General features: G+C 61.4%; 43 protein-coding genes and 2 pseudogenes (2 of these 45 running past the window's edge). 27 read left to right on the top strand and 18 right to left on the bottom strand.

All coding sequences use genetic code 11. The features are described from left to right. The 9 genes from CNE_RS34415 to CNE_RS34385 form a co-directional block, all read left to right on the top strand. On the top strand, positions 1-1,646 hold the 3' portion of the coding sequence (locus CNE_RS34415; protein WP_013959376.1) for a LuxR C-terminal-related transcriptional regulator. Its footprint begins 1,066 nt before the window's first position; the window shows 1,646 of its 2,712 coding nt (coding positions 1,067-2,712); its start codon lies beyond the left edge, outside the window; the stop codon is at positions 1,644-1,646. 380 nt (positions 1,647-2,026) lie between these two features. Further along, complete coding sequence (locus tag CNE_RS40135) at positions 2,027-2,290, top strand: hypothetical protein (protein WP_013959374.1); 264 nt, start codon at positions 2,027-2,029, stop codon at positions 2,288-2,290. Positions 2,291-2,837: 547 nt separating this feature from the next. Continuing rightward, the gene (locus CNE_RS34410) at positions 2,838-5,099 is read left to right on the top strand and encodes an acyl-CoA dehydrogenase (protein ID WP_013959372.1); all 2,262 of its coding nucleotides are present in this window, start codon (positions 2,838-2,840) and stop codon (positions 5,097-5,099) included. A gap of 126 nt (positions 5,100-5,225) precedes the next feature. Next, positions 5,226-6,101, top strand: a complete 876-nt coding sequence (locus CNE_RS40130) for an alpha/beta fold hydrolase (protein ID WP_013959371.1) — start codon at positions 5,226-5,228, stop codon at positions 6,099-6,101. 661 nt (positions 6,102-6,762) lie between these two features. Beyond that, on the top strand, positions 6,763-7,974 hold the full coding sequence (locus CNE_RS34400) for an acetyl-CoA C-acetyltransferase (protein ID WP_013959370.1): 1,212 nt from the start codon (positions 6,763-6,765) through the stop codon (positions 7,972-7,974). Between the two features lie 25 nt (positions 7,975-7,999). Further along, positions 8,000-10,144, top strand: a complete 2,145-nt coding sequence (locus CNE_RS34395) for a 3-hydroxyacyl-CoA dehydrogenase NAD-binding domain-containing protein (RefSeq protein ID WP_013959369.1) — start codon at positions 8,000-8,002, stop codon at positions 10,142-10,144. A 111-nt stretch (positions 10,145-10,255) separates the two neighbouring features. Then, on the top strand, positions 10,256-11,545 hold the full coding sequence (locus tag CNE_RS34390; protein WP_041229294.1) for a cytochrome P450: 1,290 nt from the start codon (positions 10,256-10,258) through the stop codon (positions 11,543-11,545). Positions 11,546-11,575: 30 nt separating this feature from the next. Beyond that, complete coding sequence (locus CNE_RS40125; protein WP_193351105.1) at positions 11,576-12,541, top strand: PDR/VanB family oxidoreductase; 966 nt, start codon at positions 11,576-11,578, stop codon at positions 12,539-12,541. Between the two features lie 12 nt (positions 12,542-12,553). After that, on the top strand, positions 12,554-13,582 hold the full coding sequence (locus CNE_RS34385; protein ID WP_013959366.1) for a Bug family tripartite tricarboxylate transporter substrate binding protein: 1,029 nt from the start codon (positions 12,554-12,556) through the stop codon (positions 13,580-13,582). Positions 13,583-13,697: 115 nt separating this feature from the next. Here the strand turns inward: CNE_RS34385 and CNE_RS34380 are convergent, their stop codons facing one another. Both CNE_RS34380 and CNE_RS34375 read right to left on the bottom strand, forming a co-directional pair. Beyond that, entirely contained in the window at positions 13,698-15,053 is a 1,356-nt protein-coding gene (locus CNE_RS34380; RefSeq protein ID WP_013959365.1) for an aldehyde dehydrogenase family protein, read from the bottom strand. Between the two features lie 18 nt (positions 15,054-15,071). Beyond that, positions 15,072-16,178 carry an NAD(P)-dependent alcohol dehydrogenase gene (locus tag CNE_RS34375; protein ID WP_013959364.1) on the bottom strand — a complete coding sequence of 369 codons (1,107 nt, stop codon included), beginning with the start codon at positions 16,176-16,178 and terminating at the stop codon, positions 15,072-15,074. A gap of 1,164 nt (positions 16,179-17,342) precedes the next feature. On the opposite strand from CNE_RS34375, the pseudogene CNE_RS34370 reads away from it, so the two are divergent. Next, a pseudogene (locus CNE_RS34370) lies at positions 17,343-17,725 on the top strand (VOC family protein). Positions 17,726-17,983: 258 nt separating this feature from the next. Here the strand turns inward: CNE_RS34370 and CNE_RS34365 are convergent. The 3 genes from CNE_RS34365 to CNE_RS34355 form a co-directional block, all read right to left on the bottom strand. After that, positions 17,984-18,631: a 4-carboxy-4-hydroxy-2-oxoadipate aldolase/oxaloacetate decarboxylase gene (locus tag CNE_RS34365; protein ID WP_013959361.1), complete on the bottom strand. Its 648-nt coding sequence runs from the start codon at positions 18,629-18,631 to the stop codon at positions 17,984-17,986. A gap of 50 nt (positions 18,632-18,681) precedes the next feature. After that, positions 18,682-19,698 (bottom strand): Bug family tripartite tricarboxylate transporter substrate binding protein, encoded by a 1,017-nt coding sequence (locus CNE_RS34360; RefSeq protein WP_013959360.1) that lies wholly within the window; start codon positions 19,696-19,698, stop codon positions 18,682-18,684. A gap of 62 nt (positions 19,699-19,760) precedes the next feature. Next, the gene (locus CNE_RS34355) at positions 19,761-20,429 is read right to left on the bottom strand and encodes an RraA family protein (RefSeq protein WP_013959359.1); all 669 of its coding nucleotides are present in this window, start codon (positions 20,427-20,429) and stop codon (positions 19,761-19,763) included. A gap of 42 nt (positions 20,430-20,471) precedes the next feature. Between CNE_RS34355 and CNE_RS34350 the strand changes: the two genes are divergently transcribed. Further along, positions 20,472-21,410 carry a LysR family transcriptional regulator gene (locus CNE_RS34350; RefSeq protein WP_013959358.1) on the top strand — a complete coding sequence of 313 codons (939 nt, stop codon included), beginning with the start codon at positions 20,472-20,474 and terminating at the stop codon, positions 21,408-21,410. 93 nt (positions 21,411-21,503) lie between these two features. On the opposite strand, the gene CNE_RS34345 is transcribed toward CNE_RS34350, so the two are convergent. Next, positions 21,504-22,403, bottom strand: a complete 900-nt coding sequence (locus CNE_RS34345) for a LysR family transcriptional regulator (protein WP_013959357.1) — start codon at positions 22,401-22,403, stop codon at positions 21,504-21,506. 187 nt (positions 22,404-22,590) lie between these two features. On the opposite strand from CNE_RS34345, the gene CNE_RS34340 reads away from it, so the two are divergent. The 4 genes from CNE_RS34340 (at position 22,591) to CNE_RS40120 (ending at position 26,952) form a co-directional block, all read left to right on the top strand. Continuing rightward, positions 22,591-23,598, top strand: a complete 1,008-nt coding sequence (locus CNE_RS34340) for a Bug family tripartite tricarboxylate transporter substrate binding protein (RefSeq protein ID WP_013959356.1) — start codon at positions 22,591-22,593, stop codon at positions 23,596-23,598. A gap of 11 nt (positions 23,599-23,609) precedes the next feature. After that, entirely contained in the window at positions 23,610-24,620 is a 1,011-nt protein-coding gene (locus CNE_RS34335; RefSeq protein WP_013959355.1) for an NADPH:quinone oxidoreductase family protein, read from the top strand. A gap of 15 nt (positions 24,621-24,635) precedes the next feature. Then, positions 24,636-25,784, top strand: a complete 1,149-nt coding sequence (locus tag CNE_RS34330; RefSeq protein WP_013959354.1) for a CaiB/BaiF CoA transferase family protein — start codon at positions 24,636-24,638, stop codon at positions 25,782-25,784. A 415-nt stretch (positions 25,785-26,199) separates the two neighbouring features. Next, entirely contained in the window at positions 26,200-26,952 is a 753-nt protein-coding gene (locus CNE_RS40120) for an alpha/beta fold hydrolase (RefSeq protein WP_080569647.1), read from the top strand. Positions 26,953-27,066: 114 nt separating this feature from the next. Here CNE_RS40120 and CNE_RS34320 read toward each other — a convergent pair whose 3' ends face one another. The 8 genes from CNE_RS34320 to CNE_RS34285 all read right to left on the bottom strand — a co-directional run bounded on the left by CNE_RS34320 (position 27,067) and on the right by CNE_RS34285 (position 36,966). Beyond that, entirely contained in the window at positions 27,067-29,130 is a 2,064-nt protein-coding gene (locus tag CNE_RS34320) for an oxidoreductase (protein WP_269148746.1), read from the bottom strand. A gap of 448 nt (positions 29,131-29,578) precedes the next feature. Next, on the bottom strand, positions 29,579-30,226 hold the full coding sequence (locus CNE_RS34315; protein WP_013959350.1) for a glutathione S-transferase family protein: 648 nt from the start codon (positions 30,224-30,226) through the stop codon (positions 29,579-29,581). 193 nt (positions 30,227-30,419) lie between these two features. Further along, positions 30,420-31,718, bottom strand: a complete 1,299-nt coding sequence (locus CNE_RS34310) for a cytochrome P450 (RefSeq protein ID WP_013959349.1) — start codon at positions 31,716-31,718, stop codon at positions 30,420-30,422. Beyond that, entirely contained in the window at positions 31,715-32,746 is a 1,032-nt protein-coding gene (gene bioB / locus CNE_RS34305; RefSeq protein WP_013959348.1) for a biotin synthase BioB, read from the bottom strand. Before bioB ends, CNE_RS34310 begins: the two co-directional genes overlap by 4 nt. 19 nt (positions 32,747-32,765) lie before the next feature. Next, complete coding sequence (gene bioD / locus CNE_RS34300) at positions 32,766-33,503, bottom strand: dethiobiotin synthase (protein WP_013959347.1); 738 nt, start codon at positions 33,501-33,503, stop codon at positions 32,766-32,768. After that, positions 33,500-34,714 carry an 8-amino-7-oxononanoate synthase gene (bioF, locus tag CNE_RS34295; RefSeq protein ID WP_013959346.1) on the bottom strand — a complete coding sequence of 405 codons (1,215 nt, stop codon included), beginning with the start codon at positions 34,712-34,714 and terminating at the stop codon, positions 33,500-33,502. The genes bioD and bioF overlap by 4 nt, the downstream gene beginning before the upstream one ends. Continuing rightward, positions 34,704-36,131, bottom strand: a complete 1,428-nt coding sequence (bioA, locus tag CNE_RS34290) for an adenosylmethionine--8-amino-7-oxononanoate transaminase (protein WP_041229073.1) — start codon at positions 36,129-36,131, stop codon at positions 34,704-34,706. Before bioA ends, bioF begins: the two co-directional genes overlap by 11 nt. Positions 36,132-36,366: 235 nt before the next feature. After that, entirely contained in the window at positions 36,367-36,966 is a 600-nt protein-coding gene (locus CNE_RS34285) for a TetR/AcrR family transcriptional regulator (protein WP_013959344.1), read from the bottom strand. 562 nt (positions 36,967-37,528) lie between these two features. On the opposite strand from CNE_RS34285, the gene CNE_RS34280 reads away from it, so the two are divergent. The 9 genes from CNE_RS34280 (at position 37,529) to CNE_RS34245 (ending at position 48,109) form a co-directional block, all read left to right on the top strand. Then, complete coding sequence (locus CNE_RS34280) at positions 37,529-38,320, top strand: enoyl-CoA hydratase-related protein (RefSeq protein WP_013959343.1); 792 nt, start codon at positions 37,529-37,531, stop codon at positions 38,318-38,320. Next, entirely contained in the window at positions 38,313-40,175 is a 1,863-nt protein-coding gene (locus CNE_RS34275; RefSeq protein WP_013959342.1) for an acyclic terpene utilization AtuA family protein, read from the top strand. Before CNE_RS34280 ends, CNE_RS34275 begins: the two co-directional genes overlap by 8 nt. Next, complete coding sequence (locus tag CNE_RS34270) at positions 40,172-41,662, top strand: acetyl-CoA carboxylase biotin carboxylase subunit (RefSeq protein ID WP_013959341.1); 1,491 nt, start codon at positions 40,172-40,174, stop codon at positions 41,660-41,662. The genes CNE_RS34275 and CNE_RS34270 overlap by 4 nt, the downstream gene beginning before the upstream one ends. Further along, positions 41,659-42,156: an acetyl-CoA carboxylase biotin carboxyl carrier protein subunit gene (locus CNE_RS34265; protein WP_013959340.1), complete on the top strand. Its 498-nt coding sequence runs from the start codon at positions 41,659-41,661 to the stop codon at positions 42,154-42,156. The genes CNE_RS34270 and CNE_RS34265 overlap by 4 nt, the downstream gene beginning before the upstream one ends. Positions 42,157-42,158: 2 nt before the next feature. Beyond that, on the top strand, positions 42,159-43,760 hold the full coding sequence (locus CNE_RS34260; protein ID WP_041229288.1) for an acyl-CoA carboxylase subunit beta: 1,602 nt from the start codon (positions 42,159-42,161) through the stop codon (positions 43,758-43,760). Between the two features lie 96 nt (positions 43,761-43,856). After that, entirely contained in the window at positions 43,857-44,678 is an 822-nt protein-coding gene (locus CNE_RS34255; protein ID WP_013959338.1) for an SDR family oxidoreductase, read from the top strand. 45 nt (positions 44,679-44,723) lie between these two features. Then, positions 44,724-44,885: a hypothetical protein gene (locus CNE_RS41625; RefSeq protein ID WP_158310044.1), complete on the top strand. Its 162-nt coding sequence runs from the start codon at positions 44,724-44,726 to the stop codon at positions 44,883-44,885. Between the two features lie 157 nt (positions 44,886-45,042). Continuing rightward, entirely contained in the window at positions 45,043-46,629 is a 1,587-nt protein-coding gene (locus CNE_RS34250; RefSeq protein ID WP_013959337.1) for a class I adenylate-forming enzyme family protein, read from the top strand. Positions 46,630-46,945: 316 nt separating this feature from the next. Then, positions 46,946-48,109, top strand: a complete 1,164-nt coding sequence (locus CNE_RS34245) for a porin (protein WP_013959335.1) — start codon at positions 46,946-46,948, stop codon at positions 48,107-48,109. Positions 48,110-48,461: 352 nt separating this feature from the next. Here CNE_RS34245 and CNE_RS34240 read toward each other — a convergent pair whose 3' ends face one another. Then, positions 48,462-49,157, bottom strand: coding sequence for a hypothetical protein (locus tag CNE_RS34240; protein ID WP_148271769.1), 696 nt, complete (start codon positions 49,155-49,157; stop codon positions 48,462-48,464). A 455-nt stretch (positions 49,158-49,612) separates the two neighbouring features. Here CNE_RS34240 and CNE_RS34235 point away from each other — a divergent pair, with 455 nt between their 5' ends. The 3 genes from CNE_RS34235 (at position 49,613) to CNE_RS34220 (ending at position 55,988) form a co-directional block, all read left to right on the top strand. Beyond that, entirely contained in the window at positions 49,613-53,002 is a 3,390-nt protein-coding gene (locus CNE_RS34235) for an adenylate/guanylate cyclase domain-containing protein (RefSeq protein ID WP_013959333.1), read from the top strand. Between the two features lie 567 nt (positions 53,003-53,569). Next, a protein-coding gene (locus CNE_RS34225; protein ID WP_238553156.1) for an IS3 family transposase occupies positions 53,570-54,747 on the top strand; the annotation gives its coding sequence in 2 pieces (ribosomal slippage) (positions 53,570-53,837 and positions 53,837-54,747; 1,179 coding nt in all). Between the two features lie 338 nt (positions 54,748-55,085). Next, positions 55,086-55,988, top strand: a complete 903-nt coding sequence (locus CNE_RS34220) for a LysR family transcriptional regulator (protein ID WP_013959331.1) — start codon at positions 55,086-55,088, stop codon at positions 55,986-55,988. Between the two features lie 9 nt (positions 55,989-55,997). Here the strand turns inward: CNE_RS34220 and CNE_RS42800 are convergent, their stop codons facing one another. The 3 genes and pseudogenes from CNE_RS42800 to CNE_RS34210 all read right to left on the bottom strand — a co-directional run. Continuing rightward, a complete protein-coding gene (locus CNE_RS42800) occupies positions 55,998-56,681 on the bottom strand; it encodes a class I adenylate-forming enzyme family protein (protein ID WP_269148745.1) in 684 nt (227 codons plus the stop codon). 61 nt (positions 56,682-56,742) lie between these two features. Next, a pseudogene (locus tag CNE_RS42795) lies at positions 56,743-57,348 on the bottom strand (AMP-binding protein); the annotation flags it as partial. Further along, positions 57,342-57,671, bottom strand: partial view of a sensor histidine kinase gene (locus CNE_RS34210; RefSeq protein WP_013959330.1) — the 3' end only. Its footprint extends 387 nt past the window's final position; the window shows 330 of its 717 coding nt (coding positions 388-717); its start codon lies beyond the right edge, outside the window; the stop codon is at positions 57,342-57,344. The gene CNE_RS34210 and the pseudogene CNE_RS42795, both read right to left, overlap by 7 nt.

Here is a 57,671-nt window from a genome sequence, read left to right as displayed (position 1 = left end):
GGAACGAGGACCAAGGCCACGTTGTTCCGGCGATCGACTATGCCATTGATGCGCACGACTACGACCGGGCGTTGACGCTGCTTTCGAGCCATGCCGACTGTTTCCTATCCGGCGGCCGCTGGAGGTTGCTCAGCCGCTGGTTTGGAGCGATACCGTTGCAACTAATCGCGGCGTATCCCGTGCTTCAGGTGGCGCACATTCTCGCCTTGTATTTTACCCGAGGCGCTCACGAGGCGATAAAGTGCATGGAGCAACCTGAACTGGAGAAAGCCACGGATCAGTTGGTCATCACTCATCTTCGCGCCCTTCGCCCGTTGCTCCTCGCGAGCATCGACCGCCATGAGGACGCCTATGAGGTTGGTCTGACGGCTCTTTCCACTTTTCCGACAGGAAATTCTTTTGCCGATAACGTCCTGGCAAATATCATGGCCGTCGCCTTTGCTTTCAAAGGGGAATATGACGAGGCTCGCAAACTGCTGGATGCGGCAAGAAATACACAAGGCGAAAGTCCGAACGCATTCGGTTTGATGTACACGGAGGCGGTCGAGGGCATGATTGACATGCAGGAAGGCCGGCTGCGGCAAGCAACAGCGCGCTTCCGCATGGCGGTTGCCGCTACGGGCGCGCCATCCTACGGCTATACGACCGGCAACGCATGGGCGGGCGTTCTCTATGCGCATGCACTTTACGAAGCCAATGAGCTAGAGCAGGCCGCACGCTTACTTCAGGTGTACGTGCCGATGACAAAAGAAATCGGCCTTCCCGATCATATGATCACGGGACACGTGACGCTGGCGCGGATCGCAATTGCGAATGGCGATGTCCATCACGCCTCCCAGCTATTGAGCGAGCTCGAGTATCTAGGACATCATCGGCATGTGGTTCGTGCCGTTGCGAGTGCGAAGCTCGAGCGAGCGCGCCTGCTGTTGATGCAAGGCGATCTGTCGGCTGCGCAATCTGAGCTCGAACGCGCTAGTTTCCCTGAAGTATGGAAGCGCTGCAAAGTCCTTCGGCTTTCGGCCAATGACGTCGATTATCTGGAACTGGGGCGGCTGCGGTGGCTGATCCTGGCGGGAAAGGGTAGGGAGGCGCTTCCGATCATCGAGAGTGCCATTTCCGTGGCCAATTCCGAACGCCGTTTGCGCCGCGCGATGAAGCTTGCCGTTCTGAAAAGTCTCGCGCTGGAAGCTGCAGGGGATTATGCAGCTGCGACAATCCAAATGGGAGAAGTCCTTAAAGCTGCCGCCCCTGAGGGGATCATGCGTCTGGTCTTGGATGAAGGCACGCGTGCCCGCAATATTATCGTCCGCTTGGAGAGATCTGCCCGAATGGAACCGGACAGGTTGCGCGACCCAATCCTCCTCGACTACTTGCAAAGACTGCTCGCGGGATTTTGGCAAGGTCCACAAGATGGAATAGGGCAACTGGCAAACGACGACGGTGGAATGGTGCCACCACTGACAGCCGCCGAAACTAAGGTTCTGGAGCTCCTTGCGGCTGGCTACTCAAACAGGGCGATGAGCGAGAAGCTGTTTGTTTCGGATAGCACAGTGCGTACCCATGTCCGCAACATCAGCCTGAAGCTCGATACCCATAGCCGCGTGCAAGCGATTGCGAAAGCGCGGCTGCTCGGGCTAATCAGCTAGGCCATACGGCGGATTCATCGTCCCAAGAAGGGGGCTTGGGCGGATTTGTTCCCAAACCGAGGTTCTGGCCCATTGGAACTGCGGCGCGAGCCCCCGTTGCGGGGTAAGCGGCTTGGCCTATGATTGGGAAGGCTAAAACCTAGTCCTAGACTCGGAATGTTAGCCTCCTCTCCACACCCAGCTCCTGCTTTGAGGCAATCTCATATCGTCAGTTTTGACGACGAAAGACGCCGGCGCCCTGGCTAGACTTTCACGAGGATCTAAGGCAGGCGAGCGGCAAGATATTCGGCCACATTAAGAGCATCGATAGCCAATACGGAATTCTGGCGGATCGCGTCCAGCGACGCGGCGTCGAGCGTGCGCGCCTGCAGTAGATCGCGATGTCCTTGCAAACTCGGCGGCAGCTGATCGATGCCGAGAAAGAACTGCTGAGACAGTCCGTACCGGGCATTGTTGCGGCCGAGAACGCAAAGCTAAAGAGGAGAGAGACAATGGCAGCACCCGTGCTGTATTACGCCAGCGAAGGTGTGGCCACTATCACCCTGAACCGCCCCGAAGTGCTTAATGCCCTCAATACAGAACGTCTAGTTCAGCCTGCGTGTTGCGATGCAGCATGGCCCACGTTGATGGCTGTTCGAGAATAGGCCGGATTCCGGATTTAGGCAGTACCGATTTCCTGCCGACAGGTCGGTGAGATGCGCGTTCGCGCGCTGGCTATCCTTGGGTGACAAGATCGACGCCGAACAATGACAGCGCTTCGGCCTGGTTTGGAAAGTGCGTGCTGATGAGTCGCTCCAGAATGAGGCCGCCAGGCTGGCGCGTCGCCTGGTACAGATGCCGACCGTTGCCTACGGACCGATTAAGGAGGCGTTCAACGCCAGCCTAGGCAGGCCAGCTTGAGCGCGAGACCGAACTGCAGTCGCGCGCGTCACCCTGAGGATTCGAGAAAGTGTCTGAAAGGCTGCGGGAGCGCATATGCAGCGCAAAAACGAAGTTTCCGAAGAAAAGCACAGAGCCCATGTCACGAATCATCGAGAGGAATCGCGATGTCGGAAGCTCTTATTCTAGACTCGGTGCGCACACCAGGCGGTAAAGGCAAGCCTGGTCCCGAGGCCTAGTATGAAGTCACGCCTATTGACTTGATGAGCGGCGCGGCGCCGGGTTGCGCCGCAACCCTAAAAGGAGATCCTTATGAAGGCCGAACATACACGGTCTGTGCAAAGCGACGTGCTGCCGGGCGATGAAGAGCGGCAGATGCTGCGCGACAGCGCGCGTGGATATCTGAAACAGTATTGGCCTGCGGACAAGGCGCTGCAACTGGCTCAATCGCCTGGGGAAGTTGGGACGATTTGGCGTGGGCTTGCCCAGCAGGGGCTGGCGGTGCTGGGCAGCGAGCCGCTCGAAGGCGGACTACGCGAGATCTTGGTGGTGATGGAAGAGCTCGGACGGGCGGCGTGCCCGGCTCCGATGCTGGGTGCTGCACTGGCCAACATCGCATTGCGCGACGCGATGGGCGACTTCAGTGCGGCTACATGTCTGCTAGAGGGGATGCACGAGGGGGAGGCATCCGTGGCGGTGGCCTTTGGCGCCTACGATGGCGACGCCAATGCCGGCAGCGCGAAGCTGGACGGCGGTCTGCTCACCGGCAGAATAAACTTCGTTGAGGACGCGCAGCATGCCACGCACCTGTTGGTATTGGCGCCTGGACCGACGTTGGCTATCGTGGAGCGGGGCGCTGCGGGCGTGAGCATTTCCGCCACGCCGGGGCTGTCGGTGCCGGCGCTGAGCAGCGTGCGCCTTGAGAAGGTGCCGGCGGCGGTAATTCAACTGCCTATCCAGCTGGTGGAGGATCTGAGCCGGGTGGCCCGGCTGGGGCTGGTCGCGCGCTCGCTGGGTGCAGCCAGCCGCAGCTTCGAAATGGTGGCCGAGTATGCGAAGGAGCGGCAGCAGTTCGGCCAGCCCATCGGTAAGTTTCAGGCGATCCAGCACAAGCTGGCCGACTGCCTGACCGCGCTGGAGGGTGTACGACAGACGCTGAACAACGCAGCAATCAACTATGACTATGGCGTCGACCAGTGGCGCGTGTTCGCCTCCGCCTGCTACGCATACGCCAGCCCGGCGCTGCGGCAGGTCTCGCTGGAGACGCACCACACGTTCGGCGCGATCGGCTATTCCGAGGAGCATGAGGCGCCGCGGCACTTCCGTCGTACGCATGGCGACTTGGCACGCATGGGCGGGCCGATGCGCGCACGCGAGGAGCTCGCACAATACTTGATCGACGAGGGCCAGGAACTACCTGACTATGACCTGGGCCCCGCAGGCAACGCCTTCCGGCTGGAAGTCCGTCAGTGGCTGGCCGAGCATTGGACGGCCAATCTCAAACCTGCACACGATGCACTGCCCTTCCACGAGCGCGGCCGTGATCGGGAGTACGCGGCTGGAATGATGAAGCAGAACTGGCACGCCGTCGCGTGGCCAAAAGAATACGGTGGCCAAGCTCGCTCTCCGATGGAGCAACTTGCCTTTATGGAAGAAATCCAGCGTGCCGATGCGCCGAGGGCAGGCCGGGGGGGAATCCAGGCGTTCGCGCTGATGACCTACGGAACGGCCGAGCAGAAGGCCGAATTCCTTCCCAAGCTGCGTTCGGGAGAAATCAACTTTTGTCTTGGCTACAGTGAGCCGGGATCCGGGTCCGACTTAGCTTCACTGAAAACCAGCGCGGTGCGCGATGGTGATGAGTGGGTGATCAACGGCCAAAAAATTTGGACCACTGGTGCTGAGAAGGCGGATTATATCTGGTTGGCTGCTCGCACCGATCCGACGGCCAAACCACCGCATGCGGGGATCAGCGTGTTCATCGTTCCAATGAGTAGTCCTGGCATCACCATTCAGCCATCCATGGCTCTGTACGGCCACACTTTCTGCAATGAATTCTTCGACAACGTTCGGGTGCCGGCGAATGCCCTAGTCGGCGAGCTAAATGGTGGCTGGAAGGTTCTGACGTCCGCGCTCGCGACTGAACGGATCACAATGGGCGGCTTCGTCGCGAATGTGCGCGCGAACTTCGAACGTCTCCTTGCGCATATCAGAGCGACGCCCTCGCTGTTGGGTCTGGCTGCAGTTCGAGATCGCATCGGCGCATTGGCTGCGGAGATTGAAGTCGCGCGCCAACTGCTGACCACTAGTGTTCAGATGCTAGAGAACGGAAAAGTGCCGGTGCACGAGGCGGGCATGAGCAAGGTCTTCACAGGTGAGCTGATGGAGCGCCTCGGAGAGGCGGCGCTGGACATCTGTGGAACCGGCGTGACGCTGGCTGAGGAAGCGGAGGGAGCTATCAGCAACGGAAAGCTTGAGCAGATGCTCAGGCAGTCAATCATGGTGGTTATCGGTGGCGGCACCGCAGAGGTGCAGCGCAACCTGATCGCTCTTCGCGGGCTAAACCTTCCTCGCTGAATCGGTGTCGCAGATATAACAGCTCGCATGAGGTTGGCCTTGCAATGTCCGCTGTAATTAGTAGTTGAACGGCTTGACGGCCATCATCATGGATGTTCGTGATCGACGATCATGGGAGACAACGTTATGAAGGCGGAAGACGCGGAAATGGGGATGCGGCACGCAATCGGCGCCGATGCCTTGATGACAGCCAGTCCTCGGGACGATTGCGTCGCACGTCGTAAGTCGCAAGCAAAGGCGCATTTCGTGCTGGTGCATGGGGCGTGGCATGGTGCCTGGTGCTGGTCCAAGGTCATTCCTCATCTGCGTGCACGCGGCCATGGCGTCACCGCGGTTGATTTACCGGGCCGGTGGCGCGATCCAAAGGAACTGGTTGCACTGACCGCCGATGACTACGTGAATGCCGTTGAGCAGGTCCTTCTTACCGTTCACGATCCCATCGTTCTGGTGGGCCATAGCTTGGGCGGCGCAACAATTTCGTTGGCTGCAGAGCGGAGGCCAGATCGTGTCCGCCTGCTGGTCTATCTCGCGGCGTTTCTTGTGCCTAATGGCCAGACAGTGCGCTCCGTTGCCGATGCCGATAATCGAAGCAGCGTGCCTCTGTTGGTGCACCGCGAAATGGGAGTTTCGTACATCAACCACGACCTCGCCAACGAAGTCCTCTATCACGACTGTGGGGAAGCCGATACCCAGGTAGCGCATAAGCTTCTGTGTCCCGAACCCTCGACCGTGATGCTGGCACCGATTAAGGTAACGCCCGAGCGGTTTGGACGGGTTGATCGAGCTTACGTCGAGTGTCTGCAGGACAGGGCTATCTCGATCGATGCCCAGCGCGCTATGCAGGCTGCCCAGCCTTGCCGTCAGGTGGTGACCATGGACGCTAGCCATTCTCCCTTCCTCTCGCAACCCAGCGAAGTCGCCGATATCCTGGTGCGACTTTCCGTTGGAATTCCATGCTCGAAAGAATGCAGGTCCGGGTCCAATGTCGATGTTAGGGGCTGACGAACTGCGGGAAGATGCGCCGTCGATCAGCACAGAGAACGGTGCGTTTCACCGCCGTCTTTTGCGAGCGTTGCGAGCCTGACTGCAGCGCCTTCGATGCGCGATCTTGCGGACATACTGCTCGCGCGAATCGGTTGGTGCCATCGACTTCACCAGGGAAGGTTTGCGGCGTAACCCGTCATTGCGAATGGCACCATATAGCGTCTCGCGCAGCCTCGTGCGTCAGCAGGTGAAGCCCAACTTATTCGCTACGGGTTCGAAACATTGCAGTTCCCATCGGGGCGTGCCGCTCTCCCCGCCGTGGCTATCAAATCGTCAGTTTTGACGAAGCCAGCCGGTGTAGCAATCACTAGACTTTGCTCCACGATGTGAGGGAAAGGCGGTGCGCTCTTATTCGGTATGTGAAGTACAGCGTCACGCGTTCCCCACGCTGCTAGTTTCATGGCGTTGCACGACGCAATCAGAAGCACGCGTGCCGGTGTTCTTGCCAGAGGCTCCAGGTCAGATCTCGAAACGCAGCGCCGAGAGTGGGGAACACAGTGTGCTTGGTCGATGGCCATTGAATTGCCACGCGAAAACGGCGCATCTGGCTGAGGAACATGCGTACCGCTCTCCGCGTATAAACGAAAGCCCCTGTGTGAAGCGATTTAAAGGAGTCTTAATGTCGGAAGCTTTTATTTTCGACGCGGTGCGTACGCCGCGTGGCAAAGGCAAGCCTGGAGCGGGGGCCTTGTATGAAGTCAAGCCTATTGATTTGACGGTGAGCTTGCTGGAGGCATTGTACGAGCGTCACGCGCTGGATGCGCGCCGGGTGGATGACTTGATCATGGGTATTAGCGCGGCGGTGAACGACCAGGGGTCGTGTCTGCCGCGTATCGCAGCGCTGTGCGCCTCGGGAGGCTGGACAGATGTGCCCGGCATGGCGCTGCAGCGTTTTTGTGGCTCCGGTCTTGAGGCGGTGAACATCGCGGCAGAGAAGGTTCGCTCAGGCTGGCATGACTTGATTGCCGCTGGTGGCGTGGAGTCGATGTCGCGCGTCGGGCTGGGAAGCAGCGGTGGTGCGTGGATCTACGATCCGGCCACCAGTCTGAAGATCGCATACGTCCCGCAGGGCTTTAGCGCCGACATGCTGGCGGCGTTGCACGGCTTTGACCGTGCGACGCTGGACGCGTTTGCGCTGCGTTCGCAGCAACTGGCGGCACGCGCAAGGCGGGAGGAGCGCTTTGAGCGGTCGCTGGTGCCGGTGCGTGACGCTAATGGGCTGACGGTGCTGGACCATGACGAGTACATCCGCGAGGAGACCACTGCGGGCACGTTGGCCGCGCTCAAGCCGGCTTTCGGAGGTGCGTCGGCAGCGGCCAATGCGATGGTGGCACGCCAGCGCTATCCGCAACTGGACCGCGTCGATGCGCTGCACACGGCGGGTAACTCGTCGGGCATCGTTGATGGGGCAGGGCTGGTGCTGGTGGGTAGCGAGAAGATTGGCAAGGCGCTGGGCCTGCAGCCGCGCGGACGCATTCTCGGCACCGGGGTGGCCACGGTGGAGGCGACGCTGATGCTCACGGGTCCGGTGCCGGCCACGCAAAGGGCGCTGGAGAAGGCTGGCTTGGGCGTTGCGGATATTGACCTGTTCGAGGTCAATGAAGCCTTTGCCGCCGTGCCGCTGTATTTTGCCAAGGCGCTGGATGTACCCCTGGAGAAGATCAACGTCAACGGTGGCGCAATTGCCATGGGCCATCCGATTGGCGCCACTGGCGCCATCTTGGTGGGGACGTTGCTGGATGAGTTGGAGCGCCGTCAGCAGCGTTACGGCGTGGCGACGCTGTGCGTGGCGGGTGGCATGGGTGTGGCCACGGTCATCGAACGCCTGTAAACCGATTTGCTGGAGACTAAGCAAGATGCAAGCCCCGATTCAGTACCACAAGACCGACGACGGCATCGTCACGCTGACGTTCGATGCGCCTGAGCAAAGCGTCAATACCATGACCGATGAGATGCGGCAATGTCTGGCGGACATGGTGAGCCGGCTGGAAGCGGAGAAGGAAGCGGTTAGCGGCGTCATTCTTACCTCGGCCAAGGAGACGTTCTTTGCGGGAGGCAATCTCAATCGCCTGTACAAGCTGCAGCCGGCGGATGCGGCTACGCAGTTCGATGCCTCGGAGCGTGCCAAGTCTGCGCTGAGGCGGCTCGAAACGCTGGGCAAGCCGGTGGTGGCGGCGCTCAATGGCACGGCGCTGGGTGGCGGCTTCGAAATTGCGCTGGCCTGCCACCATCGCATTGCGCTGGACAAGCCCAAAGTGCAATTCGGCCTGCCCGAAGCGACGCTGGGCCTGATGCCGGGGGCGGGCGGCGTCGTGCGTCTGAATCGGCTGCTGGGGCTTGCTGCGAGCCAGCCTTATTTGCAGGACAGCAAGCTCATGTCGCCGGCAGAGGCGACCAAGGTTGGGCTGGTGCATGAGCTTGCGGACACACCCGCGGCACTGCTGGAGAAGGCACGAGCATGGATCGCGGCCCACCCGGAAAGCAAGCAGCCGTGGGACAAGGCCGGCTACACGCCGCCGGGAGGCTGGGCCGATGCGAGTGAGGCGCGGCGCTGGATCTCCACGGCCGCCGCGCAGGTGCGCGCCAAGACCAAAGGTTGCTACCCTGCGCCGGAAGCCATCTTGTGCGCTTCGGTCGAAGGCATGCAGGTGGACTTCGACACCGCTAGCCGCATTGAGACGCGCTACTTCGTGAAGCTTGTGACTGGCCAGGTTGCGAAGAACATCATCAGCACCTTCTGGTTCCACGCCAACGGCATCAAGTCAGGCGCGCAGCGTCCTGCAGGGGTGGCCAAGGGCAAGATCAAGACGGTGGGCGTGCTGGGCGCAGGGATGATGGGCAAGGGGATTGCGTATGTGGCGGCCTCGCGTGGTATCGAGGTGTGGGTCAAGGATGCCACCCTTGCGCAGGCCGAAGGGGCACGTGCCAATGCGGACCAACTGCTGGCCAAGCGTGAGGAGAAGGGGGAAATTGATGCCGCGACCCGCCGACAGATTGTCGAGCGCATTCACGCGACTGACCGCTATGAGGACTTTGCCCATGTCGACCTGGTGGTGGAAGCCATCCCAGAGAACCCTGCGCTTAAGGCGGAGATCACCCGGCAGGCCGAGCCCGTGCTCGGAGATGGGGCGATCTGGGCCTCCAACACCTCGACGCTGCCCATCACCGGCCTGGCCAAGGCATCGAGCCGGCCCGAGCGCTTCGTCGGGCTGCACTTCTTCTCGCCGGTGCACCGCATGCAGTTGGTGGAAGTGATTAAGGGCCAGCAGACCTCGCCGGAGACCCTGGCCCATGCGCTGGACTTCGTGATGCAGCTTGGCAAGACGCCGATCGTCGTCAACGACAACCGCGGCTTCTTTACCAGCCGGGTATTCAGTACTTTCACACGCGAAGCAGTGGCGATGCTGGGTGAGGGGCAGGACCCGGCCGCCATCGAGGCGGCGGCCATCCTGTCAGGGTTCCCTGCCGGGCCGCTGGCGGTGCTGGACGAGGTCAGCTTGAGCTTGAACTACAACAACCGGCTCGAGACGCTCAGGGCGCATGCGGAGGAGGGTCGTCCGCTGCCGCCACATCCGGCCGACGCAGTGATGGAGCGCATGCTCAATGAATTCGGCCGCAAGGGGCGTGCCGCGGGTGGCGGCTTCTACGATTATCCGGCCGACGGCAAGAAGGTGTTCTGGAGCGGTCTGGCTAAGCACTTCCTGCGCCCGGCCGAACAGATTCCACAGCGTGACAAACAGGATCGGTTGTTGTTCTGCATGGCCCTGGAGTCGGTGCGTGTACTGCAGGATGGCGTGCTGGACAGCGCGGGGGACGGCAACATTGGCTCGGTACTGGGGATTGGCTTCCCGCGCTGGAGCGGCGGCGTGTTCCAGTTCCTGAACCAGTATGGGCTGGAAAAGGCCGTGGCACGTGCGGAGTACCTGGCCGAGCATTATGGCGAACGGTTCACGCCACCGCAATTGCTACGGGAAAAGGCCAAACGAGCCGAGCCATTCTGATTCGACCCCGGCCGTCGGAAACTTCGTAAGGAGAGGCGAAGGTCTATGCAGACCGTATTCGCCACGACCAGGAACCCTGGGCGCAAAACCAAAATTTATAGCGGAGACACTATGAAACTCGATGAATTTACTTTGCCTGCGCATATTGCGGAGACCGTCGTCGATCCAAAGGCACATGCCGATCTGGATCGGCTGCATGCTGCATACACGTGGGCACGCGCCAATAATCCATTGGGGTGCGCTGAAGTCGAAGGCTATGACCCGTTCTGGGTGGTGACCAAGCATGCTGACGTTGCGCTGATTGGGCGGGACAATCAAACTTTCCATAGCGCCGACAGGTCCGTCACGTGCCTACCCAAAGAAGCGTTGGACCATATTAAATCCACGACCGGGAACGCCGAGCTTATCAAGTCGCTAGTTCGGCTGGACGATCCGGAACATAAGAAGCTCCGCGCGCTGACCATGGCATGGTTCATGCCAAATAGCATTCTAAAGCTGGATGAGCGGATGCGCGCGCTTGCCAAATCCACTGTTGACAAGATGGCGGCTCAAAGCGGCGGAGTCGTTGATTTTGCAAATGATGTGGCGGTCCACTATCCACTGCACGTCATTATGGACATCCTCGGCGTGCCACCAGAAGACGAGCCACGGATGCTGATGCTCACGCAGCAGCTTGTCGGAAGCGACGACCCTGAGCTCGGTCGTGACAAAGGTGCCGCGAAAGGCTCGAAGGAAAAGATGGATTCCAGAAGAGAGGTGGTGGCAGACTTTGCGCAGTACTTCAATGGCATTACCGCCGACCGCCGTGCCAATCCGCGCAACGATGTGGCGAGCCTGCTGGCCAACGCTGTCATTGATGGCGAACCACTGAGCGATACCCTTCGATTGGGGTACTACATCCTTATCGCTACGGCCGGCCACGACACGACTTCCTCGTCAACGGCAACCGCTATGTGGCAGTTGAGTCAATCGCCAGAATTGCTGTCACGGCTGAAGGCGGACCCCTCGCTAATCTCGGGGTTCGTCGACGAGGCTGTACGCTTTATCTCGCCTGTCCGTCACTTCATGCGTACCGCAACCACGGACGTCGACCTGCGGGGACGAAGGATTCGCAAGGGTGACTGGCTAATGCTGTGCTACGCCTCGGCCAACCGCGACGAGGAAGTCTTCGACGACCCGTTCGTCTTCAATATTGACCGCAAGCCAAATCGTCATCTCGGCTTTGGCTTCGGCCCGCACGTCTGTCTGGGCCAGCATCTGGCCAAGATGGAGATGCGTATTCTTTTTGAGGCCATGATTCCGCGCCTCCAATGGGTCGAACCGGCAGGGGAGATGAATTTGGTCGAGTCGAATCTCGTCACAGGGCCGAAGCGACTGCCCGTTCGATATGAGATGAACTGAGTCCGGGCCGTCAATTGTAAGGGTGTCAACATGAGTGCAATCAAGACGTTGAGGGTGCTAGTAACGCGGCGAACACAGGAGGCTGAGGACATCATCAGCCTGGAGTTGCGCGACCCGGATGGCGGCATGCTGTCCGCATTTTCCGCAGGCTCCCACATTGATGTCCACGCGGGTCCTGACCTCGTTAGGCAATATTCCCTCTGCAATTCGCCAACCGAGCGCGATCGATATGTCATTGGGGTTCTACGTGATCCGTCGTCGCGAGGCGGTTCGGCTGCTGTACATGATCAGTGCATCGAGGGCGCGGCTCTCGAGATTAGCGAGCCCCGCAACCACTTTCCCCTGCACGCGGCGTCACGCAGTATCCTGATTGCCGGTGGCATAGGCGTTACTCCAATGCTCAGTATGGCTGAGGCACTGCATGCCACTGGAGGCGATTTCACTTTCCACTATTGCACTCGTAGCGCGACGAAAACTGCCTTTCGCCCGCGAATCGAACATTCGGCGTTTGCTCGCCATGTCCGGTTTCATCATGATGACGGCGGTGATGAACAGAAACTTGACCTTGCCAGGCTATTCGCGCGAGTAGATACAAGCACACACGTCTACGTTTGTGGCCCCACAGGTTTTATAGATTGGATATGTCGCGGCGCTGCTGCAGCGGGGCTCACTCCCAATCAAGTGCACTTCGAGTATTTTGGCGCGAAGGAAATCGACTCTTCGAACGACAGTGCATTCGACGTAAAGATCGCCAGTAGCGGAGAAATCTTTCGGATTCCCATAGAGCGATCCGTTATTTCTGTGCTACAGGAAGCGGGAATCGACATTCTCACGTCGTGCGGGGAGGGGACATGTGGCACTTGCGTGACTCGAGTCCTGGAGGGCGTCCCCGACCATCGGGATGTGTTCCTCACCGACGACGAGCGTGCGAGCGGGGATCAATTCACTCCATGCTGTTCTCGAGCGAAGACGCCTTTGCTCGTCTTAGATCTCTGAAATGCGTTGCGCATGACGCGCGACGTTGCTCAGCTTGTTGTTTGGTGCCCACGCCTTGTCAAACTCATACCCATGCGCAAGAAGACCTTATTTGCTGTCGCCGTTCTCGTCTGGAGCGCGCATTGCGCCGCGCAGAGTTATCCAATTCGCCCCATTACCCTGGTCGTGCCTACGCCAGCAGGAGGAGCTGCTGACGCACTCGCTCGTTCGCTGGCGGAGGCCATGGGAAAGCGTTTGGGCCAAACCATCATCGTGGATAACAAGCCGGGGGCAGGTGGTATGTTGGCGGTCCAGATGGTGACCCGTGCTGCACCGGACGGCTACACGCTTCTGATTACGCATTCCGCCCCCATTATTAGCACGCCCTTGCTCTATGCAAATGTGCCTTACGACGTGCGGCGCGATCTTGCATTTATCTCAGAGATCAGTACCGCACGGACCGTGCTGGCGGTCAATCGCGAGGTACCGGCCAAGACCGTACCGGAGTTTCTCGCCTGGGCCGCTGGGAATCGCGGAAAGGTCAGCTACGGCTCGTATGGAACCGGTAGTTTTGGGCATCTAGCGGGAGCATACCTGAACCACTCAAGGAGATTGGATATGACCCATATTGCTTACAAGGGAGAAGCGCCAATGGTACAAGCTTTGATCGGCGGGCACATTGCTTGGGGCATTGGCACGGTCAAGACACTGGAACCACACCTCCAGAGCGGTCGTTTGCGGGCCCTGGCTATACTAGGCAGTGAGCGGGCAGAAGAACTTCCGAATGTCCCCACGATGATTGAAGCCGGCATTTCCGACCAGGAGCTAAAGCCACTCGGGTGGATGGGCTTGATGGCGAGAGCCGGGACGCCGGCTCCTATTCTGAGTCGCCTTGAAAGCGAAGCGCGTGCAGCGGTGAAGTCAATAGCCATGAGGGAGCGGCTCCGGGCGCTTTCACTCGAGCCAGTCGGCAGTACCTCCGCGCAATTCAGGCGGGAATTCGAGTCTGCTGAGCCAGTGGTGGAACGCCTGATCAAGTTAAGCGGTGCTAAAGCAGAGTGATGGTTGCTCCTGGCCGCCCGCAGCGGCCAGATTCGACTTTCGGTAAAGCTACGGTAGTGCTAGTGTATTCGCCCACGGGAAACGATGCGTAGGCGCACCGTTGTTGCAGGGATTTTTACTCGAGCGCTTTTCCGCAATGCGTCTTGAATATAGCGCGCTCGTGCGAGAGTTCCTTAAAGCCATGAATGCCGTGGTACCGTCCGATTCCACTTGTATTTACCCCTCCGAACGGCAGCCGCACATCTCGGCAGTGAGAAAAGCAGTCGTTTACGGTAACGCCCCCGGACGAGGTGTTCTGCACAATATGTTCGATAAAAGAGCGGTCATTACTGAAGACGTAAAGTGCTAGGGGCTTACCGCGAGCGCGGATGAACTCGATCACCTCTTCGGGATGCTTGTAAGTCAGGACGGGCAGGATCGGGCCGAAGGTCTCCTCCTGCAGAATGGCCGACTCTGGTGCGACATGCGTCAGAATCGTCGGATGGAATGTCCTGTCGTTCGGATCAGCTTCGCCACCGAGTTCGATTCTCGCACCGCGGGCTACCGCGTCGCGCAAATAGCCCTCGAGGCGAGCGAAATTGCGATCATCAATGATCTTCTCGTATGCCTCCTTGTCGATTGTTCCATTGGCATAGAAGGTGCTTTGGATCGCTGATTTCAAATGCGTGATGAAGTCGCTTTGCAACGATTCCGGCACAAAGACATAGTCAGGGCAAAGGCAGATTTGGCCGGCATTCTTGCTGCGCGCCAGGGCGATACGCTTGGCTGCCTCGCGCAGATCGACGGTGCCGTCTACGACAGCAGGATTCTTGCCACCAAGCTCGAGCGTAACGGAGGCCAAGTGACTAGCTGCGGCCACCATTACCGCGCGACCTACCTTTGGACTGCCGGTAAAGAAGATATGATCGAACGGGAGTTCCAGCAGCGCGTTCGCCAGCTCAACATTACCTTCGAATACCGCCACCTCGTTCTCGGGAAACACCTCTCGGATGATCTGTGCGGTGATCCTGCTAGTGGCTGGTGCCATCTCGTTTGGCTTTACGATAGCGCAGTTGCCCGCAGCAATGATGGCTACCAAAGGCTGGAAGACCAGCGCGAACGGGAAATTCCACGGGCCGAACAGAAGGACCACCCCTTTGGGCTCATATGTGATGAAGGATTTCGCTGTGCCGAACTCCGGCAGGGGGTCGAGTTCGATGTCTTGCATCCATTGCGCCAACTGCGCAACGGTAGTATCGATCTCATGAAGAAAGCTGAACTCGGAAGGCCCATCTATCGGCTTGCGCAAGTCTTGGAACAGTGCGAAGCGAATCTCCGGCTCTCGTCGACGGATACATTCTTTTAGCCGCAATAAGCTCGCTGCCCGCTGCGAGGCGGTTCTCGCTCTAACGTTCCACTGGTGATGATTTTGCAGATCGAAAACGCGACGGATAGCCTGGCTCTGTTCGGCATGTTGTCGGTGATAATCCATCGGGATATCCTTCAAGTTTCAAAAAGGGAGGTTCGGCATGCAGAGGACAGGCTTGATGGTCACACCAGACTCAGAGTCGTGAACGGCCTGTTGAATGTCCTCTAGACGGTACCTAGTGATAATTCGCTCCAGAGGCAGAGCGCCCCTGCGATAGAAGTCGATGAGCTTTGGCAGAAATTTCTCCGGAATCGCATCGCCCTCGATGGACGAGCGAATGGTTCGTCCTCCAGAGAGGGCCCTAGCCGGAATCTCAAACATTGCACCGTGTGGAGACCCGCCAAGCAGGACCGCTGTGCCATGACGGCCTAGCGACTGAATTGCCGCTGACATCACCGCTGGCACGCCGGTAGTGTCGATGACGAACTGATAATCGCCTCCGGCTATATCACGAAGCTGTTCGAGCAAGTTGCCCTGAGACGCCTGAATCGTGTCGCTAGCGCCGAGCGAGCGCGCTAGCTCCAGCCGGCTGGCGTGCCGATCAACCGCCACGATGCGGTCGCAGCCACTGATCTTGGCGGCCATGAGCGCCGCTAGCCCAACCGCTCCGGTGCCGAAGATGGCAATTGAGCTGCTAGCCGACGGTCGTAAGATGTTCAAAACAGCACCAGCACCGGTCTGGATGCCGCAGCCCAACGGCGCAATGACGTCCAATGGTAGGTCATCGGGCACTTTAACCACATTGCTGAAGTGTGCCAACGCATGCGTTGCAAAAGAGGACTGGTAGAAGAAGGAGCCAGCCAGCGGCTGCCCATGTCGCGAATGTGTGCATGACCCATCGGGCCGGCAGCCTACGACGTTATAGCGTATGAATTCAGTGCAGGCGTTCGGCTCATTGGCCACGCATCTTTCGCATGCCCTGCAAGAGGCGAATGTGAGTAGCACGTGGTCGCCACGTTTGAGGTGCGTCACGCGAGCACCAGTCTCCATCACGATCCCTGCGCCTTCATGGCCCAACACCGCCGGAGTTGGATAGGGAAGTTGACCGCTCATCGCCGCAAGATCTGTGTGGCACATGCCCGCCGCGACGATGCGAACCAGAACCTCATCGGGCCGCGGATCAGCTAGCTCGACCCACTCGATGGCGAAGGTACGATCTTCTTGCAAAACAGCAGCTTCAATCTTCATGCATTTATCTCGACGGTCAGCAATTTAGCCACTAAGGTGCCCGTCGCTCCCATAGGGCAACTTCGAGCGCGTATGTTCCCAAGCCCAACTACGATAGGCTCTTGTGCCACGCAACGTGGGCGATGAGTGTCGACGGCCTCTCATGAGTTCTGCGGGTCCGAACGATCATGAGACTGCGATGCCCATAGTGTCGGGCAATGGAAGTGCTTCGTTCCTCGTCAAAAATGACGATTTTGGTACCGTCGTAATGAGCGCGGCGGTTCCTTAGCCTTGCGGGTTCCGCGATGGAAGCGTCGTCTTTCCGAGACCTGACTCAGGGAATCCCATATTGAGCAACGTATCGGAGCGTGGCCCATGCTTAGATATCGGCTGATAGACGACTTGCTGGGTTGCCACGGACTCATTGGCCTATCTTGAGCGATAGTGCCGTGAAAGCCCTCCAACGGCCGATATTCCAGCTGCAACAGACCGATGTCCGATTCCGCCCACGAAGCCCATGCTTGGCATGGACGCTGCGCTCATCTAGCGTGCCGCGCCGGCATGGGACGGGCTTGCCGCTGTAGCTGCGGCGGCCATATGTCGCCGGGATTGGGAAGAGCATTATCGCCAACCTGGAGGAGCTGATGCAGTGGCTGATGAAGAGTCAAGCCGCCGACCCAGGCGCGTCAGAATACGCAAAGAGCGGCACTAGAGGACGGAGATGTCGAGCCTGGAACGGTCCAGTGGCAGCGTGGCTACGCGCGTTACGAGTCGTCGGGCCTGGCACCCAGTGGGCGGTAGCCAGGCACGCGTCTCAGGCCGCCGGGTATGAACCTGTGAATGCTGGCCTCCACCTTCATGCGATTGAGGCGGCTAGAGGTATAAAATGGACGTCTCTGACGACAAGTCATGGTGGGCGGTGCCCAGGCGCTTGCCATTGATATCCTTAAAGCTCTCGGCATCGACTTCGGGATTGCGGCAGTACTAACGCATTGCCTGGGCGCATCTAATGGATGGTCTCACGTTCCGTGTGGTAGCTCTACACCGCTCTTCGTCTGTCCTGCGCGGCAGCTCCCGGATAATTCACAGAACGCGAAGGCCGCGTGCGATAACTAGAAATTCCCGCCGTCTTCCAGTGCGCATACATTCTGTTCTTTCGCAACAATGCAAGACGGAGGCCTACCCGTGATTCATCACTTGGATCATCTTGTCCTGACTACTACGAACGAAGAGGCGTGCGTCGATTTCTACGTCGGTTGCTGGGAATGAGGCTCGAAACATTCGGCGAAGGGCGCAAGGCGTTCAAGTTCGGCGAGCAGAAGATCAACCTTCACGTGAAGGGCAAGTGAGTTTGAACCAAAGGCACCTCTGCCGGTGCCGGGCGCGTTGGATCTATGCTTTATCGCGGCGATTCCGCTTGATGATGTGATCGCTCAACTGCGGGGCGCGGCGCTTGCATCATCGAGGGGCCAGTCGGTCATACTGGGGCAAACTACCGCATTCGCTCGATTTACTTGCGTGACCCCGATCTGAACCTGATTGAGATTTCGGAGAGGGCCGACGAATAGCCAATGCGCGGATACGTACCTTCGGGCGACGGCGAAGGTACGTGATCCATATTCCGAACTGGAAGCTGCAGGCGCCACGAAAGCGGATTCGCTTGTTCTTAGTGCTCGGGCGCAGGGCGCGGGTGCCGGTCGAGGTTGGGAAGGAGGTTAAACCGAGTCTAGGACTCGGTTTAACCTCCCTAGTAGCAGACCTTGGGCCGCTTAGGTCGACCGGAAGAGACGGGGCTTGCGCGGCGGTGCTCTTGATGCAGTGGCCTATCAGTTAAGCCCAAACCGCTCGAGGGTTTCGGCGAGACCCAACAAATCCACCATGGTCTTGCCTTGCAACAATTGCTCGCGCATCCAAACTTCCTTCTCCTCCCGCTCCACGCTTTTAGCGATTACAGTCTCGATTTCCTCGGCGGCTACGACCACGAGCCCGTCACGGTCTCCGACAACGATGTCGCCGGGAGAAATCGATACGCCGCCAATACAAACCGGCACGTTGACCTTCCCGGGCTGGTTCTTGTTAGTGCCCTTGATCGAAAGGCCGCGGCAGAACACGGGGAATCCCATCTCGACGATGGCACTGCCGTCACGAACGGCGCCGTTGATGACCAGGCCCGCAAGACCAACCTGCTGGGCTGCAAGGGTCAGCACGTCGCCCCAGGGGCCCGCTTCGGTAAAGGCTTTGGCGTCGAGAACCAGCACATCGCCAGGACGTGCCTTGGTCAGCGCATAGTGCACCATCAGATTGTCGCCGGGGCGCAGGTCTACGGTGAGGGCGGGGCCGGCCATCCTTACTGTCGGGTCCAGTGGCTTCAGGGCGCCGTCTAGCGCGCCTTTCTGGCCTTGCGCCTCATGGATAGTTGCGGTGCCGAACGCCTTCAGGTGTTCGAACTGCTGTTGCGTGACTGTTTGGGTCATGGTGGGGTAAAACGTGCAAGGACGAAACGATTGCGGAGGTGCGGCGTCGTCTAGTCGACCGTGGCGCCCGAGCGCTTGACGACAGATTCCCACAGTGGCAGCTCTTTGGCGATAAATGTGCGGAACTGCGCCACGGAGCCGCTGACATCGCGCGAACCGAGCTCGGCCAGCTTCGTTGCCACGCTGGTGTCGTGCAGGACACGGTTGAGTTCGGTGTTGAGCTGGTCAACCAGTGCCTTCGGGGTTTCCGCAGGGACAAACAGGCCGTACCAGTTCTCGATCACGAAGCCCGGGAAGCCAATCTCCTGCATGGTGGGCAGATCGGGGAGGGTCTTGGCGCGCTGAGCACCCGTCGTAGCCAGTGCGCGAATGCGACCGGACTTGAGCTGCGGGGCAAGCGCAGTCGTGGTGTCGAAGGCGATCGGGACTTGGCCCGCCAGTACATCACTGAGCGCGGGCCCTTGGCCGCGGTACGGCACATGCAGCATGTCCAGATGCTTGTCGAGCTTCATTAACTCCCCGGCCAAATGTTGCGGGCTGCCGCTGCCGCCAGACGCGTAGCTGTACTTACCCGGCGACGACTTGATCAGCTCCACGAGCTGAGGCGCGGTCTTGGCCGGAATCGCCTGGTTGACGTACAGTACCAGCGGCACGGACGCGACCATGCCCACCGGCGCGAGGTCGCGCACCGGATCAATCTTGAGCTTGTAGAGATTGCGGTTGATGACGATGCCGGTGTTATTGCCGAGCAGCGCTGTGCACCCATCCGGCTTCGAGCGCGCGACGAACTCCGTGCCGATATTGCTGCTCGCGCCGCCGCGGTTGTCGACAATCACGGTCGTGCCAAGCCCCTTCGACAATCCAGGTGCGACTATTCGCGCCAGGATGTCGGTCGTGCCGCCCGGCGGATAGGGAGACACCAGCCGCACCGTCGGGCACGGATACGCGGCCCCTGCTTGGGCTTGGGCGCCTACGCCGGCCAGCGTGAGGCAAAGCATGGCGCCGCACAGCACCCGGAACACATGGCGGTCTCCGCAGTTGACGCGGGTATTGAGAATGTCGGACATCGTTGTCTCCTGAATCTGGCTGATGCGCCGGTCGCTCTGCCGGCGTTGACCGAAAGCTTTCCTTAGCCTGCAGCGCGTTGCAGCGTGTGGTAGCCGTGGAGGCTGCGCGCTTCGGTCAGCGAGGCGCCGGCCAGCGCCGCGGCAAGGATCTTCTCTTCGGCGGCGCGCGTCGCCAGAGCTTTGCGGAAGACTTGCTCTGCCTTGCCCTGTGGCACGACGACGATGCCGTCAGCATCTCCGACGACAAAGTCGCCAGCACATACCCGCACGTCTCCAAGGCTGACCGGCACGCCGAGTGCTTCAACCTGCACCCGGTCTTTCCCCGTGCGCATGAAGCGGCCGCGGGCGTAGAGCCGGTAGTTGGCCTCGTCGGCCTCAGCGGTGTCCCGGCAGACGCCATTGATCACGGTGCCGCCGATGCCGCGGTGGGCCGCCAGCGTGCTGAGGATGCCGCCCCATACCGTACAGTCGATCCGCCCACCGTTGTCGATTACCACGATGGCGTCTGCAGGCACTTCATCGAGGTAATCGCCGACGGTGCCCGGTGTAGCCGTATCGACAGGGACGTAGCGCACGGTATAGGCCTGGCCGAAGAGCTTGCCTTCCCCCGCAATGCGCCCAATACCATGAGCGCTGCCAGGCAGACGGAAGAAGTCCAGTGCGTCAGAGACTTCCGCGGTTGTCAGTGCCTTCGCTGCTGCGAGCCAGCCTTCTTGATTCTGCTGCGTCATTGCCTCACTCCGTATGTTGACGCATGCAGTTTCAAGTAAAGTATGGACGATAGCAAACATCGTTTATTGGACTTAACTTCATTAAAAATGAATCAAAGGCAGCTACGGTACTTTTGTGAAGTGGTCGACGCCGGTAGCGCGGTCGAAGCGGCCAAACGCCTATTCGTTGCCCCGACGGCGATCAGCATGCAAATCGCGCAACTGGAAGAAAGCGTGGGTGCGGACCTGTTCGATCGCACGCATCGGCCCATGATCCTGACGGCAGTGGGCCGTTTCCTATATCCGCGGGCCAAGGATGTGCTGGCCATGCTCGGCAGGCTGGAGGAAGAAGCGCGTGCGGTTGCCGCTGGCAGTGGTGGCTGGTTGGGTATTGGTTTCACTCGCTCGGCGATCTTCAGCATCCTGCCGTCAGCGGTACGCCGCTTTCGCGCTACGCGGCCGAATGTGCATGTGGATGTGGTGGAACTATTGTCTGAGCACCAGCCTGAGCAACTCAGGCGTGGGCGCATCGATATTGGCATCTCACGCTACGTCGGGGCCTTTGAACAGGCGCCGGACTTGCGGTACACGCCGCTGTTCGACGATCCCTTCGTCGCAGCCGTTCCGGCGAACAGTAGCCTGGGCAAGCGCAAGACGATACGTGCGGCCGAACTGAACGGGATGCCGCTGATCCAGTATCCCAAGGATCCGCTGAGCGGCTTTGCGGCGAGGATGATGGCGCTGCTACGTGATGCTGGTGTGGATTGTGTGGCCGGTCACGAAGCGATCGAAATCCACACTGCACTCGGCCTGGTCGCCGCAGGCTTGGGCTTCACGCTCGTCGGCCGCTCAGTCTCCGATGGTAACCGCTCCGATATCGCGTTTGTCCCGATCACAGGCATCAAAGGAACGGCGACGATTGTCGCCGTGACCCGCAAGGACGACGACAGCGCGTTGGTCAATTCGTTCGTCAGCGCGCTACAGGGAAATCTCCATACTTGAAAGCTGATCTTTGATCGGCATAGGGGCATCTGTGCCAGACCGAAGCTGGATTTCCATCCCGGTAGATATGCTACACGGTGGTGAACTCCTGTCTCAGATATCGGTCTGCTCGCACCACTTGACCACAGCATCGCGGAAATCCTGGCAGATGGGCGACAGGTAGCCGCCGTCCCGCCAGAAGATTGCTAGTTCGTGTTGCCACGACATGCCCGCGCCTTCGATGGCTGCCAGCTCCTGGCCTTCGGCCTGCTTCAGGATGCGCGGCGGCATGATGCCGAGCAGGTCGGAATGGCGCAGCAATTCGCCGAATGCCACTGGCGACGCCGTGCTTTCAACGGCCACACGCGGCGGCGGAAGGCCCGCAGCGGTGAAGCGTTCTTCCAGCCATTGCCGCAGGTAGAGCGAACTCGCGGGGACCGCCCAGCGCTCCTCAGTCAGATCGGCCAGGGTGTGGAAGAGTTCGCGGCGCGGGTGTCCGCTACGTGCAGCGATCTGCATGGTCAGCGGTCCCAACGGCAGGCCGCTGATATCTTCCGGTACGCTGGCCGGCCGTGCAGCCAGGATCAGATCGGCATCCCCGTTCTGCAGCACGGCCATCAGGCGGTCGCTCAGATGAGTCTCAATCGAGAACACGGCCAGAGGCCGGCTGTCGAAAAATTGCGCAAGCAAGGGCGACAGCAGCGAAGGGATGAGATAGGGGATCGCTCCCAGCCGGACGGTGCCCGTTCTTGCCAGGCGCTGCTCGGTGAGTTCCTTGTGCATATCGCTGGCTGCCAGCGAAATCTTGCGCGCATGGGTATGCATCGTGCGGCCTATGCTGGTCAGCACTAGTCCGCGCGGGGTGCGCTCGAACAGCGGCATGCCCGCCTCCGCTTCGAGTCGCGCCAGCATCTTCGACAGCCCGGATTGCGTCACGCCAAGTTCGGACGCAGCACGGTGGAGGTTGGCATGCTGGCTCACTACCAGAAAGGCTTCAAGGTCCTCGAATCGCATTACGTCGGCAGTCGGGGCGCAGATGGTGTCGGGGCATTATATATAGCGGCGCTGCCCCGCCAAATCCGGCATTCCCTGTAGGACTCGTGCCGGTCCAGCGAGGAATCCCGCAGGGCGCGTCGTTGCCCTAGACTGCGGCCAAGACGCCCGCATTCCAGAATGGGTGTCGCTTACAGGAGACAATCCAATGCTGAACCGAACCGCCGCGCACGGGGTGCGCCTGCGGGCCTTCCTGCTGGGTGGACTGCTCTGCGCCGTGACAGCCGATGTGGCCATGGCCGCCGACATAGATACCGAGCCCTATCCCGCGCGACCTCTGACCATCGTGGTGCCCTCCGTCGCGGGCAATGTCAATGACGCCGTGGCGCGCCTGATCGGTCACGAACTGACCAAAACTTGGAGCCAGCCGGTCATTGTCGAGAACAAGCCGGGCGCGGGCACGACCACCGGCACCAAGTATGTGGCGCGCGCGCCCAAGGATGGCTACACGATGCTGTTGACGTTCACCGCACACGTCCAGAATCCCTCCTTGTACCAGCGTATTGGCTACGACCCGATTGCGGACTTTACGGCTGTCAGCGAGGTCGCGATTTCCTCCATCATCCTGGCGGTCTCGCCGGATTTCCCCGCGCGCACGCTACCGGAGCTGGTGGCGCTGGTGAAGGCGAACCCCGGCAAGTATGCCTATGGCTCCTATGGCACTGGCACGACGGGCCATATCCTCGGTGAACTGCTCAAGCGCGAGGCAAGGCTTGATATGGACCACGTGGCGTACAAAGGTGGCGCGCCACTGGCTACCGATCTGGCTGCCGGGCACGTCAAGATCGGCCTGATCGCCGTGGGGACTGCCATGCCACTGCTGCAGGGCGGAAAGCTGGTGCCCGTTGCCATCGCGGGTGCGCAGCGCTCGTCCCTGTTGCCGAAGGTGCCGACCTTCCGCGAAGCAGGGTTCAAGGGGTTCGAGCCGGATGCCTGGATGGGCCTGCTGGTTCCCGCTGGCGTGCCCAGGGCGCGCGTGGAGGCGCTGTCGCGGGAGGTGGCGCGCATTGTGCGCATGCCGGAGGTCGCGAAGAAGATGCGCGACCTCAACCTGGAGCCGGTTGGAAGTTCGCCGGACGCTTTCGCCGCGGTGATGAAGAGCGACCGCGACAAATGGAGCCGCATCATCCGCGATGTCGGCATCACGCTGGAATGATGGGAATGACAATGCAAGAAGATTACCTGGGACTGGTCTGCTCGCGCTGGTGCCATTGGAGCGAACTGGAGCTGCAGCGTATCCCGCGCCAGCCGCTGGCGCCTGGCCAGGTGCGGATCCGCGTGCGGCACGCGGGCGTGGGGTTTGCACTGAGCCTGTTTGTATCAGGCAAGTACCAGCGCAAGCCGCCGCTGCCGTTCACGCCGGGTACGGAAGCGGCGGGCGAGATCATCGAGGTCGCCCCTGATGTCACGCGGCTGCACGTGGGCCAGCGCGTGGCAGCGGCGCTGGACTGGGGCGGCTTTGCCGAAGAAGTGGTGACGACTGCCGACACGGTCTATCCGGTGCCGGACGGGCTCGAGCTGGCGCAAGCCGCCTCGCTGCCGATCACCTACGGCACGGTGTGGGCGGCGCTAGCGTGGCGCGCCGCGCTGCAGCCCGGCGAAACCATGCTGGTGCACGGCGCCAGCGGCGCACTGGGTACGGCGGCGGTGCAGGTGGGCCGGCTGATGGGTGCGCGTGTAATCGCCACGGCCAGCACCGAGGCTAAGCGTGAAGCGGCGCTACGCAACGGCGCCGCGCATGCGCTGCCGTCCGACGCGGCGACGCTGGCGGCATCGGTCAAGGAGCTGTGTCCAGCGGGCGGGGCGGACGTGGTGTTCGATCCGGTTGGCGGCGACCTGTTCGACGCTTCGCTGCGCTGCATGGCGCCGGGGGCGCGGCTGCTGTCGATCGGCTATGCCGGCGGGCGCATCCCGCAGGTGCCGGCCAACTTGCTGCTCGTCAAGAACCTCTCGTTGATCGGCTTCAACTACGGCTACTACATCGGCTGGGGCTTGACTGACGAGCGCAAGCGCTTTGCGCCGCAGGTGCAGGAGGTGATCGCGAAGATTATGCAGGCAGTTTCCAGCGGCGATTTGGCTCCGCCGGTGCTGCAGCACTTTCCGCTGCAAGATTGGCTGGAGGCCGTGGACACGACGATGTCGCGCCGAGCCATAGGCAAGGTCATGCTGGAAATCTGAAACGCGGAGGACGACATGCACCATGTACAAGACGCATCCGACGAGCCGATGTTGGACGGTCTCACCGTCCTGGACCTGAGCCAGGGCATCGCCGGTCCTTACTGCGGCATGATCCTACGCCAGCAGGGCGCGCGCGTGATCAAGGTAGAGCCGCCCGGCGGCGACTGGTCGCGCCAGATGGGTCGCATCCGGGCGGGCCAGACCGCAATCGCGGTGGCATGCAATGCTGGAAAGGAAAGTGTACTGCTGGACGCGCGCACCGAAAGCGGCCGTGCCGCGGTGCGCAAGCTGGCCGAGCGAGCCGATGTAGTGATCCAGAACTTCCGGCCTGGCGTGGCCGAGCGCATGGGCGTAGGCTATGATGCGCTGTCGGCTCGCAACCCGGCGCTGGTTTATGTATCGATCTCCGGCTACGGCCACGAAGGGCCAATGGCGGCGCTGCCGGCCGTGGACACCACCATGCAGGCCTTCACCGGCCTGATGCACTTGAACCGCGATGGTGCCGGCCAGCCGCGCCGTATCCCGTTCTTCTTGCTTGATCTGAGTGCTGGTGTGTACGGAGCCCAGCATGCGTGTGCCGCCCTGTTCAAGGTCGCGCGCAGCGGAAAGGGCCGGCATGTGCGGCTGTCGTTGCTGGAAACCAGCGCAGCGCTGCAGTCCTACCTGATGGTGGACGATGCCATGTTCCCCGATGCCGAACTGGCCGCCGCCAATGCACCGACGGGGGTGTTTGCTGCGGCCGATGGCATGCTCTACGTCAGCATGCTTAATGACGCCATGTTCACGCGCTTGGCGCGGCTGCTGGGTTGCGATGACTGGCTGGCCGATGCGGAGCTGCATACCAGCGCCGGACGGCTGCCACGTGCTGCCGAGTTGAACCGCCGCGTGGCCCAGGCCCTGGCCACGCAGCCGCTGGCGCACTGGGAAGCACTTCTGACCGAGCATGACGTGCTGTTTGCGCGCGTCACCGCAGCACGTGACTTGGTGCGGAACACGCAATGCACGCAGGCAGGGGTATTCGGACGGTTGCCGCTGGCCGAGATTGGCAAGGTCCCATGGGCCAACCTGCCTGGTATGGCCGGCACCGCGCAGCCTGCGGGCGAGCCACCATTGCTGGGCCAGCATACCAAATCAGTCCTGGCGGAGTTCGGTATCGGCGCCTGAAAATTTCGAGCGACCAAAGAAGAACGGACGGTGCGCGATGCGTGCCGTCCTTTCCCTTTGTGCGTTGGTAGGCTCGATTGGACTCGAACAATGAGATTGAGAAGCTGAGCTAGGAGTTCAGCGAAGGCGCGAGTTATGGAGAGGGTTGGGCCAGCGCACGCATCCTTTGCTCGGATTCGGCGTGGTTGTCGGTGTCGTCGGCCGGCGAGGTAAGTACCGTCCGGATGGGGCCACGCGGCGCTGCCCGCACGCCAGCCTTGTCAGTGTGCTGTACGGACCGATTTCCAGGGCGATGCCATGGTCGGCGTCCCATAGGGTCGCCATTCCATCGGCAAAGTTTACCTGCTCGCGCACTTCGTTCGCCCAGCATGATTCCTCGTTCCGCAACAGCTTGCCCGCCAATAGGAGACATTGCATGAAGACTGAGGTTACGAGACAAAGCACGACGTCTGAGCCTAAATCACATTTCGTACTGGTACACGGCGCATGGCATGGTGCCTGGTGTTGGTCAAGCGTTATCCCCCTGCTGCGTGCGCAGGGCCACGGCGTAACGGCCGTTGACCTACCGGGGCGTTGGCGCGAGCCAAGCGAACTTGTAGGTCTCACCGCAGACGATTATGTCCAGGTCGTCGAACAAGTCCTTCGCTCCGTTGACGGCCCAGTTGTTCTGGTTGGCCATAGCCTTGGCGGCGCCACCATCTCCTTGGCGGCAGAGCGGGTACCAGATCGTGTCCGTCGATTGATCTACCTCGCTGCGTTTCTCGTGCCGGATGGCCAGACTGTGGGTGCCATTGCTGGCACGGACGAGCACAGCACCCTTTCAACACTTGTTCGTCGCGATGCAGGTGTGTCTTACGTTAACCCTGAACGGGCCAACCAAGTTCTCTACCACGACTGCTCGGAGGCCGATACTCGGGTTGCGCATCGTCTTCTGTGCTTCGAACCGAGCGCCATGGGACAGACTCCTATGCGTGTCACATCGGAACGATTCGGGCGGATTCCTCGGGCGTACATTGAGTGCCTGCAGGACAGGGCCATCTCGATTAATGCCCAGCGCGCGATGCAGGCGGTGCTGCCCTGTAATCAGGTGGCAACGATGGACACAGGCCATTCGCCGTTCATTTCGCGTCCCTATGAACTCGCAGAAATTCTTCTGCAGATGAGGTGAACTGCCTCTGGCAGCGCTTGATCGGGACCTTCAATTCGATTCGGTGTGTCCCGAAGTGCTTCCCTCCTCAGGTGTCCCATTGCCGGCTGCAGCCGGCAATGGGAAAAGTATGAATCAAACTTCGGCTGCCATGCGACTTGCCTGATCGATAGCGCGTTTGGCGTCAAGTTCGGCCGCCTCGTAAGCACCGCCGACCACGCTCGTCTTGATACCCGCCGTTTGAAGTTCATCATAGAGCGTACGCAGAGGACTCTGGCCGGCACAGATGATGATGGTTTCCACATCGAAAAGCTTCGGCACACCATGGACTCGCGTATGCAAACCGGCGTCGTCAATTTGGACGTACTCGACCCCGTTGACCATTTGTACACCTCGTGCATTGAGCGTTGCGCGATGCGCCCAGCCCGTTGTACGCCCCAGGGTCTTGCCGACTGAGCCGGTCTTGCGTTGCATCAGGTAGACGATGCGGTCGGCTGTCTCGACAGACCGAGGCACGCCAGTGACACCGCCACGTGGATGGTTCTTGAAATCGATTCCCCACTCTCTTGCAAAGATATCGATGTCCAACGACGCCGACTTCCCTGCATGTGTGATGAGTTCTGCCACATCGAAGCCGATCCCCCCTGCACCGACAATCGCGACGCTCTTGCCTATTGGCTTGCGACGGAGAATCACGTCGATGTAGCTCACTGCTTTTGGATGGTCTATGCCATCAATATCGGGTGTGCGAGGGGTGATCCCGCTAGCGACGACGACTTCGTCGAAATCCATGCTCCTCAGCATCTCGGCATCTACCGTTGTATTGAGGCGCAGGTCGATACCGCGCAATTCAATCATCTTGCCGAAGTAACGCAGCGTTTCATGGAACTCTTCCTTTCCGGGGACCTGCTTCGCGAGATTGAACTGGCCGCCAATCTCAGAACCCGAGTCGAAAAGTGTAACCTTGTGGCCCCGCTGTGCTGCGACCGTCGAGTAGGCCAGACCCGCAGGGCCGGCGCCTACGACCGCAATTTTCTTCTGTTCTTTGGCCGGTCGGTAGTTGAGAAGTGTCTCGTTGCATGCGCGAGGGTTCACCAGACAGGACACTTGTTTCCCGCCGCCGGTCACATGGTCCAGGCACGCTTGATTGCAGGCGATGCAGGTATTAATTTCGTCCTCTCGACCCTGCTCAGCCTTAAGAACGAGTTCGGGGTCAGCGAGCATCGGACGCGCCATCGAGACAATGTCGGCATCACCTCGAGCGAGGACTTCTTCGACCACTTGCGGCATATTAATCCGATTACTGGTGATCACCGGCACCTTGAGTAGCTTGCGCAGTCGGCCGGTTACCTGCGTGAAAGCGGCGCGCGGTACCATCGTCGCGATTGTTGGTACCGGCGATTCGTGCCAGCAAAAGTGGCTGCTGATGACGTTAACGCCTTCGGCCTCCAGCGCCTGGGCTAGCGAAACGACTTCTTCCCATGCAAGGCCGTCCTCAAGCATGTCCATTGCCGGTACCCTGAACGCGAGGATGAATTCCTTACCGACCGCTTCGCGCACACGGCGCACCACTTCAACCGGAAACCTCATCCGGTTCTCCCATGATCCGCCCCAGCGGTCGGTGCGTTGGTTGGTTCTTTGGACCAGGAATGTGCTGATGAGGTAGCCTGCGGACCCGATGATCTCGACGCCATCATAGCCGGCAAGTTTTGCCATGGCCGCGCAGTTCGCATAGTCTGAGATTTGCTTTTCAATTCCCTCCTCGCTCAGCTCTTGCGGCGTGAAGCGCCCGATACGTGGCTTAACGGGCGACGGTGCGACACAGCTTTCGTCTTTCGCCAGAGGTCCCATGTGCAAGATCTGGAGGCAGATTTTTACCTCTGGGTCGGTCTCATGAACTACCTGCGTAATCTTGCGGTGTTCGGCCGCCTCTTCTGGGGTTGAGAGCTTTGAGCCGATGCCGCCCTCGTCGTTCGGTGAAAAGCCGCCGGTGATGATCATTCCGACGCCGCCGCGCGCGCGTTCGGCATAGAACGTCGCCAACCGCTCGATTCCATTCTCGGTCTCCTCGAGGCCGGTGTGCATCGAACCCATTAGCACGCGATTCTTCAGTTTCGTGAAGCCGAGGTCGAGGGGGGAAAACATATGCGGATAGCGATTATGGCCAATCATCGTATGGGTCCTTTTCGTGTCATTCATGGCGAGCCTCAAACGGCCTGGAAATGAGTAAGCGTTGCGTTCTTGAGCGACTGACATCTGGCTCCCATGTGCCAGCGCCGATGTGCATCCGCCGATTCGTTGAGCGATGAGCTTGCATCGAGCATGGCGTTTCCGATCGCAAAGTTTTACGGACGTCATGCTTTAAATGCCGCGCCAGAGATCAGCTGCAAGGGAGCTACTTGCAACGTACCATCGGACAAGTCATTCTGATTCGTCTGTTCCGACGAACATATTCGTCAGTTGGCAGTATGCGGGAATCGCTGCGCCGGGGAGCCGTGCGGAATTGTGCGGCGTCCGCCAACTCCTGAGCATTGTCATGAGGAGGACGTAGCATATTCCCTGTGCCATCAAGCAGCTCTCGATGCGATTGTTATCGCGGGACGGCCTCAAGTGACAAGGCGTGCGTACGCCGCGATCAGACTACGACTTAAAATGCGTCCCTAATGCCTTGCGCTTGCGCAGCAGATGTCTCGGCCGCAAGCGCCTTGGAGAACCCAGCTCGTGCCTTCATTCGTTCGAGGTAATCGTAGCTCCGAGGCCCCAGCAAGGATGTCAATCCAATCATTGTCGACAGCCATAATGCATAGGTAATCGCAATGTCGGCCACCGTAAACCGATGAGAGCAAAGAAACTCTCGTCCCTCGAGTCGGTTTTCCACTTTCACGAGTCGTGCTTTGAACCATGCCGCGTACGCCTCTCCCGCTGCACTGAGGCCAAGGTTGCGCTCAAACATCGCGAAGCGCATGTAGATAGTCTGTGGGAAGGTTAGCGTGGCATCGGCATGATGCAGAAAGTCGAGATACGGTCCGTAGTCAGCCTCACCTGGCTGTACAACCAAATCACTAGGACCGTCTCGGGTGGCCAAATAGTGGGCAATTGCGCTCGATTCGGTCAGCGTCACCTCGCGATCCACAAGCATCGGGACCGTGCCAAGCGGGTTCGCGACGAGATAATCCCTCTGATGAACACGGGGCGGGAACGGGAGGATCCGATAGTCGAGGGAAAGGCCGAGTTCGGCTGCCGTCCAACTCACACGAAATCCACGGGATTTAACGCATGTGTACAGTACCATCATAACGTCTCCTTCAAGGGCTCAAGGAAAATCAGCCGCAATCAACCGCGTAACGCCATAAACTCGATGACGATCTGCGGTTCGTCGCCGATCTTGGCGTGTTGGTTGACGCGATATGCAAGCGGCCCGGAAATCATTACTCCTTACAGCAAACAGCTGGGCACTAGCCGTTTTGGGACTTCTAAAATCACACCGCTTAACTCAGATGGCGCACCTGCAGACTGGCAAGTCCGCGATAGACTGGATTGCTGTTCCAGTGCGGCTCGGATTCCACAAGCTCCAGCCCCGGCCAGCGGGTCAGAAGTGCCCGGAAAGCAATCTCAGCCTCCATCAGCGTCAGCGCGGCGCCGATGCAAACATGAGGGCCATGTCCAAACGAGAGGTGGGAGCCTTCGCGCCGGGTGATATCCAGTTCGTCCGGGTTGCGATAGCGCGCCGGATCGCGATTGGCGGCGCCGATTAACGGCACTACCAGGTCCCCGCGCTGCATCCGGCGCCCATTCAGGACCATGTCTGTCGTGACCCGCCGACCCGTGTACTGGACCGGGCTTTCATAGCGAAGCAGCTCTCGCAGGGCGTTTGGCAACAACTCGGGCGACTGGCGCAAGCGCTGCCACTGTTCCGGGTGGCTCAACAAAGCATGCAAGCCATTACCGAGCAGATTGCGTGTCGTCTCATGCCCGGCGAACAGCAGCATGGCGCATTGCGCCAGCAGCTCGGGCCCGGCCTCGATCCTGCCTTCTGCTTCGGCGTGCAGCAGGTGCCCGATCAGGTCTGTTTGTTCAGTCTGCGGGCGGGTTGCATGCTGGGCCCGGCGGCGTGCTAGCAAGGCCTCGAAGGCGGCGCTCATCTTGAGTAGACTGGCCTGCGCGCGCCGTTTCAGACCCTGGTCAGGGGCCGGCGAGCCGATGAAGGCGGCCAGGTCTTCGGACCAAGCCAGAAAATCCGGCTGATCGCCAGCATCCGCGCCAAGGAGGCTGGCGATCACCATCGCCGGCAGGGGTTTGGCGATCCCCTCCATGAAATCGAACTGCTCCGTGCCTTCGAGCCGGTCCATCAGTCCGGTGGCCATCTGTTCGATGGTGCCAGCGAAAGCGCGCAAGGCTGCGGGGCGGAAGCCGGCGTTGAGCGCCTGCCTCAGGCGCATATGATCGGGCGCGTCCAAGAACAGCATGGCCCGGCTGAACAAGCGCTGGAAGGGGCAGAGCGCTTGGCGCTCGTCCTCGCTGCCGCGCATCACCCAGCCACCCGTGCGTCGCGCTGAGTAGAGCGGGTCGCGCAGCACTGCCTCCACATCCTCATGTCTGGTCAATAGCCAGGCGCCGCCGAAGAATTCCTCGCTCCAATGAATTGGGCCGGCAGCGCGCAGCCTGTGGTAGGCGGGATAGGGATTGCGCAGGAAAGCGGCGTCCAAAATCGGAGGGCAGGGATCCCGCAGCTCGATGGCCGTGTCCGGCCCTGGATTGGCGCGTACAGATAGAGTTGCCGTGTTCATTTCGCATAGCCCTCTGCGCGGATGTCGAGGCGGGCCAGCAGGGCGCGATCGCGGTCGGCCTGCGGGTTGCCGGTGGTCAGCAGCTTTTCGCCGTAAAAAATGGAATTGGCGCCGGCCATGAAGCACAGCGCCTGCAACGCTTCGTCCATGGCCTCGCGGCCGGCGGACAGGCGCACCATGGCGCGCGGCATGGTGATGCGTGCCACGGCAATGGTGCGGACGAACTCGAACGGGTCCAGCGCCTCGGTACCCGCCAGCGGCGTGCCCTCGACCTGGACCAGGTTGTTGATGGGCACCGACTCCGGATACGGGTCCATATTGGCCAGCTGCGCGATCAGGCCGGCGCGCGCTTCGCGCGCCTCGCCCATGCCCACGATGCCGCCGCAGCAGACATTGATGCCGGCGTCGCGCACATGGCCGATGGTGTCGAGCCGGTCCTGGTAGGTGCGCGTGGTGATGATCTTGCCGTAGAACTCCGGCGAGGTATCCAGGTTGTGGTTGTAGTAGTCCAGCCCCGCCTCCTTGAGCTGCTGCGCCTGCTCGGCCTTGAGCATGCCCAGCGTGACGCAGGTCTCCAGGCCCATCGCCTTGACTTCGCGCACCATGTCCATCACCGGCTCCAGGTGGCGGTCCTTGGGGCTGCGCCAGGCGGCGCCCATGCAGAAGCGGGTGGCGCCGTTGGCCTTGGCCGCGCGCGCGGCGTCCAGCACTTCGTCCAGCGCCATCAGCTTCTCGGCCTTCACGCCGGCGTCGTGGTGCGCGCTCTGCGGGCAGTAGCCGCAATCCTCTTCGCAGCCGCCGGTCTTGATCGACAGCAGCGTGGACAGCTGCACGGTATTGGCGTCGAAGTGCTCGCGGTGCACTTGCTGGGCGCGGAACAACAAGTCGTTGAACGGCAGCGCGAACAGCGCGGCAACGTCATCGACGCGCCACGCGGCGTCATCGGGCAGTGCGTGCGAGCGCGCGCTCTGGCGCAGGGAATCGACGGAAACGGTAGTAACGGTAGTAGCGGTGTGAGCTTGAGTCATGATCGATGCGAATTCTGGTTCAGGCAGCAAGGCCGGCGGCCTCGGCTTGGTATTGGGTGGCGGCGGCGAACAGCGGCGCAAGGTCGAGCCGGCCAGCGGCAGCGGCGGGCGCCAGTTGCCAGGGCAGTTCACCCAGGCAAGGCGCGTCCAGCGACGCGTGCAGCGTGGCGATGTTCTCGTCGGCCAGCAGCATGTCCGGGTCGACCCGGTTGGCGATCCAGCCCGCCAGCGGCAGGCCGCGCGCGCGGATGGCTTCGGCGGTCAGCACGGCGTGGTTCAGGCAGCCGAGCCGGATGCCGACCACCATCACCACCGGTACCGCCAGCATCACCGCCAGGTCGGCGGTGTTCCAGCGCACGGCGCCTGCGTCGAGCGGCACGTTGAAACCGCCCACGCCCTCCACCACCACCGCGTCCGCCTGGCGGCGCAGCGCGTCGAAGGCCATGCGGACCGGTGCGCGCGTGATGCGCACGCCCTCGTGCGCGGCGGCCAGATGCGGCGAGCACGGGGTGCGCAGCAGGAACGGGCAGGTCTGGCCCAGCGGCACCGCCACCGAGCTGGCGGCGCGCAACTGCGCCACGTCGTCGTTGTGCCAATGGCCGTCGCGCCACTCACTGCCGCTGGCCACGGGCTTCATGCCCGCGGTGCGGTAGCCGGCGGCATGGAGCGCATGCAGCAGCGTGGCGCTGGCGTGAGTCTTGCCGACGCCGGTATCGGTGCCGGTGACAAAGCAGGCAAAAGGCGCGCGCGTGCTCATGCGGCCTCACGCTGCGCCACGGCGGCGCTCAGGGCATCCAGCAGGCGCCGCACATCGTCTTCGGTGTGCGAAGCCGACAGCGTGATGCGCAGCCGCGCGGTGCCCTCAGGCACGGTCGGCGGCCGGATCGCGCCGACGCGGATGCCATCCGCCTCCAGCGTGGCCGACAGCGCCAGCGCGGCGCCGTTGTCGCCGACGATCAGCGGCTGGATCGCGGTCTCGCTGTCGCCCAGCGTCCAGCCTGCGATCGCGGCTAGTCGCGCCAGCCCGTCGCGCAGCATGGCGATGCAGCGCGTCAGTTGCGCACGGCGCTGCTTGCCTTCCTCGCCTTCGAGGATCGCCAGGCTGGCCAGCAGCGCATGCGCGACAGCCGGCGGCGCGGCCGTGGTGTAGATATACGGCCGCGCGGTGTTGACCAGGTGTTCGATGATGGCCTCGTGCGCGGCGACGAACGCTCCCGCCACGCCCGCAGCCTTGCCCAGCGTGCCGATATAGATAAAGCGCTCGGACGACAGTCCCAGCGCTTCCAGCACGCCGTGGCCCTGCTCGCCCAGCACGCCGAAGCCGTGCGCATCGTCGACGATGATCCACGCGTCGTAGCGCTCGGCCAGTGCCAGCAACGCCTTCAGCGGGGCCATGTCGCCATCCATGCTGAACACGCTGTCGGTGACGATCAGCTTTAGCGGGCTGTTGCTGGCAGCCAATAGCCTTGCTAAGGAGGCGGTATCGCAATGCAGGTAGCGTCTTACCGTGGCGCGGGCAAGCAGTGCGCCGTCAATTAGCGAGGCATGATTGAGCTTGTCGCAGAACAGCATGGCGTCAGCCGTGCCCAGAGCGCTGAGAACCCCCATATTGGCCATGTAGCCAGTGCAGAAGTAGAGCGCCTGCGCTTGGGGAATATGCGGCGCGAGCCACCGCGCTAGATGAGCCTCCAGCTCGTGGTGAGCCAGCGAATGCCCACTCACCAGATGGGAGGCGCCACTGCCGGCGCCATAGCGGCGGGCACCTTGGGCAAACGCTTCGATCACCGCCGGATGGTTGGCGAGCCCTAGGTAGTCATTGCTGCAGAAGCCGAGCAGCGGGCGCGCTTCGCCGTGCCCGTCGCTGGTGCTCTGGAGTGGTGCGCAGGCGGTGTGAGCGGTGCGGCGGCGGCGCGTCAGCGCTCGCCCGGCGCGCTCGGCGGCGACCTGGGTGAGTCGATCAAGCAGCATGGCACACCTCGTTGGCGGGCGAAGGATCTAGCACAAAATCGAGCGCGGCATGCAGCCGCTGCGCCAGCCATTGGGCTTGAGCGGCGTCGAACGCATAGGGCGGCAGAACATAGAGGGTGTTGCCGATCGGGCGCGCCAGCACGCCCCGCGCCAGCGCCGCCTGATGGAAGCGCGCGGCAAATCCTTCGCCGGCCAGCTCTGGGTGCACGTCGGCGGCCCAGATGAGGCCGCGTTGACGCACATTGGCCAGGCGCGCGTCAGCGCCGAGCGCCGCCATGGCCGCGGCAAGCCATTGCGCGCGCAAGCGGTTCTGTTCGATGACCTGGTTGTGCTCGAACAGATCGAGCGTGGCCAGCGCCGCGCGGCAGGCCAGCGGGTTGCCGGTGTAGGAGTGCGAATGCAAGAAGCTGCGCCCTACGTCGTCGGCGACGAAGGCCTCGTGGATGGCTGCGCGCGACAGCACCACCGAGAGCGGCAGGTAGCCGCCGCTGATGCCCTTGGACATGCACAGGAAGTCGGGCCATAGGCGCGCGGGCAGCGGCGCTTCCTCCGCGCGCGACTGTTCCCACGCGAAGAAGGTGCCGGTGCGCCCGCAGCCAACGGCGATTTCGTCGGCGATCAGGTGTACGCGGTAGCGGTCGCATAGCGCGCGCACGCCGTCCAGGTAGCTGGGATCATACATGGCCATGCTGCCGGCGCATTGCACCAGCGGCTCGATGATGATGGCGGCGATCTGCCCGGCGCGCTCGCGCAGCAGCGCTTCGAACTCGCCCAACGCGCGTTGCGCCACATCGGCGGCCGATTCGCCGGGGCCGGCTTGGCGTGCGTCGGGTGACATCACCACATGGGACTGCATCAATAGCGGGTCGTAGGCGTCGCGGAAAATGGCCACGTCGGTGACCGCCAGCGCGCCGATAGTCTCGCCGTGATAGCCGTTGCGCAGGCAGACGAACTCGCGCTTGGCCGGCAGGCCGGTGTTGCGCCAGTAGTGGAAACTCATCTTGAGCGCGATTTCCACCGCCGAGGCGCCATCGGAGGCATAGAAGGCATGGCCAAGCGCGCCGCCGGTCAGGGCCGACAGGCGTTCGGCCAGCTCAACCGCCGGAGCGTGGGTGCAGCCGGCCAGCATGACATGTTCGAGCGTGTCGAGTTGGGCCTTGAGCGCGGCGTTGATGAACGGATTGGCATGGCCGAACAGGTTGACCCACCAGGAGCTGGTGGCGTCGAAATAGCGCCGGTCATCGGCATCGATGAGCCAGAGGCCTTCGCCGCGCACTATCGCCAGTGGCTCAGCGGCGCCGCCCGGCTTGAGCGGAGTGCACGGATGCCACACCGCTTGCAGGCTGCGCTGTGCCAGAGTGGCGGGGCCTGGCGGGGAAATCGCACCGGCGAGGGTGCCGCGCGTGGCACCGATCATGGACTGGTTTTGCAAGGGAAACCCTCCTGTGGTGACCCGCCGCTATTGCTGCCGCCGCTTTAGGGCGGAAACGCGCTGCCGACGGATTGGGCAAAGGCCTGTTAGAGAGGTCCCCGGGCACATGGCAGTCTGAATCAATCATGCGCATTGTTGGAAGCTGCGAGACGCTCGTAAGCTGCTGGGACGTTGCGGTAACGGGGTCACTAACCTTTTTCGGGCATGACGCTGATTTACTTCAGCAATCTGAGACGCCGCAGAGCGTGAAATCCACGAGTTCGTCGGCAATTTCGTCAGGCGACAAAGGACCATCCGGCCTGTACCAACGCACCGTGCCATGCAAGGCGCTGAGGAAGAAGCGGCAGGCCATCGCGTCCGCACGTCTGATGTGGCCGGCATCCTTGAGTCGAGTGAGCGCGGCCTGCCACAATGCCTCGAAGCGATAGCGTATCGCCAGCACGGCTTCAAGCTGTGGGCCTTCCAGATAGCGCCATTCATCCACCACCATCGGCGCCATCCCGCCTTGCGTTTCGAGCAGGCGTCGAAGATGAGCGCGCGCCAGCGCCCGGAAGTAATCCAGTGCCGACATCGCCTGGGGATCGATCGCCTCGAGTTCGGCCAAGCATCCAAGCAGTCCTTCTTCCACACCGGCGAACAGCAGGTCCTGCTTGCTGGCGAAATGATAGAAGGGGCTGCCCGCTTGCATGTTGATGGCCCGCGCGATGTCGCGCATGGTCGTGCCATGGTAGCCCTTCTCCTTGAACAGCAACGCCGCTGTGACGACGAGGTCATTGCGGCGATTGACGTCATTGATGTCTTCGCGTTTCGGTCGCGCCATATCTCTTGCTCAATGTCACTTGGTTGGAGGCGGGCGCCATTCTAGACGGAGCGCCTGGACTATCGGTCTGGGCAAGCAATGGATCCAGCCCCTTGGAACCACGGTCTGAAGTGTATGACACAAATAAACCAATCGCTTGCTTTTTTTAATCCTCACTCCTAGACTTCCTCAAACCAAAACCGGGGTGCGCCACTTGCGCTAGTGCCGGAGCAGAAGGAGGAGACAGGTGAACGAGAATTTCCACGCTGACTGCTGCACGTCAAGTGACGCTTCGAGCACCTCACATGCGCAACGTGATGAACGAGGCGTGTTTTGGCGAGCTTTGAACAGCGCCTGTCTGACGCGCAGTAGGGCGGGCCGACCCGCTCGGTCTTGCTGCGCGCGCAGGGTGAGGCGTTTTGGGCCGGCGGTGATCTGCGGCTTCAGACTTTGCCGCCGACATGGCGGCCGAGGGTAAAGCGCTCGAGACCTTCTTTGCCTGGGCATGCGAGAAGCTATTGCCGCCCTCCTTGGCTGGCGGCAGCCCATTTTTTGCGCTTTTTTTCCTGATTGGAGAGAGTCGATGCCTGAATCCATTCTTGTCGAGCGCCGGGACAATGCGCTTTGGCTCACCCTAAACCGGCCGGATGCCCACAACGCGCTGAATCGCGCAATGACTTCGCAACTTGCCGACGCGTTTCGTGACGCCGCAGGCGACGACACCATTCGCACAGTGGTGCTAACCGCAGCCGGTGATCGCACCTTCTGCGCGGGGGCTGACCTGAAGGGCGATGCCGGCGGCACGTTCGCCACGGGACGAGCCGAGAATCCGCTGGTACAGGTGTACCGGGCGATGCGCGACTGCCACAAGCCGATCATCGGCCGCATCAATGGCAGCGCACTGGGCGGGGGGCTGGGGCTGGTCTCGGCCTGCGACCTGGCATTTGCCGCGGCGCACGCACGCTTCGGTACACCTGAAGTCAAGGTAGGCGTGTTCCCGATGATGATCACGACCTACCTGATCCGTCAGTTGCCACGGCGCCGCTATTGGGAGATGGCTTTCCTGGGCGAGCCCCTGAGTGCGGAAGAGGCCCAGCGTTACCACCTGATCAATCGCGCCGTGCCGGCCAGAGAACTGGACGGTCATGTGGCGGATGTCATTGCCCGACTCGAAGCCAACTCGCCCAATGCCCTGCGGCTGGGCAAGCAGGCGCTTGACCTGATGCAGGACATGTCCGTCGACCAGACCCTCGCCTACGCCGAATTGATGATTGAGCGGCTGGCCGGCAGCGACGAAGCGCGCGAGGGCATGGCCGCCTTTGCCGAAAAGCGCAAGCCACGTTGGGCGAGCGTGCAGAGGGGGCGCCATGAATGATCGCAAGGTAGCTATTGGTTGCTCCTCCGGCTTTTGGGGGGATAGTGCGCAAGCTGCGGCCCAACTGGTTCATAGCGGCAAGATTGACTATCTGGTGTCGGACTATCTTGCCGAGATCACAATGTCGCTGCTCGCACGCGCACGGGCAAAGAACCCGGAGCTGGGCTATCCCCCCGACTTCGTTGAGACCCTCGCCCCGCTTCTGCCAGCCATTGCCGAGCGCGGCATTCGCGTGGTGTCGAATGCCGGGGGCATCAACCCGCGGGCATGCCGCCAGGCGCTGGCCCTGGCAGCCGAAGCCGCAGGCGTGACGCTGCGCGTCGCCGTCGTCGAAGGCGACGACCTGATGCCGCTGGTTGAGGAGATCGCCGCGCTTGCACCGACTGAAATGTTCACGAGAGCGGCTTTTCCCCGTCACCTGCAAAGCTGCAACGCCTATCTCGGCGCGCGCGCTATTGCCACGGCGCTGGATGCAGGTGCCGACATCGTGCTGACCGGGCGCTGCGTGGACTCGGCAGTCACGCTTGGCATCCTGATGCATGAATTTGGCTGGCGCGACACCGACTATGACCTGCTTGCGGCGGGTAGCCTCGCAGGTCATGTGATCGAATGCGGTCCGCAATGTACAGGTGGGTTGTTTACCGACTGGGCCGAGGTTCCGGGCTGGGAAGACATGGGCTATCCCATCGTCGAGTGCGCGGCCGACGGCAGTTTTACGGTCACCAAGCCAGCCGGTACCGGCGGCCTGGTGACCACGGCTACCGTAGCTGAACAGATCGTGTATGAAATCGGTGACCCTGCCGCTTATGTCCTGCCGGATGTGGTGTGCGATTTCACCGAGGTCAGGCTCACGCAGGCAGGCCCGGACCGCGTGCATGTGCGCGGCGCGCGTGGACGAGCGCCTACACCAACCTACAAGGTGAGCGCCACCTATGCCGACGGTTGGCGCGTCATTGCCACCATGATGGTGGCCGGGCGCGACGCCGGCGCCAAGGCTCGCCGCATGGGGCAGGCTCTCGTTGAGCGCACTCGCCGCCTGAACCTCGCGGCGGGACGCGCGGACTATCGCGAAACGTCGGTCGAGGTGATTGGCGCCGAAGACACCTACGGCGCCGCGGGCCGCCATGCCGATAGTGCGCGCGAAGTGGTACTGAAGATCGGGCTGCGCCACGATGACAAGAGTGCGCTGGACCTGTTCGGCCGGGAGATGACGCAGGCTGGGGTCGCAATGGCGCAGGGTACTACCGGCCTGTTCGGCGGCCGGCCGTCGCCCTCGCCGGTGGTCCGCCTGTTTTCTTTCCTTCTGGACAAGAACACGGTCCCGGTTCGGGTGGAAATGGGCGGCACCGTTTTACCCGTCGTCGTCGCACCGGGGACGCCATTCGAGCAACAGGCGTCGGCGATACCAAACTCGGCGGCGATCGCGCCCAATCTTTCCCCGACCGTCGAAGTCCCGCTGATCGCCTTGGCTTGGGGCCGCAGCGGCGACAAGGGCAACGACGCCAACATTGGCATCATCGCGCGACGCGCGGAGTTCCTGCCAGTGCTGCGGAGCGAGCTATCCGCCGAACGGGTCGGCGCCTTCTTCCGGCATTACCTCCCCAGCACCGTGCGCCGCTGGGAGCTGCCGGGCTTCCACGCGCTGAATTTCCTGCTGGGCGGCGTGCTGGGCGGTGGAGGCATCGCGTCGCTGCGCTATGACCCGCAGGGCAAGAGCTACGCGCAGATGCTGATGGATCTGCCGATTCGCGTCCCTGCTGCTTGGCTGGCGCCGGACGGGCCCTTGGCGGCGTACGCGGCAAGCATTCGGGCGAAGAACATTAAGCAAGAGCAATCAGGAGCCTCACAGCCATGACTCCCATCCATACGGTGTTGATTGCCAACCGCGGTGAAATCGCGGCACGCATCATTCGCACCTGCCGGCGCCTGGGCAAGCGCGCAGTCGTCGTCTATCACGAAGCGGACCTGGACACGCTGGCGGTACGCCTGGCCGACGAAGTCTATCGGATCGATGGTGCGACGCCGGTGGCCGCCTACTTGTCAATCGACAACATCCTGGCGGCCTGCCGTGCCACGGGCGCGGACGCGGTGCACCCGGGCTTCGGATTTCTTTCCGAGAACGCCGAGTTCGCCCGCGCGCTGGATGCGGCGGGCGTACGTTTCATCGGACCCGGCGCGGACGCGATCGATGCCATGGGCGACAAGATCCGTTCCAAGCGGATCGCTCAGCAGGCTGGCGTCAACACGATTCCCGGCTACGACGGGGAGATTCGCGATGCCGGCCATGCGTTTGACGTGGCGAGCTCCATCGGCTTCCCAGTCATCTTGAAAGCCAGCGCCGGTGGGGGCGGCAAGGGTATGCGGGTCATCCACGACGCCGACCAGGAGGCCTGTCGTGCCGCTTTCGAGCGCACCACCAGTGAGGCACAGGCAGCGTTCGGTGATGCGCGTGTGTTTCTCGAAAAGTACATCGAACGCCCGCGCCATATCGAGATCCAGGTACTGGCCGACCATCACGGCAACGTGGTCCATCTTGGTGAGCGCGAGTGCTCGATCCAGCGCCGCCACCAGAAGGTGATCGAGGAAGCGCCATCGTCATTCGTCCACGAGTCTCTGCGCCAGGCAATGGGCGCCCAGGCGGTAGCGCTGGCCAGAGATGTAGGCTATGCCTCGGCGGGCACAGTGGAATTCGTGGTTGATGCCTCGGGCGACTTCTACTTCCTCGAGATGAACACACGCATCCAAGTGGAGCATCCCGTCACGGAAATGATCACCGGGCTGGATATCGTTGCCGAGCAGCTCCGCATTGCCGAAGGCGAGCCGCTGGGCTTCCGGCAGGATGAAGTCCGGCTTGAGGGGCATGCAATCGAGTGCCGCTTGTGCGCCGAGGACGCCGAGCGCGACTTTATGCCTGCCACCGGCAGGCTGCGCATGTTCCGCCCTCCGGAGGTGGACGGATTCCGCCTCGATGCGGGTGTGCAGGAGGGCGATAGCGTGACGTCGGCGTTCGACCCGATGCTGGCCAAGCTGATCGTACGCGGCGCCACCCGCACCGAAGCGATCGAGCGCATGCGTGCCGTGCTGGAGCGCACGGTGGCGCTTGGGGTGACGACCAACGCCGCGTACCTTGAGCGTGTCTTGGCACATCCCGAATTTGTGGCCGGTAACACTTACACCAGTTTTCTAGAAGAACACAAGGCAGCACTGCAGGTGCCGGCACCGACGCCGGAGCAGGCCGCCGTGGTACTTGCCGCAGCCTTGCTGACCAATCGCACGCTGACTGATGCACGGTTTGCGCCGTCGGCGGTGCACGGTGCCATGGGCAACTGGAGGAACGGATGAAGCTGACAGCGGAACTGGGCGCTGGTGCGCGCCACCAAGTTGCGATTGTGCGCGACACCCACGGCGGGCGTGTCGAAGTCGATGGCGTGGCAGTCGACGTAGTGAAGGCTGACACGCCGGACGGCGCGCTGGCCCTCACACTGGGCGGCCGCACCCATGCCGTCTGGGTCGCCCAACATGGCGAGACTGCCTATGTGCACGCGTTCGGGCGCGCGTGGACGGTCACGCTGCGCGATCCGGTGCGGGGCGTTGGCACCGACGCAGACGAGAGCGACATATGTCTGGCTCCGATGCCTGGCACGGTAGTCGAGCTTGCCGTCGCCGTCGGCGATTGCGTGAGCGCAGGGCAAACCATGATCGTAATCGAGAGTATGAAAATGCAACTTAACCTCGAAGCGGCCCGCGATGGCGTGGTCGCGGAGCTCCCCTGCGCGAAGGGAGACATTTTCGACCGCGACGCACTGCTGGTGCGGCTCGAGGCAAGGGAGAAATGAGCATGCGCCGCATCGAGTCCCGTATCAATACCCGCTCGGAAGGGTTTAAGGCCAACCGCGCGCACAACCTGCGCCTGCGCGAGGAATTCCTGGCGATGATGCACGATGTGCGCCACGTGCGCCCGGAGCGCGACGTCAAGCGCCTGCGTGACCAGGGCAAGCTGCTGGTGCGCGAGCGCCTGGACCTGCTGCTCGATCCGGGCACGCCGTTCCTCGAGTTGTCGCCACTGGCGGCCAACCATGCCAAGTATGACGCGCACATCAAGGGCGCGGGTATCGTCACCGGAATTGGCGTGGTCAACGGCCGCGAGGTCATGGTGCTGGCCAATGACAGCGCCATCAAGGGTGGCGCGGTCTATCCGTTGGGTGCCAGGAAATCGATCCGCGCCCTCAAGATCGCGCTGGAGAACCGCTTGCCAATCGTGCACCTTGTCGACAGCGCCGGTGCCTACCTGCCCATGCAGATGGATATCTTCCATGAGGGGGGCCATATGTTCTATAGCCAATGCCGTCTGTCGGCCGCCGGCGTGGAACAGGTCGCGGTGGCCATGGGCCATTGCACGGCGGGCGGTGCCTATGTGCCGACGCTGTCCGACTATTCGATCATGGTGCGCGGCTCCAGCGGTGTCTTCCTGGGCGGCCCGCCGCTGGTCAAGGCCGCCACCGGGGAGGACATCAGCGCCGCCGAACTGGGCGGAGCTGACGTTCACACGCGCATTTCCGGCACGGCGGACTACGCGGTGGACTCGGAGACCCAGGGCATCGCGCTGGCGCGCGAGATCGTGGGTACGCTCCGCCGCCGTCCCAAGCAGGCGGTCGACACGCGCGAGCCGGAAGAGCCCTACTATGACCCGGAAGAGCTCTACGGCATCATTCCGGACGACATCAAGAAGCAGTTCGACATGCGCGAGGTCATCGCGCGCCTCGTCGATGGCAGCCTGTTTCATGAATACAAGCCCGACTACGGCACCACGCTGGTGTGCGGCTACGCTTACCTCTGGGGCTACAAGATCGGCATCCTGGCCAATAATGGCGTGCTGTTCAGCGAGGCGGCGGAGAAGGCCACCAACTTCATGGAACTGTGCGACCGCGACGGCGTGCCGCTGTTGTTCCTGCATAACATCACCGGCTTCATGATCGGGCGCGACTACGAGCATCGCGGCATTACCAAGGATGGCGCCAAGATGATCATGGTGCAGAGCAACGTGCGCGTGCCCAAGTTCAGCGTGCTCTGCCACGCCTCTTTCGGCGCCGGCAATTACGGCATGGCCGGACGTGGCTACGACCCGCGCTTCCTGTTCGCGTGGCCGCATTCGCAGTGTGCCACCATGGGTGCAGAACAGGCAGCCCGTACGCTGTCGCAAATCAGGATCGCAGCGCTGGCTCGCGAGGGCAAGCAGCCCGACCCGGCGGAAATCCAGGCCATCCACGACCAGATTCATCACGACTATACCCGCAGCAACAGCGTGTACTACCAGACCTCCGAGCTTCGCGACGACGGCGTGCTCGATATGGTCGATACGCGCAACGCGCTCGGGGTGGCACTTTCCGCCTCGCTCAACGCGCCATTTGGCGAGCGGCAGCAGGGCATTCTGCGCATCTGAAGGAGCCGGCCAGATCCGCCGCATGATTTTCGCAGAGGAACTATTGCGCGCTGCGCGCTGACGGCGGGCAAAACCACTTTAACGGGAGCCCTTTCCATGACCATATCCTTCAACTTCGCCGGTCAGCACGTCTTTGTCTTCGGCGGCACTACCGGCATCAACCTGGGCATTGCCCACGCCTTTGCGCAACACGGCGCCAACGTGACCGTGGCAAGCCGAAAGCAGGAGAATGTGGACGCCGCGGTGGCGGCCCTTAGTACGCACGGCGCGCAAGTGCTGGGCGTGACGGCCGACGTGCGCGACTTCGACGCCGTGGGGCGCGCCTTCGCGACAGCCGGCGAGCGCTTCGGAAAGATCGACGTCCTGGTCTCCGGCGCCGCCGGCAATTTCCTTGCCGAGGTGAACCAACTTTCCTCCAATGGCTTCAAGGTGGTCGTCGATATTGACCTCAACGGCACGTTTCATGTGATGCGCCAAGCTTTCCCTCACCTCGCCAGCCCTGGCGCCTCGGTGATCAACATCACGGCGCCGCAGTCCGTCATTCCGATTCGCTACCAAGCGCACGTCTGCGCCGCCAAGGCGGGGGTCGACCAGCTCACCCGCGTGCTCGCGATCGAATGGGGTAGTGCCGGCATTCGTGTCAATGCCATCTCGCCGGGACCGATCGCCGATACTGAAGGAATGCGTCGCCTAGCGCCTAAGGACGATACGAGCGGTTCTCCGGTGCAGCGCCTAGTCCCGCTCGGTCGGCTTGGGACGACGGCTGATATCGCCAACTTGGCCATGTTTCTCGCATCGCCAGCAGCATCGTTTGTTTCGGGAGCGATCATTCCGTGCGATGGCGGCGGCGCCATCGATAGCATCAAGCCAATGATTGAGGGGGCGGCAAAAGAACAGATGACACACCCCGCCGGCTGAAATCGCGGGGGGAGTGAGCGACGGCCAGATCAAGAGGAGACAATCATGAAAGACTTGCTCGCGCCGGCGAAGAACCGGCGTATCGGCTGTCTTGCCCGCGACATGTTGTACCGGTCCGCGACAACATCATCGACGCACGTTCCTGACAGCAACTGTAAAGCTCAAAAAGCATATCTTGCGCAAGCAGAGCGAAGAGCTATTCGCTGAAGAGGGGCTGTGAGAAGCAGGCGGCTCCAGCAGGACGCGGCATCATGCTTTCGAGGGTTGTTCACCATGGCATAGGCCTGGCTGTATGACCCAATCGAGTGCCGTCTGGCCGAGAGCACTTTCATTTTTGTACATACCACCATATCAGGAAGTGAGCATGATTGAACTGGTCAACATCGATCGCGTCTGGATGGCACTCAAACGGAATGTGGCTCTGCAACCAGACCACCCTGCACTGATTTACCAAGGGCGCGCAATCACCTTCTCTGAGCTAGACCGGGATTCGGATCATCTTGCCTGCGGCCTGCTCGACCTAGGGTTTGGTAAGGGTGACCGCCTCGGGATGCTGGGGCTTAATCAACCAGAATGGCTTCTGGCATATCTGGCGGCGGCGAAAATTGGGGCAATTCTCGTTGGACTCAGTGTGCGTTACCGTGATAGTGAGATCGAATACATCGTCAACCATGCGAAGGTGAGGGCGATCATTGCGCCGGCGGTGGTGGGCGATATGGATTACGTCGCCTACTTCGCGAGCATGGGGGCACGGCTGCCTACCGTGCAGCACTACTTCTTCATGGGAAGTTCCGCCGTGCCGGCTGACCAGCGCTTTGACTTGCTACTCGCCACGGTAGTAGACCAGGCAAGGATTGACCGAGCTCAGTCGAGCATAGTCCCGGAAGATCCACTGGTACTGATCTACACGTCCGGAACCACAGGCCGGCCAAAAGGTGCGTTGATTACGCACCGCAGTCAGCTTGCCTCGGCGGTCGCCCAATGCAGCCATCTGGGTCTCAGGTCAAACGACCTACAGATGCTTGCCTTGCCGCTCAACCACGTCGGTGGCCTGACCTGCGGCTTCCTTGCCATGCTGCTGGGAGGTGGCACAAGTCTGCTGATTCCGACCTTCAGTCCCAAGCAGGTCATTTCGGACATGCTGTCATTCCCTCCGACTATCGTCGTCGGTGTGCCGACCATGCACACGCTGCTGTTGCGGGAGGAGGCAATTGGCCAGCTCGACCGGCAGCGAGTCAGGCTCGTGATAACGGGTGGCGCGAACGCAGACCCCAATCTCTTGCAGCAGCTTCAGCAAACTTTTCCCAAGGCAAGCGTGATGAATCTCTACGGCTTGTCGGAAACGTCTGGGGCTGCCCTGATGTCACCATGGGACAGCGATTTTGATGCAATTGTTCGTACTGTCGGCAGGCCGCTGCCTGGTGTCGAATTGCGGATTGTGAGGCCAGATGGGCGGGACGCGGCGACAGGGGAAGCTGGAGAACTGTGGATCCGTGGTGAATTGACCGTCGCTGGATATATTGACATGCCAACGGAATCCGCTAACGCCTTCTTCGACGGGTGGGTGCGCACAGGAGATCTCGGATGTCGCGACGACGAGGGTCTCGTGACGCTAATGGGCCGAAGCAAGGAGATGTACGTGCAGGGCGGCTTCAATGTCTACCCCATCGAAGTCGAGAATGTGTTGTTGCGTCATCCGGATGTGCTCATGGTTGCCGGCATTGGCGTTCCCGATCCAGTGCTCGGAGAAGTAGGGCATTACTACGTAGTTCCTAAACCGGGCTCGCAGCCATCAGCGGAATCTCTGATCGATTACTGCCGCAGGCTGCTGGCCGACTACAAGGTGCCACGCCAAATCTTATTCCGCGATTCTTTGCCTATGACCCCGACGGGAAAAATCGTGAAGGCCAGGCTTTTGGAGGAGCCACCGGCAGCGCCCTCCGGCAGTTAAGGCGGGTGTAGGGAGGGCACGTGCGGGATTGCAAGGTGCTGCAAGTTCTGGGTTGCTGGAAGGGAAGGGCTACCGACAGGGGTCGCGTGGTATCGCCGGAGGGCGAGAGCCATACCCTGTCGTTGTAGTTGAAGCCGGTCAGCAAGGTCATGCCGTGGCCGCACGTGGCCGAGTTGCTGGAAGAATCTGCTGCGTACAAGTTGAAGCCCAACGCCCTCGCAGCGGCGGCACACAAAGTAAGGCAGTACCCCGAAGTACCCATAGACGGAATCATCCGTATCGCAAACGAAAGAAGAAAATGAGGAGACTTGCACCTATGAAGTTCAGAAGCATGGCTGCGGCCGCATGGCTCGCCTGCGCAGGCAGCGCGTTCGCGCAGTCCAACGTGACGCTGTACGGCGTGGCCGACATCAACGTCGAGTACGCCAACCACGTGGGCGCGGTGCCGGTCGCATCCAACCAGTTCAACCCGGGCCCGGCCAACAATGTTTATCGCATGAACTCCGGCGGCGTGTCCGGCTCGCGCTGGGGCTTGCGCGGCCAGGAAGACCTTGGCAACGGCCTCAAGGCGCTGTTCGTGCTGGAGAGCGGCTTTAACCTCGACACCGGCACCTCGCAGCAAAGCGGGCGCCTGTTTGGCCGTCAGGCCTTTGTGGGCATGCAGAAGGCCGGTATCGGCCAGATCAGCTTGGGCCGCCAGTACACGTCGATGTTCGAGGCGCTGGCGAATTTCTCGCCCACGGCCTATGCCACGCAATATGAACCGATAGTGCTGCAGTCCGGCGCCAACTTCCGAGAGGACAACACGGTCAAGTACACCGGGCAGTTCGGCCCGGTGACGGCGCTGGCGCACTGGTCCTTCGGCACTGGCGTGGCACTGCCGCAGACCGTCGGCATCGCAACGCCCATCGGCGGCAATGGCGAAGTCCCCGGCGCCTTCCGCCGCGATACCGCTTACGGCGCCGCGGTGGCGTACCAGGGCGGCCCGCTCGGGCTGACCGTCGGCTACGACCAGTGGAACCCCACCATCGGCAACAGTAGCGGCACAGTGAAAAAGGCTGTGGTTGGTGCGAGCTATGTGGTCGGCCCGGCAAAGATCATGGGTGGCTATCGCTGGGGCCAGAACAAGAACGCGGCAGGGGGGCTGATCCAGCGCGACGACTTCTACTGGATCGGCGCCAACTACCAGGTCACCCCGGCGGTCGGCGTGACGCTGGAATACAACTATGACGACCTCAAGAACCTGTTCGGCGACACCCACGTCGCCAATCCCTGGCAGGTCGCGCTGGTGACCAACTATGCGTTCTCCAAGCGTACCGATGTCTACCTGACCACGGCCTATGCCAAGAACGCAGGCCTGATGATGGATTCGCTGGCAACGGTCTATGCCAACAGCCTGTCGCTGGGTAACAGCTACGCGCTGGCGAACGGCAAGACCAGCATGGTGGGCGTCGCGCTGGGCGTGCGCCACAAGTTCTAACCGGCCGTACAACGAAGCGAATCGACACCGGGCTTATTGCTCGTTGAAGGCCGCACGGGGATGCTCCGTGCGGCCCTCTTTTGCGAAGCCAGCGCGAGGATTTCGCAAGGATCAAGGCCGGGAAGCCGCGCGTGTTTTTTGCAAGTCGAAGGCGCCGCGAGTCTGCAATGAAGCCTCCAACTGACTGCCGGCCAATGAATGCAAAGCGTTAGGATTTCATAGGAAGCTCGCCTTGACGTTAACATCATTGGGGTCTTGGCCAGGATGGAGTCGTCCTCAAGAAAGAGGATGCCGGAGAGGTGCTTGGTCACATCGCCAGCCGAAATTGCGGATTCGATCTTGCTGTGGAAGTTCATAGCGGATCGGGTGAGGAAAGGTAGCCCGTGAAAAGATGATCGCCAAACTTCTTGAAAAACAGCTTCTTCAAGTCATCGAAAGGGAAGACGGTCTCCGCGGTCCAAGGAAAGATAACGAAGACAATTACCGTTGGCTCCGCCGTCGAGAACTTCTTCGCATGCGCGGACAGCAGCCGATGGTGGTTTTTCGCGTGCTCTAAGGGCGAATAAGAGTTCTCTGCCGTCAGCACACCGGGTTTCCAGGCGAATTTATACGACAGCCCGGAGATGACTTGGCTGACAAGCATCGAAGGACGGACGTTTAGGTCGACACCCTGCTTCAGCTCGTCTAGCAACTTTTGACGATTGGCCTGGAAGGTGATGAAGTCCTCCCCAGGGTTGTAGGAAGGCAGGACCGTCAGATTCTCGATGCTCTTGGCCTCGCGGAAGTCATTGAAGATTCCTTCGAGGATGCTGCCCGCTTTGTCCGAAAGAAGCTTCGTGTCCATCGAAACGCCGAGACTAGGAAATCTCATGTCGTGATTGGCGTGTTGCATTCCCATTTCAGACGCCAGCGTCTGGGACGCGGGGACTGTGTGGTCTAGGACAATATTCCCCAGCACAGTCGCGGCATCGGCCACGAAATAGCCAAGCGCGCAAAGCTCCGCATAGGCTCCATCCCACTCGGAAGTGACAATCTTGTTGATTGCCACGCAGATCTCCTTTGCGAAGGGTCCCATTGGCGTGGAGCGAGCCGGCGAAGCCGTTGCTCGAAGTTGGTGCTGAACACAGCAAATTGCTCCGGCTTGCGCAACGCGCTAATCACGTTGTTGGACTGCAGATCATCCACGTCGAAGGTAAACAGTTTCCGACGCCGAAAATGCTATCGACGAGCTTCGCGTAATGCGCTCGATCAGGCATTTTCTTCTCACTTATTCGACTCAAAGGTGGCATTTTAAATGAGGCCTTCGGTCGTGGGGAGGCCGGTGCACATTTGACCACGCGTCATTGGCGACAGTGCATATGTCTCTTCTTGGCCCGAATCAGCAGGCGCCGTGGGTATCCACCGACCGCCGCGATTTCCTGTCCCCCGAGTCAAGCCCAAAGCAGGCTCTTGCGACGAATGGAAATGGGGCATTTAATTGGCTGAGCGGAAGTCGGAGGCTCCATGGTGCGCTGCACAATCTGCGGATTTGACAATGCCGAAGGAGCCAATTTTTGTGAGCAATGCGGCAGTCGGCTGGCGTGCGCGTGCCGGCACTGTGGCCACCCGCTGAGTCCCACTGCGCGTTTCTGCAACGCGTGCGGCGCTACCGTTAGCGAATTTCCTATAGGACCTTCCGCTACCCCCGCCCAATACACCCCACGCCACTTAGCAGAGCGCATACGTGCAGAGCAAGCTGCACTTGAGGCGCGCGGCATGGCGAGCGGCGAACGCAAGACCATCACTGTCCTGTTCGCCGATATGGCGGGCTCGACCGCACTGATCCATGATTGGGACCCGGAAGCTGCCCTCCATCTGATTTCCCCCGTCATTGAGATGATGATGGAGGCTGTGCACTACTACGAAGGCTATGTTGCCAAGTCGCTGGGCGATGGCATCCTGGCGCTGTTTGGCGCGCCCATCGCGCACGAGGACCATCCGCAGCGCGCGCTCTATGCCGCCCTGCGCATGCAGGAGGCGATGCGCCAGCACAGCGAGCGACTCCGGCTGGAACAAGGCATTTCACTCCAGATCCGCGTAGGCATTCACACGGGTGAGGTAGTTGTGCGCTCGATCCGCAAGGACGACTTGCATACCGATTACGACCCCGTCGGGCCCACAATCCACATCGCCTCGCGGATGGAGACAATGGCCGCGCCGTCCTCGATCCTGGTAAGCGACCCCACCTATAGGCTGGCGGAAGGGTATTTCGACTTCAAGGCCCTTGGCGCAGCCCAGGTCAAGGGCGTGCCCAAGCCGTTGGAGGTCTATGAGGTGACCGGCGTGGGTGCGCTTCGTACACGCCTACAGGTGGCCGCGCATCGGGGCCTCGCCCGGTTCGTGGGCCGGGAGGCCGAACTGGCCGCGCTGCATCGGGCGCTGGATGAATCCACGGCCGGCCATGGGCAGATCATCGCCGTAGTGGGGGAAGCCGGGGTTGGAAAATCGCGGCTATTTCATGAGTTTAAGGCACGCTCACAGCGCGGTTGCTTGGTGTTAGAGACATTCTCTGTGTCGCACGGAAAAGCGTTCCCCTATCTGCCGCTGATCGAGCTTATGAGGAACTATTTCCAGATTACGGCCCAGGACGATGACCGTCGGAGCCGCGAAAAGGTCACGGGCAAGGTGCTTATGCTGGATCGCAGTCTCGAAGGCCTGCTCCCCTATCTACTCTTCCTTCTTGGCCTCGGCGAGCCTGGCTCGGCTGTGGCGGACATGGGAGCCAGCCTCCGGCGGGAGCGTGCCTTCGAGGCCATCACCCGCCTGATGGTGCGCGAGAGTGAGAATCAGCCCATACAGTTGCTTTTCGAAGACTTACAATGGCTGGACAGCGAGACAGAGGCGTGCCTCGCCTACATCAGCGAACGTGCGGCAGATGCGCGGATTCTTTTGCTGGTGAACTACCGATCCGAGTACCGGTGCACTTGGGATCTCAAGGCCAATTGCACCGAATTGCGGCTCGCGCCGTTGGGGCCAATTGAGGCACAGGGTTTGCTCACCGCGTTGCTGGGCGATGATTCCGGACTTGGGCCGCTCAAGCAACTCATCCTGGAAAAAACCGAGGGCAATCCGTTCTTCATGGAAGAGGTGGTACAGACCCTATCCGAGGAGAATACGCTGCTCGGCGTACCTGGCCATTACCGTATCGAAAAGACCCCGGCGGCGCTGCATATTCCGACCACGGTACAGGGGGTGCTCGTGGCGCGCATGGACCGACTGCCAATCCCGGAGAAGGAGCTGTTACAGACCCTCGCCGTGATAGGCAAGGAGTTTCCTCTGAGCTTAATTCGAGAGGTGGCCAGGCTGGAGGAAGACCGCCTGTATTCACAACTTGCTAGCCTGGAGGCGGGAGAGTTCATCTATGGGCGTGCCGACTTTCCTGAAGTCGAATATGCGTTCAAGCACGCGCTCACCCAAGAAGTCGCGGGCAACTCCCTGCTATCGGACCAACGCGGCGTGCTGCATGAGCGCACCGGTCGGGCCATCGAATCGCTGTTCCAGAATCAGTTGAAAGACTATTGCAGCGAGCTGGCTCACCACTACAGTCTCAGCGGTAACATTCCAAAAGCAGTGGAGTATCTGTTGTGCGCCGGGCAGCAGGCGCTTGAGCGCTCCGCGCATCTCGACGCCATCCGTCATCTGAGCACGGCTTTGGAGCTGGTCGAGCGTCTGCCTCGGACACAAGAGCGCGATCGGCGGGAGATCTCGTTGCGCGTCGCGCTCGGTCCGGCCCTCATTGCCGCGAGAAGCTATGCCTCGAGCGAGGTGGAGACGAACTACAAGCGGGCGCTCAGCTTGTGCGAGAAGGACGATAACAGTGCGCAATTGTTTGAAGTGAAGTTTGGATTGCGCTTGTTCTATTCAATCCGCGGGGAGCATCAAACCGCGTATGCATTGGGTGAGGCGCTGCTAGCCCTGGCTGAGCGCATGCAGGATCCGGTGTTGCTGGTGCACGCTCAGACCACGCTGGGAGCGACTTCCTTTCTGCTTGGTGAACCCCACAGAGCCCTGGCTCATCTGGAACAGGGGCTCGCCTACTATCAACCCGAGCAGCAGGGCGTTCATTACGGTCTTTATGGGCAGGACCCCGGGGTGCGCGGGCTTAGCATACTGGCCCGAGTCCTGTGGTACCTGGGATATCCAGACCAGGCCCGCGATCGCGCGCAGGAGGCACTGGTGCTGGCTAGGAAGCTCCAGCACCCGTTCAGTCTTGCGCTTGCCGTGACCTTCGCCGCTGAAACGTATCAGTGCCGGCATGAGGTTCAATTGGTACAAGAATGCGCCGATGCCGCTATCGAACTTTCGACCGAGCAGGGGTTCCCGTTCTGGCTGGCGTGGGGGAACATTATGAAAGGCTGGGCGCTTGCAGAGCAGGGCAGGAATGAGGAGGGAATCTCTCGGATAGACCAGGGACTGGCCGTTTATCAAGCGTTGGGGGCCGAGCTGTGCCGGCCATATTTTCTCGCCCTGCAGGCTATGGTCTATGCTTCCGCAGGGCAGGCGCGAATGGGGCTGGATATACTTGCCGACGCTTTGGTAGGTGCCGGTAAGACAGGGGAGCGCTACTACGAAGCGGAGTTGCACCGGCTTAAAGGAGAGTTCCTGCTTCAGTGCGGGAACGTGCCCACGAACCAGGAAGAGGCGCGAGCATGCTTTCATCGGGCGATCGAGATCGCCCGTCGGCAGGGCGCAAAATCGCTCGAGTTGCGCGCGGCAATAAGCCTAGCTAGGCTACGGCAACAGCAGGGCAAGACGGGAACTGCACGGCGGGCGCTGGCGTGCCTTTATGAGGCCTTCGCAGAAGGTTTCGATTCAGCAGACTTGCAGCGGGCCAAGGCATTATTGGACGAATGAGGCTCAGAGGGCGTCGGCACGCCTTGAGTCGTCCAACGCGGACAGAGTGGGCGCATCCGGCGTGGCGGGCAGCCGCCGCAAGGGAAACATCGGCTTCAATTTTCCGTTCCGCTGACCGGCTTGGCGCTGAGATGCCATGGATTCGAGAAGACGAGACGCCGGCTATCGGTAATCCAACGGAGTTCTTGTCGACCAGTTTGGTCACTCAGTCATCACTGACACCGTCGGCTACAGTCGCGTGGATAAGAAGGTCCGGTACGGCCACGCTTGCTCAGGTCCAGCTGCGCACCCTTGCTCACGAGGATTCCCTTCGCCGTGAGGAATGGTACTCCCCTCATATCGCTAAGGAGGTGGAGTTTCGTAAGGCATAACTTACAGAAATTTCACTACTTCCCTACATCTCGTTCGCTTTACTAGTTTGGTCAGCAGCCGTAAAGGCATTGGTGCCTCTTGGAGGGGGGATCCTTCTCCGCCCGCATTGCTCGTCGCGCAGCAATTTGTGGTGGTCTAATTTCCTCGGACAGGTCGATAGGAGGACAATCCGGAATCGACGAGGAAAAAAGATAGATGACAAGAAGGCGCCGACAATTTGACGCCAGCTTCAAGCTGGAAGTAGTACGGATGGTGCGAGACCAAGGATTATCGGTCAGCGAGGTTTGCCGGTCGATGGAGCTTGGTGAGACGGCCGTTCGGTGCTGGATGGCGCAGTACGATGCAGGGTGCGCCGGCGGGCCTGGCGTGGGCAAGCCGCTGACGGCGGAACAGCAGCGCATCCGGCAACTGGAGGCGGAGAATCGGCAACTGCGCGAGGATAACGCCTTGCTAAAAAAAGCCTCGGCCTTCTTTGCGCGGGAACTGAAGTGAGCTACCGGGTGGTAGCCCACTTGCAACAGGAGGCCGTATCGGTCAGTAACGCCTGCCGGGTATTGCAGGTGAGCCGCTCGGGCTACTATGCGCACCGCCGCGCCAAGCCAAGCATGAAGACTCTGCAGGAGCAGACCCACGTCAAAGCGGCGTTCGCTGCGAGCGGCGCCAGCTACGGCAGCCGGCGTGTCATGCATGCGGTGCGGGAACAAGGGGTGCGCCTTGGCCGCTACCGGATTCGTAGGCTGATGCGCGAAGCGGGCTTGCGCGCGACCTGGAAGCGTAAGTTCGTGTCGACGACTGACAGCAAGCACACGCTGCCAGTGGCAGAGAACGTGCTGGACCGGCAATTCGACGTGGCCGAGCCGAATCGGGCCTGGACTTCGGACATAACGTATATCCGCACGGCTCAAGGCTGGCTGTATCTGGCGGTCGTGCTGGACTTGTACTCGCGCAAGGTCGTGGGCTGGTCGATGGCGCCGACCATGCCGGCCGACCTGGTGATGTCGGCACTGAGCATGGCGCTGCAGCAGCGAAGGCCAGCGCCGGGACTGGTGCTGCACTCGGATAGGGGCAGTCAGTACGCGAGCGCGGAGTATCAGACCTTGCTGGCACGCCATCAGATTGTTTGCAGCATGAGTCGAAAAGGCAATTGCTGGGATAACGCGGTGACGGAACGGTTCTTCCTGAACCTGAAGATGGAGCGCGTGTGGCAGCGTCAATACGCCAACCACGCCGAGGCACGGCGCGACATCACCCAGTACATCGTTGGTTTCTATAATCCGGTGCGCTTGCACTCAACCCTGGGGTATCTGTCGCCCGCTGCCTACGAGGCGAAATCGATAGAAAAAGAACCTATCTGCCTGTCCGAAATAACTTGACCACTACAATTGCTGCCTGCGTACTAGTCTCCAACTCTCGATGTGGGGTTACCCCGCTTCTCCCGGAGGCGGAGCGACAGCCGTGCTGGTCAAGTCCGGTAAGCCCTCAAGGCCCTCCATGCCCCTGATAGCTGCTAATTGCCATCGCGCACCGGCATCGACAGATACCGCGGACTGGCAGAGCTTCTGATGAGCACGAAGTCCACTATGACCCTATAGGACCGCCGCCCACGCCTCGTCTCTTCAGGTCGGGGGTAAGCGGCGCAGGGGCTGCGAAATCTCGGCGCTTGCGTGCAGCTTTGGGGGGATAATCCGGTACGACGCTTGGGAAGCATGTGATGCGCTTTGATCTGGTCGATTTGAAACTCTTCATCCATATCGTGGAGGCCAAGAGCCTGACCGGGGGTGCACAACGCTCGCACCTCTCCCTGCCAGCCGCAAGTACACGGATCAAGAACCTTGAAGAATACGTCGGCGTTAAGCTGCTGAGCCGCGGCCGCCAGGGCGTGAAAGTGACAGGCGCGGGAGAGACGTTGCTGGTCCATGCGCGCCGTGTACTGCGCCAGCTCGAACAACTGAGCGGCGACCTTCAGGAATATGCCTCAGGGGTCAAAGGCCACGTACGTGTCTTCGCCAACACGACGGCGATGAGCGAGTACCTCCCGGCCGTGCTCCGGACCTATCTCGTCAGCCACCCCAATGTGACCATCGAAATGCAGGAACGGCTGAGCCCGGATATCGTGCGCGCGGTGGAGGAAGGGATGGTGGACATCGGCATCGTTGCCGGCAACGTGCGTACTGAAGGGCTGGAGGTCATGCCATACCGGCGCGACCGCCTGGTTCTTGCCACCGCGCTGAGCCACCCGCTGGCTGATCACAGCAGCGTGGATTTCATCGATACGCTGGGCTACGACTTCATTGGCTTGCCGGAGGCGAGCGCGATTCACAATTTCCTCAAGCGAGCCGCAGCGGACTTGCAGCGTGAGTTGCGCTGGCGCGTGCAGGTCAGCAACTTCGAGACTGCGTGCCGGATGATTGAGGCCAATGTCGGCATCGGTGTGCTCCCGGAGAGTACCGCCACCCGCCATGCCGGCACAATGGCGCTGCGGATCATCCAGCTCAATGATGAATGGGCCGAGCGCAAGCTGCAGATCTGCGTGGCGGACCTCGGCGGCTTGCCGCTGTTCGCGCGCAAGCTGGTGAGCCTGTTGGTCGAGGATGGCCTCGGGCGTCAGGATTGAAAGTGCCCGCTATTTTTGGTCCGCGAGCATTTGTTTGAGCTGGTGCTTGAGCAATTTGCCGCTGGCAGTGGTCGGCATGGCGGCTACGCGCAGGATCTTCTCGGGGCGCTTGTACGGTGACAGGCGATCGATCAGGTAGTCGTGCAGCGCTAACGCGTCAAATTTCTCGCCGTCCTTGATCTCGACGAAGGCGATCACTTCCTCGTTGCCATCCGCGGTAGGCTGACCGACCACCGCCGAGAGACGTACGGACGGGTGCGTGTTAATGACCGATTCGACCTCGACTGGATAGACGTTGAAGCCGGAGCGGATGATCAGGTCCTTGGTGCGGCCGACAATGGACAACGCGCCGTCAGGGCCCAGCAGGCCAATGTCGCCGGTGTTGAGCCAGCCGTCGGGGCGCAGGGCCTCGGCGATCAGGTCCGGGGCGCGGTAGTAGCCACGCATGACGCCCGGTCCTCTGACCCATAGTTCGCCCAGCTCGCCTTGCGGCACCGATTTGCCGGCCGGCCCGACCACCTGCAGTTCGGCGCCTTCGACGATCTCGCCCGCCGAGCAGTCGCTGCGCGGCCGGCCCACGCGCGTCACGAAGACCGAACCAGCATACTCGGTCATCCCGTAGCCATGGTGCAGCGGCTGGCCAAAGGTTGCCTCGACTTCCTGCTTGAGTGTCGGGTCGAGCGGTCCCGCCACCCGTGTAGAGATAGCGCAGCCTTGGCGACGGATCTAATGGCATGCCGCTCGCGCGCACTTGCGCGAGGATGCGGTTGAACATGGTCGGGACGCCTTGCAGCAGGGTGATCGCACCTTCACGGATAGCCGTGGTGACATCGGCGGCATTGAAGCGTGCCCTCAGGTATAGGCTTGCGCCGGCATGGAACGTCGAAATGAGCAGGGTCCCCAGCCCGAAGATAAGCGACAAGGGCATCACGGCATAGGCGCAGTCGTCGGCTTGCATGCGGCGCGACTCCACCGTGACGTGCGCAAAGTGCAGTAAGGCCCGGTGGGTGACCTTCACGCCCTTGGGCTGCCCGGTTGTGCCGGACGTGTAGATCAGTCCAGCGACGTCGCGCGCGAGCGTTTCAGGCTCGCGCTCGCTGCCCTCGTCGAGAGCGCTGGCCATCAGCGGCACGAGACCGGCGGGGGCAATTTCCCGTGCGCGGTAGCGTACGCCGTGGCGCAGGGCATCCGGCGATGCCGCATGGGCAAACAGCATCAGGCGCGGCCGGCAGTGCGCCCGGATCTCCTCGATTTCCCGCTCCGACAGGCGGGCGTTGACAACGGCCGGCCAGGCCCCCAATTCCGATAAGGCGAACACTAGCGTGATCACTGCCAGGCAGTCCTCGGCCGTGATCAGCACGCGGTCGCCGGTACCAACGCCCTGCGACTCCAGCCGGCGCCGGGCGCACTCTGGATAGCAAGGGTGGCGCCCAGTAAGCGTGCGCGTTCGCTCATGCCTTGCAGGCCATAGGAGTAGCCTTGCCTCGAGACTCCGAGCCTGAATCCCCGGCCGTTATCGCTAATCGCGAGGGTGATGCGCTTGACAGTAGTGGTGAGTGCGACATTGACATCGGACGCGCTGGCATGTCGTGCCACATTGGTGAGCGATTCCTGGGCAATGCGAAGGAAAGCCGTAGCCTCTTCGTTGGTGAGTGTCGGCTCCTGCCCCTGCACATGCAATCG

The sequence above is a fragment of the Cupriavidus necator N-1 genome, assembly GCF_000219215.1.
Lineage (GTDB): Bacteria > Pseudomonadota > Gammaproteobacteria > Burkholderiales > Burkholderiaceae > Cupriavidus > Cupriavidus necator.
This window is presented reverse-complemented; position numbering and strand designations above follow the sequence as displayed.

Coding starts and splice junctions, on each gene's coding strand:
- CNE_RS34390 (WP_041229294.1), top strand. CDS start 10,256: ATGAAACTCGATGAATTTACTTTGCCTGCGCATATTGCGGAGACCGTC.
- CNE_RS34410 (WP_013959372.1), top strand. CDS start 2,838: ATGAAGGCCGAACATACACGGTCTGTGCAAAGCGACGTGCTGCCGGGC.
- CNE_RS34280 (WP_013959343.1), top strand. CDS start 37,529: ATGCCTGAATCCATTCTTGTCGAGCGCCGGGACAATGCGCTTTGGCTC.
- CNE_RS40120 (WP_080569647.1), top strand. CDS start 26,200: ATGAAGACTGAGGTTACGAGACAAAGCACGACGTCTGAGCCTAAATCA.
- CNE_RS34245 (WP_013959335.1), top strand. CDS start 46,946: ATGAAGTTCAGAAGCATGGCTGCGGCCGCATGGCTCGCCTGCGCAGGC.
- CNE_RS34220 (WP_013959331.1), top strand. CDS start 55,086: ATGCGCTTTGATCTGGTCGATTTGAAACTCTTCATCCATATCGTGGAG.
- CNE_RS40130 (WP_013959371.1), top strand. CDS start 5,226: ATGAAGGCGGAAGACGCGGAAATGGGGATGCGGCACGCAATCGGCGCC.
- CNE_RS34315 (WP_013959350.1), bottom strand. CDS start 30,226: ATGATGGTACTGTACACATGCGTTAAATCCCGTGGATTTCGTGTGAGT.
- CNE_RS34310 (WP_013959349.1), bottom strand. CDS start 31,718: ATGAACACGGCAACTCTATCTGTACGCGCCAATCCAGGGCCGGACACG.
- CNE_RS34275 (WP_013959342.1), top strand. CDS start 38,313: ATGAATGATCGCAAGGTAGCTATTGGTTGCTCCTCCGGCTTTTGGGGG.
- CNE_RS41625 (WP_158310044.1), top strand. CDS start 44,724: ATGAAAGACTTGCTCGCGCCGGCGAAGAACCGGCGTATCGGCTGTCTT.
- bioA (WP_041229073.1), bottom strand. CDS start 36,131: ATGATCGGTGCCACGCGCGGCACCCTCGCCGGTGCGATTTCCCCGCCA.
- CNE_RS34385 (WP_013959366.1), top strand. CDS start 12,554: ATGACGCGCGACGTTGCTCAGCTTGTTGTTTGGTGCCCACGCCTTGTC.
- CNE_RS40125 (WP_193351105.1), top strand. CDS start 11,576: ATGAGTGCAATCAAGACGTTGAGGGTGCTAGTAACGCGGCGAACACAG.
- CNE_RS34270 (WP_013959341.1), top strand. CDS start 40,172: ATGACTCCCATCCATACGGTGTTGATTGCCAACCGCGGTGAAATCGCG.
- CNE_RS34235 (WP_013959333.1), top strand. CDS start 49,613: ATGGTGCGCTGCACAATCTGCGGATTTGACAATGCCGAAGGAGCCAAT.
- CNE_RS34400 (WP_013959370.1), top strand. CDS start 6,763: ATGTCGGAAGCTTTTATTTTCGACGCGGTGCGTACGCCGCGTGGCAAA.
- CNE_RS34260 (WP_041229288.1), top strand. CDS start 42,159: ATGCGCCGCATCGAGTCCCGTATCAATACCCGCTCGGAAGGGTTTAAG.
- CNE_RS34335 (WP_013959355.1), top strand. CDS start 23,610: ATGCAAGAAGATTACCTGGGACTGGTCTGCTCGCGCTGGTGCCATTGG.
- CNE_RS34285 (WP_013959344.1), bottom strand. CDS start 36,966: ATGGCGCGACCGAAACGCGAAGACATCAATGACGTCAATCGCCGCAAT.
- CNE_RS34250 (WP_013959337.1), top strand. CDS start 45,043: ATGATTGAACTGGTCAACATCGATCGCGTCTGGATGGCACTCAAACGG.
- CNE_RS34350 (WP_013959358.1), top strand. CDS start 20,472: ATGGACGATAGCAAACATCGTTTATTGGACTTAACTTCATTAAAAATG.
- bioD (WP_013959347.1), bottom strand. CDS start 33,503: ATGAGCACGCGCGCGCCTTTTGCCTGCTTTGTCACCGGCACCGATACC.
- CNE_RS34255 (WP_013959338.1), top strand. CDS start 43,857: ATGACCATATCCTTCAACTTCGCCGGTCAGCACGTCTTTGTCTTCGGC.
- CNE_RS34265 (WP_013959340.1), top strand. CDS start 41,659: ATGAAGCTGACAGCGGAACTGGGCGCTGGTGCGCGCCACCAAGTTGCG.
- CNE_RS34360 (WP_013959360.1), bottom strand. CDS start 19,698: ATGTCCGACATTCTCAATACCCGCGTCAACTGCGGAGACCGCCATGTG.
- CNE_RS34375 (WP_013959364.1), bottom strand. CDS start 16,178: ATGAAGATTGAAGCTGCTGTTTTGCAAGAAGATCGTACCTTCGCCATC.
- CNE_RS34345 (WP_013959357.1), bottom strand. CDS start 22,403: ATGCGATTCGAGGACCTTGAAGCCTTTCTGGTAGTGAGCCAGCATGCC.
- CNE_RS34365 (WP_013959361.1), bottom strand. CDS start 18,631: ATGACCCAAACAGTCACGCAACAGCAGTTCGAACACCTGAAGGCGTTC.
- CNE_RS34320 (WP_269148746.1), bottom strand. CDS start 29,130: ATGAATGACACGAAAAGGACCCATACGATGATTGGCCATAATCGCTAT.
- CNE_RS34380 (WP_013959365.1), bottom strand. CDS start 15,053: ATGGATTATCACCGACAACATGCCGAACAGAGCCAGGCTATCCGTCGC.
- CNE_RS34330 (WP_013959354.1), top strand. CDS start 24,636: ATGCACCATGTACAAGACGCATCCGACGAGCCGATGTTGGACGGTCTC.
- CNE_RS34395 (WP_013959369.1), top strand. CDS start 8,000: ATGCAAGCCCCGATTCAGTACCACAAGACCGACGACGGCATCGTCACG.
- CNE_RS34340 (WP_013959356.1), top strand. CDS start 22,591: ATGCTGAACCGAACCGCCGCGCACGGGGTGCGCCTGCGGGCCTTCCTG.
- bioF (WP_013959346.1), bottom strand. CDS start 34,714: ATGCTGCTTGATCGACTCACCCAGGTCGCCGCCGAGCGCGCCGGGCGA.
- CNE_RS34355 (WP_013959359.1), bottom strand. CDS start 20,429: ATGACGCAGCAGAATCAAGAAGGCTGGCTCGCAGCAGCGAAGGCACTG.
- bioB (WP_013959348.1), bottom strand. CDS start 32,746: ATGACTCAAGCTCACACCGCTACTACCGTTACTACCGTTTCCGTCGAT.
- CNE_RS40135 (WP_013959374.1), top strand. CDS start 2,027: ATGTCCTTGCAAACTCGGCGGCAGCTGATCGATGCCGAGAAAGAACTG.